Consider the following 56,742-nt stretch of genomic DNA (forward strand, 5'->3'; position numbering starts at 1 on the left):
TGAATGACGCCGGCATTACTGAGGAACTGTACGAGGAGCTGGCGTGGTTGATCGACGACGCCCGCCCGGTCAGCCGGCACATGACCAACCTGGCGCTCAGTTTGCAGACTGAGGGAGTGCTGGGCATTGCCGTGTGCGTGCAAGAGGGCGAAGAGATCGACGTGTACCCCCCGGCTCCGAAAGACATCGACGTGACCGGCACCTTTGGCCCGGCGCTCTGCGTCGATGAAACCGATACTTTGGACGTTTATCCCTATGATTGATAAGACCAGTCAGTTTTTTGCCATTCTCACCGCGGTCGGCGAAGCCAAACACGCCAATGCCATCGCCATGGGCCTGGACTGGATGTTTACCGAGATGGGCTTGGGCGATGCCAACGGCACCGACCCGATCCCTGACCGTCTGCAAACCGAGTTGATCAACGAATGGCGCCGGGCGCCGATCAACCAGATCCGCGTCGATGCGGCCAACCCTAACACTGTGATCACCGAACAGATCATTCCACCCGAGGTGGGCGGTGAATGGATTCGCGAGATCGGCCTGTACGATGTCGACGGCGACCTGGTGGCGGTGGCCAACTGCGCGCCGAGCTATAAACCGTTGCTGGACCAGGGCAGTGGCAAAACCCAAGTGGTGCGGATGAACTTCATCGTCAGCAGCTCGGCGAACATCGTGCTGAAGATTGACCCGGCGGTGGTGCTGGCCACGCGTGAATACGTCGACTTGGCGATCAGTGAGGCGCTGGCCAAGCTGGATCACAAACAGTCAGCGCGGGTGGCGGCCACGGGTCCCATCACCCTGAGCAATGTGCAGAACATCGATGGTATTGACGTAGCTGTTGGTGACCGGGTGCTGGTGACTGCGCAGACGCAGGCGCAAGACAACGGTGTCTACGTCGTCAGCGCCGAAGGCTGGACGCGGGCCGCCGATGCCGACAACAGCCTGGAAGTGACACCGGGATTGTTTATCCACGTCGAGCAGGGCACGACCAATGGCGACAGCCTCTGGCAGTTGGTCACCGACGCGCCGATCACCCTCGGCACCACCGGTTTGCAGTTTGAAATGATCGCGGGCGGCAACGGGGCCGGTGTGGGCACGTTTCGCAGTGTCACCGTGGACGCCCTCGGGCGTGTGATCGCCGGCACCAACCCGACCACCCTGGCCGGCTACGGCATCACCGATGCCTTGGCGGCCAGTGAGAACCTGGGCGATGTTGCGGATGTAGTCGAGGCTCGGAATAACCTCGGGCTGGGCACCGCCGCGACCGCTGCTGTGCAGGTTGATCTGCACGATGAAACGCCTGATGCGCTGATGAAGGTCGGAGCGTTCGGCTGGGGCGGGCCCGCCTATGCGGTCAGTGATGTTGACATCGGTGGCTTGAACGCGGAGACGGCCCTCTATTTCATCAGCGATGGCATAGGAGGGCCAGGAGGCGGGATCTATGAGGGTTGGGTTCGCGTCTCGGCGATTACACCAGGTCAATACGCCTTCCAGGAGATTTATGGCAATGCCGACCACACCCTACACCGCCGGGCCTTGACTGCCGGTGTTTGGGGCGAATGGGAAAGTATCTGGGACTCAACCAATCTGGTTAAACAAATCTACCCCCAAGATGACACGCCAGGCCGTGTATTGCTCACGGGTGCTTATGGCATCGGTCACGGGGGGATTGTCCTTTCCGACGGCACGGATCTAAACACAGTCACCACCGTGGGTATTTACCGGGTGAACCCCGGCCCGAACGTTCCAGAGGGCGGTCAATTCTCCCCCATGCTGGTTACGGTCAGTCAAGACACCCTCTGGCAACAAATCATCGGCTATAACACCGGTACAACTCTTACTCGTGGCGGTGTTCGGACCCCAGAGGGATTCGTATTCAGTGCGTGGGTAACAGGTTGGGACACGAGTAACTTTGACCCTGCTGCGTACCAGGCGGCACTGGGTTTCACTCCCGTGCAGCAAGGCGGGGGGGCGGGTCAAGACGCCAATAAAATCTACATCGGCTATCACAACGCCTCGGGTCAAATAAAAGTACAGGTTGATGCGCAGGATTTCGGGCATATCTGGACCCAGAGCAATTTTGATCCTGCTTCCATCTTTGCCGTCCCTGTCGGCGTGCCGTTTCCATGGCCAACCGCTACGCCACCCGACAAATGCGTTTTGATGGGGGGGCAGCCGTTCAATGTCGAGTGGTACCCGGCATTGGCAGCCGTGTATCCCAGCGGCTTCCTGCCAGACATGCGCGCCGAGTCGATTCGTGGTTTGGATGGCGGGCGCGGAATTGACCCCGACTCTGGGCGGCCCGTGTTGAGCCTTCAACTCGACACGCTACAAAACATGACGGGTGAACTCAGGCTACAGGACGATGATTCGATGTTGCTTGTGAATACCGCGACCGGCGTATTTACGGCTAGTGGTTACATGACGAGTGATATACCCGCTGCACCACGAGTCAGTACAACGGGCAACATGTCTGTAACTTTCAATCCTTCAGCCGTCGCCCGTGTGAGTACGGAAACCCGTATGCGTAACGTGGCTTACAACTACATCTGCAGGATGTATTGATGACTACTTTAGTGAATGGTTTTTTTGATGAGAGTGGGTGGATCGACGTTTACACGTTCAGTGAAACCACTGGTGAATACCTCGGAAAGAACGAAATCTATGTGAGCCGTGGCTGCGGTCTACCGGCTGGCGCAACGCTGGATGAACCACCACAAGCTTCGGAACAACAGGTGGTCGTTAGGCAGCAGGATGCATGGAGTGTCGTGCCCGACTTCCGGGGCGTGGCTTTCCGCACCACTGATGGTGCCGAGGTGATGTACTCGACGCCAGGCGAGTTACCGGCCGAGCTGACGACCTTGCCGCGACCGAGTGCGGCCTATGTCTGGAATGGTCTTGTTTGGGTATTAGATGCCGCGCTCGATCTGGCGCTACAGAGCCGGCGAGAACGATCGTGGATCGAAAATGAACTGCACTGGGCTGGCCGAGAGATCGACAAGCATCTGGATGCGGCCCCGGCTGCGCTGAACACCGAACTCGCCTGGCGCACCTACCGCAATGAACTGCGGGCGTGGCCTCTTTCGCCAGACTTTCCAGCCAGTGATAAACGGCCGTTAAAACCGGACGGACTGACCAGCACCGCGTCCTGACGCCCCGCATTGCCGGGGCGTTTTCTTTTCCATGCTGCACGTCACCGCACATCCCCACGGCCTCGCTTATGCGAGGCTTTTTCGTTTCTGGAGCATCACTCTATGAGTTTTTTTCACGGCGTCACCGTGACCTTGGTGGACACCGGCGCCCGGCATATCGCTACCCCGTCCGCGTCGATCATCGGCCTGTGCAACACCTTCACCGTGGCGCCGCCGGCGACCGCGGCGGCCAACGAATTGCTGTTGATCACCCGCGAAAGCGAAGCGGTGGCGGCTTGGGGCCCGGATGCGGCAATCACCCAGGACTGCAAGGCCATTTTCAAACGGTCCAAGGCGGTGATTGTCGCCGTCGGCGTGCCGCTGCTGGACGACCCGGCCGAGCAGCTGTCGGCGATCATCGGCGGGGTCTGGGCCGACGGCAGCCGTACCGGCATGCAGACGTTGCTCAACGGCAAAAGCAAGTTCAACGCGCAGCCACGGTTGTTGGTGACTCCGGGGTACTCGGCGACGCTGGCGGTGGGCACCGAGCTGGTGGCGCTGGGCGACAAGATGCGGGCCATGGCCATCCTCGACGGGCCGAACACCACCGACGAAGCCGCGATGGCCTATGCCGCCAACTTCGGCAGCAAACACGCCTACATGGTCGACCCGGGCGTGCAGTTCTGGGACACCGGGACCAGTGCCACGGTCAACGCACCGGCTTCGGCCTGGACTGCTGGCCTGTTTGCCTGGACCGATGCCACCTACGGCTTCTGGGCCTCGCCGTCGAACAAGGAGTTTGTCGGCATCACCGGCACCACGCGGCCAATTGAGTTTCTCGACGGCGATGCGTCGTGCCGGGCCAACCTGCTCAACAACGCCAACATCACCACGATCATTCGGGACGACGGCTATCGCCTGTGGGGCAACCGCACGCTGTCCAGCGATCCGAAATGGAAGTTCGTCACCCGCGTGCGCACGCTGGACATCGTCATGGACGCGATCCTCTACGCGCACAAGTGGGCCGTCGACCGCTCGATCACCGCGACCTACGTCAAGGACGTGACCGAAGGCCTGCAGGCGTTCATGCGCGACCTGAAAAATCAGGGCGCGATCATCAACTTCGAGGTGTATGCCGACGAGGAGTTGAACACTTCCAGCGAACTCAGCGACGGCAAGGTGTACTGGAACATTCGTTTCACCGACGTGCCGCCGGCCGAAAACCCGAACTTCCGCGTGGAGGTGACCGATCAGTGGATCACTGAAGTGCTGGACACCGCTGCCTAAGGAGGCCGCTTTATGATTCCGGAAGTGCTCTACAACACCAACCTGTTTGTCGACGGCATCAGCCTGCAAGGCGACGTGCCGAGCTTGACCCTGCCCAAGTTGACCCTCAAGACCGACGAGTACCGCGCCGGCGGCATGGACGCGCCGGTCGAGATCGACATGGGCACCGAAAAGCTCGAAGCCAGCTTCATCACCAACGGCGTGCGCCGCGAGGTGCTGAAGTTTTTCGGCCAGGCTGACCTGACCGGGTTCAACGCCTCGTTCCGCGGTGCTTTCAAGGGCCAGAAAGGTTCAGTCAAGGCGGTGGTCGCCACCCTACGGGGCAGCCTCAAGGAAGTCGATCCGGGGGACTGGAAACCGGGTGAAAAAGGCGAGTTCAAGTACGCCATCGCGGTGACCTATTACAAGCTGGAAATCGACGGCAGCGTGATGTTTGAACTCGACCCCCTCAACTCGATCCGCGTCATCGACGGCGTTGATCAACTGGCCGCTGTGCGGTCTGCCCTGGGCATGTAAGGAGCAACACCATGAGCAACGCAAAAGACAACGTCCTGCCCAAGTGGCTGCAACTGGGCGATGGCATCGCCACCGTGGCCTTGTCCCGGGCGAGCCAGGCGAATGGCATTCAGGTCGACAAACTGACCCTGCGCGAGCCAACGGTGCGCGAAATGCGCGCTGCCACCTTGCAGGGCGGCAGCAACGAAGAAGAGCAGGAGATGGTCTTGTTCTGCAGCCTGGCGAGCATCGGCCGTGCGGATCTGGAGGGGCTGCTGATGCGCGATTACCGTCGTTTGCAGACCGCCTATTTTCGTCTGGGAGCAGACGACGGGGTTTAACCCCCGCCTGCAAAAGGCCTTGGCTAAACGCTTGGCCGTCGAGCTGAATTTTTCGGCGGCCGAGATTCAGGGGCTGTCGTTTTCCGAGATGGTCTGGTGGCTCACGGACTGAGCCCATCCCCTTTGCATACAGGTACCCTGAATGGCGAATAAACTCTCGCTCGGGCTGGTGATTGGCGGCGCCGTGGATTCATCCCTCGGCGCCGCCTTCAAGAACGTCAGCGGCGAAATGAAAAAGCTTGAGGCGCAAACCACCCGCGCCAAGGGCTTGCAGAAAGTCATCGGCGAGACCATGCGTCTACGCGATGAATGGAAAAAAGCCCACGACAGCGGGGCGGCCAATGCCGACGCCTTGCTGCGCAAACTGGAAACCAACACTAACAGCCTGCGTAAGCAGGGTGTCGAAGTCGGGCGCCTGCGTCAGGAGTATCTGGCGCTGGGCAAGGTGGTGCGCGGTGCCGAGTTCAAAGCCAAAGGCATGGGGCAGGTCGAAGAGGGGCGGGAGAGCCTGCGCAGCGGATTTGGCACGGCGGTGGCCGGTACCACACTGGCGGCAGTGCCGACCAAGGTCAGCGCGGATTTTCAGGCGATCATTCGCGACATCGCGATCAAGTCCGGTACCGCCAACACCCAACAGGAAGTGGACACCGCTCGGGATATCGTCCAGACCTCAAAAGACACTGGCATGGCCAACACCCAGGTGGCGGACCTGGTGAATCAGTTGGTCGGTGGCGGCATGGATCTGACCGAAGCGCTGAAGTACGCCCCGGTGGCTGCCAAGTTTGCAGTCGGGCAGGGCGCGTCGGGCACCGACACGGCGAAGATGATTCTGGCGATGCAGAACAACGCCAAGATCACCGACCCGAAAAAAATGGAACAGGCCTTGGCGTCGGTCGCGTTGCTGGGCCAGCAAGGCAGCTTCGAAGCGGCCGACATGGCCAAGTGGTTTCCGGAACTGTTGGCGCAGATGGCCAGCAGTGGCATCACCGGTCAGGATGCGGTGACTCAGCTGGGCGCCATGCTGCAGGTGCAGATCAAGAGCGCCGGCAGTGCCGATGAGGCGGCGAACAACCTGAAAAACTGGGTCGCGAAAATCGGTTCAGGGGAAACGGTCAAAGGTTATGCCGATGCCGGGATCGACTATCAGGGTTCGATGAACGCCGCCATTGCCAAGGGCCTGTCGACCTTTGAAGCCAGTTTTGAGCTGGCGCGCCGGTATGTGGAAAAGACCGACCCGAAAAAGGCCAAGCAGCTGAATCAGGGGCTGACCCAGATCAGCCAGGAGACGGACCCGGCCAAGGCGCAAGCGATGGCCGATGCCCTGGCCGCCACTTTGCGTACCGGCGATCTGTTTGCCGACATGCAGGTCAAGACGGCCCTGATGGCGTACACCCAGAACAAAAAATTCTACGCTGAGCTGAAAAAAGGCGCTTCGGACCCCGACGGCCCGCGCAAGGACATTCTCGACAAAAACCTGAACGAACGTCGCGAGAGCTCGTCGCAACGTTGGGCCGAAACCGGTCAGGCGTTCAACGATTCGCTGCGGGCCATCGGGGATGCCCTGCGTCCGGCGACGGATGCGCTGGCCACCGGCATCGGCGCGGCAGCGCGTGGTTTGACCGCCTTGTCCGAGGAAACACCCAAGGTGGTGCTGGGCCTGGCGGCGTTGAGTGCCGGAGCCTTGTTGGCGGGCAAGGCCTGGGCCGCGCTGAAGATCGGGCGGGGCCTGGTGAACATCGCCCGTGGTTCGGCCGGCGACCGGTCCAACATCGTGCAGCGGGTATTCGTGACCAACGCGAATGACGGCGATGATGGCGGGGTGGATCACGATTCAGGTCGAAAGAGAAAAGGCCCTGCAAGTCGGCCGTCCCGTGGCATGAAAGTGGGTGGGGCGCTGGCGGTGGTCGGTGCCGGCGTTCAGGTGTTGGACACTTACCAGAATGCGACCACTCGCGATGAAATGGCCGAAGGCTACGGCGAGGCGGCGGGTGGGCTGGCCGGTGGATTGGCTGGCGCCGTCGCCGGTGCCGCTATCGGTTCGGTCATACCGTTGTTGGGCACCGCAGTGGGCGGAATGATCGGTGCCTGGCTCGGGGCGATGGGCGGCGGTGACGTGGGCGCGACCATGGGCAAGGCGTTGTTTGGCGGGCCGGACACGCCAATCGTACCCAAAGCACCGCTGGGCCTCTTTCCTATGCCCGCCGGCCAGGGGGTTGGCGCGGTCGTGCGCTCGATGGACAACGCCCCCGCCGCGCCGGTCACGGCGGCGGCATTGATGTTGAGCACCGCGGCTAAGACACCCGAATGGCCGAAGGTCGATCAGCAATTCACCTTCGCCCCGGCCCCGGTGTTTCAGGTGCACGGCGATGTGAAAGACCCGGCACAGTTGGTCCAAGAATTGATGCCGTACCTGCGCCGTCAGTTTGAAGACTTCGCCCGGGAAGCACGTGCCCGGCAGTTGTTTGATGCACCCCACGTGGGTTGAGGACGTGAAATGGCGGATGAAAAAACTTATCTGGAACACCTGCAAGGCGGGCTGAAGTACATGGTCGACGCCGGTGAAGCTGGCCGCACTGACCTCGAGTCGATGACTGGGCCCATGAATGGCGCGCTCAATGAAATCAGCGGGGCGGCCGATGCGTTGGAAGGTCTGCCCTTTATCAGCGAGGACCTGAGCGACAAGACCCGGCGTCTGCAGGATGCGATCAACTCGGCGCAGGCCAAGATTGGCAAGGTCGCCAGTTACTACAACCAGACCCAGCGCGCGCTGGCCCAGTTTGAGGAGCACTTTTCCGCGCTGACCGAACAGGTCGGCCGGTTTGGTGCGGCATTCAACAAGGTGGCCGGTAAGGCCAATGCTGCGTTGGGCAACATCCTGCCCACGGAGTGGTTTGCCGGCGACATGACGCCGATAGCCGACGCGGTGAAGCCGTTCCCACACCTGCTGATTCTCTACCCGCTCAAGGCCAATGAGCGACCGTATTACTTCAACCTGGACACCGCCGCGTTTGACGAACTGCGCCGGCAGACGTCGTTTCGCTGGGCCGCGCAGGAACGCCTGACGCGGCGCCCGGCGCAGCAGGCGGTGGGTCTGGGGGAGGAAAAAATCACCATCAAGGGCGCGATCTACCCGAGCTTCAAAGGCGGGCTGAAGCAGCTGGATACGCTGCGCAGCATCGGCGCCAAGTTGCTGCCACTGAATCTGATTACCGGTTATGGCGAGGTGTTGGGCAACTGGTGTTTGACCACTATCGAAGAAGAGCAAAGCGCTTTGTTGCCCGGGGCGATCCCGCGCAAGCAGGGCTTTTCATTGGAGTTTGTCCGCTATGGCGATGACCTGCAGAACAGCTGACGGGGATCTGCTCGACACCCTGTGTCACCACTATTACGGCCACCTGAACCGCAGCGTCGAGGCGGTGCTGGCAGCCAATCAGGGCCTGGCCGATGAACCGCAGCCGTTCCGGGCCGGTGTGCTGATCAGGCTGCCGGACCTGGTGGTCGAGACTGACTGCGTCATTTCGTTGTGGGATTGATCCCGTTACCCAGCCCGCCGAGTGCGGGCCTTTTTTTGTCTGAGGTGCCGACATGCAACCACTTTTCCGCATCGTCGCCGACGGCGCCGACATCACGGCCTTGATCAATGATCGACTGGTCTCGCTGCAGCTATCCGATCGGCCCGGCATGGCCTCGGATTCGTTTGAGCTGCGCATTGATGATCGCGACGGGGCAGTGTCGCTGCCCGTGCGTGGCGCCAGTATCGAAGTCTACCTCGGTTATGCCGGCGCTGACCTGACCCGCATGGGGCGCTACACCGTGGACGAGGTGGCCGTCTCCGGCCCACCGGACACGCTGGTGATCAGCGGCAAGGCCAGCGACATGCGCGGCAGCGGCAAGACCACGCGCAGCGGCAGTTGGGAGGATGTCAGCCTGGCGCAAATTGTGGGTGACGTCGCCGCCCGCAATGGCTGGCAGCCGTCATGTTCGGTCGACACCCGGGTGCCGCGCATGGATCAGCTCAATGAATCCGACTTCAATTTCATCACCCGGGTGGCCAAGAAGCACGACTGCACCGCCAAGGTGGCCGACGGCAAGCTGCTGGTCTTGCCGCGACAGGGCGGGCAGAGCGCCAGTGGCAAGGCCTTAGGTGTGATCACCTTGCAACGCAATGACGTGACCCGCTGGCAGTTTCGCTTGAGCGACCGTAGTGCGCATCAAGGTGTCAGCACCCAGTACCAAGACTCGGCCAGCGGGGAATTGTTGGTCTCGCACCTGGACAATCCCAACGTGCCCGAAGGCATGCCACCGGTGCACACCGATCGCCATCTCTACCCGGACCGCACGGCCGCTGATGAGGCCGCCAAGGCGCGTCTGGCCGCGTTCAACCGATCCACCGCCTCGGTGCGCCTCGACCTGCCCGGGCGTACGGACCTGTTTGCCGAAATCATGATTAAGGCGCAAGGCTTCAAGCGCGGACTCGATGGTGAATACCTGGTGGAGTCGGTGGATCACACCTTCACCCCGTCCGGGTGGACGGTGTCCGTTGAGTGCAATGGCGGCAAGGAAGGCAAGGCCAAGGCGTCAGGGAAGCCACAGAAAGTAGTGCTTGAGGTGCCAGGTTGATTACCCTGACGCGTGATCAGTCACAGGTCGAAGAGGTTTCAACCCAGAAATAAAAGGAGCGGCCAGTCTGGATGCGTCAACACCCAGCCTGGCCACCGTCCCCGCAGATTGTCCCTGCAAGTCCCGCCAAGGCTCCTGCTCTGTGCACAAAGCAGAGTGAGCCTAGCACCTGTTTATTTATACAGTAAAGGTCTTGCTATCTATGTCTTCACCCATCATCCCTTGGATGGGCGGCAAACGCCGCCTGGCCGATCGTCTTATCCCGCTTTTTCCACCCCACGAATGCTACGTCGAAGTCTTTGCCGGCGGCGCCGCGCTGTACTTCATGCGGCCCCAGGCGGCACCCGTCGAAGTGCTCAACGACATCAACGGCGACCTGGTGACGCTGTACCGCGTGGTGCAGAACCACCTCGAAGAGTTCGTGCGCCAATTCAAATGGGCGCTCAGCTCGCGCCAGGTGTTCGAGTGGCAGAAGATGACCCGTCCGGAAACCCTCACCGACATCCAGCGCGCCGCCCGATTCTTCTACCTGCAGCACCATGCCTTCGCCGGCAAGGTCTCTGGGCAGACCTTTGGTACCGCCACCACCACCCCATCGATCAACCTGCTACGGATCGAGGAAAACCTCTCGGCTGCCTGGCAGCGCCTGTCCGGCACTTACGTCGAGCATCTGCCTTGGCTGGAATGCGCCGAGCGCTATGACCGGGCCCATACCTTCCATTACATGGACCCGCCGTACTGGCAGACCGCCGGCTACGGGGTGGATTTTCCGTTTGAGAACTACGAACGCATGGCCGACTTCATGCGCCGCTGCAAAGGCAAAGTGATGGTCAGTATCAACGATCACTCGGACATCCGACGCGTTTTCGAGGGTTTTCACTTTGAAATCCTGGACATTCGCTACTCTAATACTAACCAACGGCAAGGTAAGGCTGAGGTGAGCGGAGAGTTGGTGATCATGAACTGGGAGCCGGCAGCGTTGGGAGGATTGTTCTAACATATCGGTTGTTAGTTGAGTATTATAGTTATGAAGGGTGGTAAGAAAATACACTTTTCTGGATGGTTAGGTTTTTGTTTGTTTAATAGGGGGGGTGTATGGTGGGTGGTATTTGGCTTTTTTTAACAATCTTGATTCCAGTTACTGTGTCGGTATTGGTTGTTGCTTCGTTCGCTGGTGAAGGGGAATGGGGTAGTGGGAGACTGAGCTCCGTATTTAGTCTGGACACTAGTAAGGGGCTGGTTCATCAGGGCTGGCTCTGGTTGGTGGTTATCGTGCCTCTAGCTGTAGCAATTTCTTTAGGTTTGTGGGAGTGGCCAAGCTATGAATTTGAAATGTCATCGGATGGATATAAAAAATTTATAGAAATTAGTATTTTGCCTTTGGCTGTAATGTCTCTTGCTCTTCCTTTGGCAGGCTTGATTTCAAAATTTCACTCGACGCAGCAGACTGCAAAGCAGATCGAGGTTGTCAGCTTTAAAAATAATCTTGATGCGTTTTATACTCATAGAAAGGAACTTATATCATACTTTTCTGCTATGAATCCTGTTGAGTATTTGGGGGTGCTCGAATTTAAATATGATCTGCATCCTGTGCTGCACGTGCGTTTTTTTAACGGTACGCCCGAGAAGGGCTGGCCTGTGGCCAATCAAGAAACATTTAAAAGTGTTGAGAGAGGAATACTTCAGGGGGCAAAATATTTAATAGGCGTGTTGGAAGCTCGCGAAGATAGAGGTATTAGTGATTTAGACTGCTATTTGCAGGGTTGTAAGCATATTTACTTGGCTGCGCAATCACTACATATCCGTGAGATTACAAACCATCTTGCATCTAAAGGTGTGCTGATTAGGAGCGCTTCATGTGATGAAGGTGTGTATGACTTATTGACGATCGGAACGACAACGGTCGAAGTGCTTGCTGCTATCAGGTTTGCAAGAAGTTTTTACGATAATTTGTGCGACTTTTCCGGAGTCCCCCGAATGGAAATACCTGAAGGTCAAGAGATAGTATTTCTCGGAGGACAGAGGCTTTTGGCTGGGGAGTTAAAAATCGAACGTCTGCATGAGTTAGAAATTGCTGCAATGGTTCTTGACGGGTGGGCTCGTTATGATGAAAACCATCCTGTAAATTCAGAGGCAACATGAGGGGGTATTTCGCGAGTCGTCTGAAATGATGGGGAGGATTAATTCGACCCCTTGATTCATTACGTTGCCGATAGCTTTATCCACTTTGAACCACTCGAATGTTTCTGTCGGCTCATCCTAGAGCAGAACTATTTACTAGGCGCAGGGGGGGCTGCCTTACATTGATGGTGTTTCTAAGGGTGATGGATGTTGTCTTTATATGTATAGCAATCTATCGGGAGGGTCTGATTTAAATCAGAATCGAAAATTTCGACATTGATGTTTTTTTGGTCACATAATTGCTTGATCTTGCTTCTTAGGTGTTCGTTGGATAGTGACTCTTGTAATCCAAGCGTGGACTGATGTTTCTCCATGTGATAATTATGAATTATATTTGTTTTTTTGAATGGTAGCGGTGAAAGAATAATCTTGCCAATAAATGAATTCATGTTTTTGATGCGCAATTCAACATTCTGAATGTCGTTTGTGCTGCTTTGTTGGTATTTGTAGCTAAAATTAATATCCTTCCTGTCAGGCCAGAGTAGGAATCGAACCTCATTTTCATAGCTGAAATGCTTGGCTTTGGAGAAAAATGGTCTAGATAGAAGGTCCTGATCCTCAAATACGGTATGTTGATGGTCAATGTATTCAATCTTCTGAATGGAGAGATTGTAATTCTCTTTCATCTCTAGACTGTCTAATACAGCTCCGACGGTGGACTCTATACACACAGACATGCCTTGTGTTTTTTCGCATTCCGCGCAGCCATTGATATGACGGCAATTGCTCCCTGAGCTTCCATAAAGTTGCCACATTGCTTGGCACTCATGGGGAAGGTCTGTCCAGCAACTAGCATACAACCAGGAACTGACTCGCTGCAGGAAAGCGTCACCGTCAATTTTTCTTTGCGTCCCAAATAGAGATGGGAAAGTTTCGCTATTGATCTCGGCTATAATATTGAGATTTTTTGGATTGTCATTTTTGTGAGTGCCGGGTAGGAATTGAATGGCAGCGTCAAAAATCTTCAAGGAGTTACTTATTGATGGAAAGTTGGCATTGTTTATTCCACCCTCTAAGTTGTCTTCAAAGCTGTCGAATCGAGAAAAGTACATGGCCTCCGAATTAACTAGCTTCTCAAACTTGTCTAGCGACATGTATCGCTTTATTATGCTGTCTCTCGCCACGCCAATGATAGTATTTCCCATTCTGGTCATCTCCGGGGTACATTGTTAATGTTTTGAGTGGGTTGAAATTTTTGGCAAAACTTAATGTGCTATTTGTTGAGTAAGTTGGCAAGAAGTCCTCTCAAAAGGTTTTTAAGTTGATCTGCTGGGATCTTTGCCTCAAAGTCATTTCTATCTAAGAAGAAAAAACCTTCACATGGCCGGTGATCATTTGGGAAAGGTGAGACTTTGCAATGAGCGACGGCGTTTCTAAGTCGCTTTACTAATTCTCGCAAGTTTATTTCTTGTGGGATTTTGTGTGCTCCTGCATTCACAATGCAGTCTGGCCTGAAACCCCAGGATTCTAGATCTAAAAGAGACTTGTCAGGGATTAGATCCTGCATTCTCTCGTTCGGAAAAAACAGAAGTCCGATGAGAGTGTTCAGCAATTGTGTGGTTTCATACTCTCCCTCGTATGTATCAACAAGCTCTAAGCTTCTCTGCATGAAAAGCCTTTCAAAATTGTTGAAGTAACTCATGCAGCCTTCCTCCATGTAGTTCGCACATTTGCGGTGAATTTTTATGCACCATCTCGGCTGCTCTGTGGTGGGTATCGGATAAAGAGCGCCGAACGCGATTTCTACCACTTAGGCTTCGTGTGTCTCTTTCCGAACACCTGCTGATGGACTGTTATCGAACCGTTCCACCCTCGGATTTCCTTAGTTTCCAGGACAGGAGAACACTCAGCGTGTTTGAGAATCAGATCTTCTTGGCCCTGCGCTGAAGCCAGAATGGACTCGTAGGCGAAACGGCAGATTTGCTCGTTTATTGCTTTAATCAGCTCTTCGTCGTCGATCTCGGCTTGCAACAATCCCTCCTTAGCGTAGCTCTGGGCGAATGCGGTGTCGCCGACGATTGCTAGGTGAGGGCTGATGGGGAAGATCAAGGCTACTGGACCTTGGGGTAGATTCACAGTGTAGGGCAACTGTTGTTCGAAGGTGATGGACGGGTCGAACCAGATGACAGGGTTATCGCTAGTAAGGAAGGGCCGGCTGGTTTTGTTGTGTACTACGGAAAGTCCGATCACATCATACAGAGCACCCATACCTTGGAACATGTCGACCATCGCGTGGATACTACGATGCGGGTCAATGGCGACTTCCACCGTGTTTGGTAGATCTTCAAAGCCTGGAGGAGGCGTAGGGAGTTCCCCTCTGGCTTGCATCAATATCAACTGACTTTTGACGAACTGCGCATCGATACCCTCGGTGAGGTCTCTTGCGGCTGGTACACGCGCTCGTTGAAGTGACATGAACTCGAAAAGGTTGGATAGCTGATCATTTATATCCTTGTTGGCGCGAAGGTTCGCAACCGTTTCTGGCCAACCACTCTCGATTGTGCAAAAGAAGTCCTCAAGTGCGTTGTTGTCTTGGCCACCATCGGGCCTCGGCTGTGAGTAGTAATAGTTCCTGAACTGGGTGGAGTCTGGACTCTCAGGGCGAGGTTGTTGAGGGTTGTCCTTGCGGTAAACCCACACACGGCCGTTCTCGTTACAGAAGGCCTTTAGGTAGGCTTTGGGCACGAAGTGATGCCGCTTTTTATCATTCTGTTGCTTCTTTCCCATGTTCCCGGATTTCCTGTCCTTCGTCTTTATGCTGGACCTATCCTAACACTGGCAATGCAGCAGATTAGGTGTGTAGTAAGTCGATCCATTTTGTTGCGTCGACCGGTTGAATCCACAGCCGATAGTGGTCACTCCGGTGTCATCAGCATCGCGAGTGTCATCTTGATGAACTCCTCATTGCGGTCGATCGTGTCCAAGGCGCCGCGGACGTTGTCGGCGACGTCGGCCGATCCGCGCATCTCCACCCAGTTCGAAAGCTCCAGGATGGCAGCCTCAAGGGCGAGCTGGTTTTCATTGATCTTGAATAGCAGGGAAGGGAGCAGGTCTGAGTTTGGCATTGTGAATCCTCCGTGGAGTCTTCAGCGTAGCAGCAGGATTTCTCGGATGGTGATCGGGGTGTTGGCAGGATGCGGGAAAGGGTCACCTACGCATGCGACGCTAGGGTGGCCAAAACCTCGTCCAATGAAATTTTCTGCTCAATGTGTTCTGCTGCCGGAGGTGGGAAACCAGTTAGAACGAGAAAGGAACAAAGTGGAAGCTGCAGGTCTTCGAAATTGATCCTAGAATGATGAAGCTCATCGGTATGTCTTCTCGGAGCACTGTGTGTGTATGAACACCAAATGCTGAGGATTTGTCTCAGTCAACTCACTGGCGACTGGCGATCTAAGCTCAAGCAAAACGACAAACATAAACGCCTACAATTCAGGATGAATTAATGGAAGCCGAAACTGCGTGTACAAGTAGGAATATTCCACTCCCGATTCAAAGAGAAGTTCGACAGCGATGCGGATTTGGTTGCGTGATATGCGGACTACCTTTGTATGAATATGAACACATGGAAGAGTGGGCTACAGTAAAGCGTCATGTCGCAGAAGAGATCACCCTATTATGCGATCAACATCATCGGGAAAAAACTGGCGGCATGTTACCCAAAGAGATGGTAGCAGAGGCAAACAAATCCCCTTACAACTTCAAAGCTGGCGTAAAAAAACCTTACGATTTACATTTCACAGGAAAAGTGGCGGAAATCAATGTAGGGTCCAATGTTTTCACATGTGAAGATCGAGGGTATGGAACGGCTGTCGCGGCCATTGTTGTTGATAACCTTCCACTGGTTGGTTTCGTATTAACTGACGGCCACCTACTTTTGAATCTCGTTGTATTTGACGAATACAACAATAAAGTGCTTCATATAAAAAATAATCAGTTGTTTTACACCACAATCCCATGGGATATACAGCTTATAGGAACCACCCTTACAATCCGGGAAGCTCATAGAAAAATCCTTCTCGAAATTGATTTTTCACCCCCTAATAAAATTACGATAAACAAAGGGAGATTTCTTTGCAATGGCCTGGAAATACTCATACGCCCCACAAATATTCTTATCACGAACAACTCAGCACACTTCTCCGACAATCGTACAAACAACTGTCACGCGGGAATAGTAATAGGCTCTAGCGAACAATTTCCTTCCTGCGCTATAAGAATGGCTTCTGTATCGCGATACACATTCGATAGAGCTGAAGCACTAAAGTTTGAGAAAGAGTGCCAGACATCCTGACACTAGTAACAAGGAGTCAGCCTAATGACTCCTTTTTTAATAGCGATTTAAGAAGCATGATCATTGAATTGCACTATTGATTCTCCAAACCATTCGTTAATTTGCATAAATCTAGACTGGAGTGGTTCCAACTCGTTAGCTGCGTAAATTTCTGTGGCGTCTCTTAACGGCATTGCCCTGACTGGCATCTTTAGCGACCTCAATCCGGCCAATGGCGATCGCCCGGGTCTGCACCGTCGCACCTACCACGTCGGTACCGTCATTGAGTACGACAGCATTGCACACCACTTGAACGCCACGTTGGCCGAAGGCGGTACCACGAACTTGATCAGCACCGGCGGTATTCACATCGTCGGGCCGATCATCCACGAAGGTGACTACACGCAGACCGGTAATTACACCCAGAAAGGTAATCAAGCCATCACTGGAAAAATCACCGTCTCGGATGATGTGGTCGCTACTGTGAGTATTGCGCTTTGGGGGCTCGCCGCGAACCCGGTGGTACTCGCCATCGCTGCGGTTGTCGCAACGCTCGCCGGAGCGGCTTACCTGATCTACAAGAACTGGGACGCGGTGACGGTCGATATCGTTGAACGGGATAACAAGACGGTGCGGCAAGGTGGGGAAAACGGGATAGTTTTGTAACGATACCCGAAAAGTTTTGTAACGCTTTGGGTGTGGTCGGATTTTCGTCAAACCCCAAAAACGACAAAGCCCTGAAAAATCAGGGCTTTGTCGTATAAAGATGGCGGAGGCGATGGGATTCGAACTCATGGACCTGTTACAGTCGACGGTTTTCAAGACCGTTGCCTTAAACCACTCGGCCACACCTCCGTTTGCGTTGCGGGCGCCATAATACCTGAATGAAACACACTGTCAAACTCTCTGCATAGCTTGTTACAGAGCGTCTGTTATGATCTTTGCGACTGAACGTTTCAAACCAACAGGAGTGTCGCCATGCGCGAACAGGATTACGCAGTTAATAACAGCGTGCAGGCTGAGCAGCTAGAGGTTAGCCGCGTCCTGCGCAACACATACGGCTTGCTCGCCCTGACCCTGGCTTTCAGCGGTGTAATGGCCTACGTTGCCCAGCAGATGCGTGTTGGCTACCCGAACGTTTTCGTGGTGCTGATCGGCTTCTACGGTCTTTTCTTCCTCACCAACAAACTCCGTGATTCGGCCTGGGGCCTGGTGTCGGCATTTGCCCTGACCGGTTTCATGGGTTTCCTGCTGGGCCCGATCCTCAACCGTTACCTGGGTATGCAGGGCGGCGCTGAAGTGGTCAGCTCGGCGTTCGCGATGACGGCGCTGGTGTTCGGCGGTCTGTCGGCGTATGTGCTGATTACCCGCAAGGACATGAGCTTCCTCGGCGGTTTCATTACGGCAGGCTTTTTCGTGCTGCTGGGTGCGACGCTGGCGGGCATGTTCTTCCAGATCAGCGGCCTGCAACTGGCGATCAGCGCAGGTTTCGTGCTGTTCTCCTCGGTCTGCATTCTGTTCCAGACCAGCGCCATCATCCATGGCGGCGAGCGTAACTACATCATGGCTACCATCAGCCTGTATGTATCGATCTACAACCTGTTCATCAGCCTGTTGCAGCTGTTCGGCATCATGGGCCGCGATGACTGATCGTTGGCATTGAGTAAAAAACCCGCCCAGGCGGGTTTTTTATTACTACAAATCCAGGATTACTCTGTAATGACGATGCTGCCATCGGCTTGCTGGCGGTAGATGGTGTAGGGCAGGAGCAGGGTATCGAGAGCGCCGGAGATGACCACGTCAATCAGCACAATGGCAGGGGCACTATCATGTACCTGCTCATCGCGGCCTTTTTCCAGGGGCGCATTCAGCGTGCAAAAGTCGTAGGTCACGCCGCTGTAGATTCGTGGTACCGCGCCGCAATAACTCTTGTGGTCCTTGAGGCTTTTTGCGGCCGCTTCGTCACTGCGTACAACCGTCTGAATCGTGCCGCACCCCGCAAGCGTCATTGCCACGAGCAGCATTGCCAGAGTTTTCATGCCGTCAATCCTTCGCCGGAAACCATCAATCTACTTCAGGCTGAAATAAATATCACTCACGCCATGGGCGGCAACCGGCGCTTGACCGGGGTTTTCTTGACGATCGCCGTATTGGTTTCAGCGTGGGTGTTGAGACGGTCGAGCAGGGTGTCCAGTTGTTCCATCGAGCGCACATGCAGGCGCGCAATGAAACAGTCGTCGCCGGTGACCTTGTCGCACTCGGTGAACTCGGGAATGGCCATGATTTGCCGTTCCACTTCCTGCAATTGCCCCGGCAGCGGGCGAATACGCACGATGGCCTGGAGTTGATAGCCAAAGCATTTCGGGTCGATTTCAACGGTGTAGCCCTTGAGCACGCCTCGTTCCTCCAGGCGGCGCAAACGCTCGGCAACGCTGGGGGAGGACAGTCCGCTGATTTGCGCCAGGGCCTTGAGCGAGCGCCGCGAGTCTTCCATCAGCGCCGTGATCAGCAGCTGGTCGATGTCATCGGTCATGGCGAAACCCTCCGTTAGGCGTTTTTTCCAAATGGCCTTTATAAAAAAGGCAGATTCCGAGTTTAGCCTGCTTTTTGCTCTGGAGTAGCCCCTGGGTGCATTGGCATACTTTGGCCACAAACACAGGAGTCTGATGATGGACAAATCCCTACGCCGCGGTTCGTTCGAAATGACGGCCGCCATGCTGATCTCCGGCACCATCGGCTGGTTCGTGCTGGTGTCCGGGCAACCGGTGCTGGACGTGGTGTTCTGGCGCTGCCTGTTCGGTGCCGGCACCTTGCTGCTGATTTGCGCGGCCTTTGGCTTTCTGCGCCCCGGCATTCTGACCCGCACCACGTTCCTGCTCGCCGTGCTCAGCGGTGTGGCGATTGTCGGCAACTGGGTGCTGTTGTTCGCGTCCTATTCCCGGGCGTCAATTGCCATCGGCACCGCCGTCTATAACGTCCAGCCGTTCATGCTGGTCGGGCTGGCGGCGTTGTTCCTCAACGAAAAGATCACCGCGCAGAAACTGACCTGGCTGGGCGTTTCGTTTCTCGGGATGCTGGCGATTGTCAGCGCCCATGGCAGCCAGGGCGAGAGCGGCGGCGATTACCTGATGGGCATTGCCTTGGCCTTGGGCGCGGCGTTTCTCTACGCGATTGCCGCGTTGATCATCAAGCGTTTGACTGGGACCCCGCCGCATTTGATCGCACTGATCCAGGTCAGCACCGGCGTGTTGTTGCTCGTGCCGTTTGCGAATCTTTCCGTATTGCCGCAGGCACCGAGCGCGTGGGCCAGCCTGGTGACGCTGGGCATGGTGCACACCGGCGTGATGTACGTGTTGTTGTACGGCGCGATTCAAAAGCTGCCGACGGCGCTGACGGGCGCGCTGTCCTTCATCTACCCGATCGCGGCGATTTTCGTCGACTGGTTCGCTTTCGACCATCGCCTGGAGCCGCTGCAATGGATCGGCGTCGCGGCGATTCTGCTGGCCGCTGCCGGCATGCAACAAGGCTGGTCGCTGAAGTTTCGGCGCACGGTGACGCCGTAACCCGCGCCCCAGGCGTCAGATATTCCAGCGCGGCGCGCTCTTGGCCAGGCGCTGGCACATCTCGCCGACGTTGGCGGCCAGTTGTTGAGTCAGCAAGCGATAGCCGTCCAGCATGTTGTAGACCGGCGCATCGAGGCTGACAAGCGGCACATCCACGGGACGATTGAGCCGCTGGGCGGCGCCTGATTTCAACGCCCGGGCCATGCCGATCAATTGCACGCGAATCTGCCGATGCTCGGCTTTCAATGCTGTTTGCATCAGCGACATCGCCTCGGGGTCATTGGCATCCGGTCGGGTATTGCCGAGGATTTCCAGGGTGCTGACGCACATGCGCAGGTTGCGCTGGAGGGCATCGAGGTCGGTTATGGAAATCTTCACTTCCTTGGACACCGAGGGCATCAGTGAACGAAGTTGCACCATCGCCGCGTTCAGGCGGGTCATGAGCTTGATGTGTTCGTCGGCGGTGATGGCTTGGCCGTCAATGATGCGCCCGTAGATTTTCGCGCAATCACGCAGCGCATCGGCCAGGTTGTAGCGCCAGGAATAAACCGCGTACAGCGGCAGGGCGAAGGAAAACGCCAGGGCCAGGGCAATGCCGATCAGGATATCCACCCCGCGCCACAAGCCATCGGTGACCGGGTTGTCGCCGTGCCCGGCAACGATGAACACGGTAATCGCCGACAGCAGCGCCGTGTAACCACCCTTGCCGATGGCGTGATACGAGAAAACCCCGCAGACCACCGACATCGCGAAATAGGTCAGCCAGGGCATCCCGAGCCAGGCGTGTTGTGCCACCAGTACCAGGCCGACACCGGCGCCGATCAAGGTGCCGATGGCGCGCTCGGCGGCTTTCTTGCCGATGTTGCCGTGGTGCTGCAAGCCGCCGATCACCACCAGCATCGTTACCGACGCCCACTCACCGTGGGGCAGATTGATCCCGGTGGTCAGCAGGATCGTCGCCAGCAACCCGAGCGACACCCGCACCGCATGGATCACTCGGGCATGGCGGTAGCGCCGGTACGGGTCCAGCAGCGGACGCAGCAGTCGGCGCAGCAAGGGTGGCAGTCGATGGGCTATGGATGTACTCAGGCTGGCTCTCCTCAGAAGATGTAGTCGGTGGTCAGGAAGCTCGAACTGCGGCCGCTGATGATCTCGCTGATCAGGTCCTTGTTGGTCTCCTGGAACTTGGTGGCTACCAAGGTACGGATCGAAAACACCCGAAGTGCGTCATGGACCGACAAGGTGCCTTCGGCCGAGTTCTTGCGGCCATTGAAGGGATAGGTGTCCGGGCCGCGCTGGCACTGGGCATTGAGGTTGATGCGCCCGACCTGATTGGCGAAGGTGTCCACCAGCCGGCCGACCGCCACCGGGTTGGTGCCGAAGATGCTCAATTGCTGGCCGAAGTCCGACTCCAGTACGTAGTCGATCACGGTATCCAGATGCCGGTACGGCACGATGGGGATGACGGGGCCGAACTGTTCTTCCTGATAAACCCGCATCTGCGGCGTGACCGGGTACAGCACCGCCGGGTAGAAGAACGACGCACGAGCTTCGCCGCCGTTGGGGTTGACCACCTTGGCGCCTTTGCTCTCGGCGTCCGCCACCAGTGCATGCAGATAGTCGACCTTGCCCGATTCCGGCAGCGGCGTCAGGGCTACGCCACTTTCCCAGGGCATGCCGGGTTTGAGGTTGGCGAGCCTGGCATTGAATTTTTCGATGAAGGACTCGACCACGTCTTCGTGGACAAACAGGATCTTCAGCGCGGTGCAGCGCTGGCCATTGAACGACAGCGAGCCGGTCACCGCTTCACTGACCGCATTGTCCAGATCCACTTCCGGCAGGACGATGCCCGGGTTTTTCGCATCCAGGCCCAGCGCCGCGCGCAGGCGGTGGGGTCTCGGGTGGAGTTTTTTCAGGTTACTGGCGGCCTTGTTGGTGCCAATGAAGGCAAAGATGTCGATCTTGCCGCTGGCCATCAACGCACTGACCGTCTCGCGGCCGCTGCCGTAGATGACGTTGATCACCCCGGTCGGAAAGCTGTCGCGGAAGGCCTCCAGCAGCGGGCGAATCAGCAGCACGCCGAGCTTGGCTGGCTTGAACACCACGGTGTTGCCCATGATCAGCGCCGGGATCAGCGTGGTGAAGGTTTCGTTCAACGGATAGTTGTAAGGCCCCATGCACAGGGCCACGCCCATCGGTACGCGACGGATCTGGCCGAGGGTGTCCTGTTCCAGTTCGAAGCGGCTGGAACGGCGGTCGAGTTCCTTCAGCGCGTTGATGGTGTCGACGATGTAGTCACAGGTGCGGTCGAACTCTTTTTCCGAGTCCTTGAGGTTCTTGCCGATTTCCCACATCAGCAACTTGACCACGGCGTCGCGCTGCTCGCGCATGCGCCCGAGGAAGGTTTCGACGTGCTGGATGCGTTCGGCCACGCGCATGGTCGGCCACAGGCCCTGGCCGCGGTCGTAGGCACGGACTGCTGCGTCGAGGGCGGTCAACGCGGTGTCGGCATCCAGCAGCGGGGTGCTGCCGAGGATCACTTGCTCGTCGCCATTCGGGCCTGCCAGGTACACCGGGCTGCGGACCTGGGCCAGTGGCCCGTTCCAGGTTCTCAGTTCGCCATCGACCAGGTACTCGCGCTGCTCGGTCTGGCCGTCGAGGCGGTACTTTTCCGGGATGTCGGCGGGGCTTGGGAACAGGTTCTGAAGAATATTGGCTGTGGTCATGTCGCTACCCCTCTGGATTGGCTGATGCACTGATGAATCGTTTTAGCAGACCTCAGCAACGCTTGTCATGACTCATCTCAGCGTTTTTCCGCACAGCGTGATGTCCGGGGACTTATCGGAGCCTTCCGTCATGGCCTCAGAAGCGCCCCTTGTTGGCCCCCAATGCCCTCAACCCGCCCGCGCGGGGTGCCTTAATGTTGACTCTCCTTGATCACAACAAAAAGAGCTGCACCCGGCTGGCCGGGCAGCCATTGAGAGGACAGCCATGCGGGCAAGCCGATTAACTGAAAAGCCTAGCCTTTGTTTGGCCTTGGTGGGGTGTGTCTTTGCGGCGTTGCTTGCCGGGTGCGGCGAAAAGCCGAACAACCCGCCGACCCGCAGCGAAGCAGGCGCAGCGAGGCCCGCCGACGTCGAGCTGGCGCAGGTCTACGACAACAGCTGCAAGCTGTGCCACGCCAACCCGGCGGCCGGGGCGCCGCTGACCGGCGACATCAAGGCCTGGCAACCACGGGTATTGCAGGGTGCCGACACGCTGCTCGACCACGCGATCAACGGTTACAACGGCATGCCGCCGATGGGCATGTGCATGCAGTGTTCGCAAGAACAGTTCCTGGCGCTGATTGCCTTTATGTCCGGCCAGCAAATCCAATAACAAGAACGGCAGGGTGCGATTCATGACGATGGACCTGACACGGCGTCAGTTGTTGCAACGGGCGAGCGTCATTGGCGCCTTTACCGCGCTCGGCTCAACACCGGCACTGGCCGAGCTGCTGCGCGCGCCACGCCTGATTCCCTGGCGCAACTGGTCGGGAGGCCAGAGTTGCCTACCGGCGGCGCGGCTGGCGCCCAAGAACCTGGATGAGTTGACGCAAGTGGTGCGCCAGGCCCCCGGCAGGATTCGGCCGGTGGGCTCGGCGCACTCCTTCAGCGCGCTGGTGCCCACCGACGGCACCTTGCTGTCACTGAGCTATTTCACGGGGTTGCTCGATCACGATCCGCAAACGCTGCAGGCCGAGTTCGCCGCCGGTACGCCGATGTCACGCATGGGCACGCCGCTCAAGGACATAGGCCAGGCCCTGCAAAACATGGCTGACATCGATTACCAGACCTTGGCCGGCGCGATCTCGACCTCGACCCACGGTACCGGTAAGAACTTTCAATCCTATTCTGCCCATGTCTGCGGCATGCAGCTGGTGACCGCCAGCGGCGAGGTGCTGGACTGCGACGCCGACCGCCATCCCGAAGTGTTCAACGCAGCTCGGGTATCCCTGGGGGCGCTGGGCGTGGCCACCAGGGTGCGCCTGCAAAACCGCCCGGCGTATCGCTTGCGGGAGCGCCAATGGATCGCTAAAACCGAAGAGTTGCTGGAAGACCTGGACAAGAACACCCGGGAAAACCAGCACTGGGAAATGCTCGTGGTGACCCATTCCGACTACGCCTTGTCGATCGCCCTGAACGAAACCACCGACCCGGCGACACCGCCGGTCCCGGCGGATGAGGAGGGCGGCAACGAGTTCGTCACGCTGATCGAGAAGATCGACAAATACGCCAGCGACTTCCCGGACCTGCGCCGCACCATGCTCAATAACCTGCGCCACCTGGCCAGTTTCGATGACCGGGTGGGTGACTCGTTCGACATCTACGCCAACGTGCGCACGGTGCGTTTCAACGAAATGGAATATTCCGTGCCGGCGGAATACGGCCCGGCCTGTTTGCGCGAGATCCTCAAACTGATCCAGGACAAGGACCTGCGCACCTGGTTTCCGATCGAGTACCGTTACGTCAAGGCCGACGACATTCCCCTGAGCATGTTCGAAGGCCGCGACAGCTGTTCGATCTCGGTCCACCAGCATTACCAGATGGATCATCACAACTTCTTCGCCGCCATCGAGCCGATTTTCTGGAAGTACAACGGCCGGCCGCACTGGGGTAAGTTGCATACCCTGAACGCGAAAAGCCTGCAGCCGCTGTACCCACGCTGGCAGGATTTCATCCAGGTGCGGCAGGCACTCGACCCCAGCGGCAAATTTCTCAATGCGCATCTGTCTTCCATTCTGGGGGTTAGCTGATGGCCGTCAATCGCCGCAATTTCTTGCTTGGCAGCGCGGGTGTCGGCGCCTTGTTGCTGGGTGTCGGGGCGTGGCTGCGGCCGGGTGACCGAGGCGCGCCCTACAGCGATTACTTCCGTACGCTGAACCGCGAACTCAAGGACCACGGGCCGATGCGACCGGTGATGCTGATCGACCTTGATCGGCTGGATCACAACATCGATGTGGTGATGCAATCGGTCAAGCGCGGCGGCAAGCACCTGCGCCTGGTGGAAAAATCACTGCCGGCACCGGGGCTCCTGGCCTACATCGCCCAGCGCGCCGGCACCCAACGCCTGATGTCGTTTCACCAGCCGTTTCTCAACCATGACGCGGTGCAGTTTGCCGAGGCCGACATTCTGTTGGGCAAGCCGCTGCCGGTGCGTTCGGCCGAGTTGTTCTATCAATCGCACAAGGGGCCTTTCGACCCTTCGAAGCAATTGCAATGGCTGCTTGATACACCGGAGCGCCTGCAGCAATACCTGGCCCTGGCTCAAGGGCTGGGCACGCGAATGCGGGTGAACATCGAACTGGATGTCGGGCTGCATCGCGGTGGCGTCAGCGACCTTGGCGTACTCGGGCAGATGCTGGCGCTGATCAGCCAGCACCCGCAGCACCTGGAATTCGCCGGATTCATGGGCTACGACCCGTTCGTGGGCATGGGCGTGCCGGGGATTCTGGGCTCGCCCGAGGAACTGTTCGCCAAGGTGATGGTGATTTACAACCGCTGCGTCGATTTCACCCGTCAGCAATACCCCGGTTTGTGGCGCGAAGGGCTGACCCTCAATACGGCCGGCAGCCCGAGCTATCGCATGCATGAGCACGAACAGCTCAGCAGTGAAGTATCGGTGGGGACGGGGCTGCTCAAGCCCACTCACTATGATTTGCCGTCACTGGCGGAGCATATGCCGGCCGCTTATATCGCCACGCCGGTGTTGAAAAGCACCGGGGCGGTGAATATTCCGGCGCTGGATGACAAGTCCAGGTTGTTTTCCTGGTGGGACACCAATCAGCGCGAGACGTATTTCATCTATGGCGGTAACTGGATGGCGGAGTTCGAATCGCCAGCGGGGTTGCAGAGCAATGGCGTGTATGGCCGCAGCTCGAATCAGGAAATGGTCAATGGTTCGGCGGCGGTGGGGTTGACGGTGGAGGACCAGGTGTTCTTGCGCCCGACCCAGACCGAGTCGGTGTTGTTGCAGTTCGGGGATTTGCTGGCGGTTCGGGGTGGGAAGATTGTGGATATCTGGCCGGTGTATTCCTGAGGAAGATTCTGAGTCTGTTAGACCGCTATCGCGAGCAGGCTCACTCCCACATTTGGAATGCATTCCAATGTAGGAGTGAGCCTGCTCGCGATAGCGTCAGCTCAGTCAAAACGCATAGGGAATGCTGACTTTGGCCCAAAGCATTTCCCCTTCAGGCCGGTTTTCCACGTCGAATTCCTTGGCCCAGCGAATCTCCGCGCTGGCGTATTTGAGGAAGGTCCAGTGCAGCGCCGGGCCAATGGCAAACACTTGCCCGCGCACCCCGTCGTTCACGTCCTGGCCATTGAACTGCACGGTGTGGCCGAACTGTTTGTCGTCGGTGGTTTGCTTGAGGTAGTAGCCGTTCAACCCGAGCATCAGGTCGTCGGTGATCTTGAAACTGGCCGAATAGTCGAAGTGGAAAATCTGCCCCGACTTGTAGTCGGTGTCTTTGTTTTTCCCGTTGAAACTGTAGGTGGTCTTCATCGACACCTCGGTTCTGTCCGTCGGCAGCCAGGTGAAGGAGAACAAGGGTTTGTAGGTGTAGAAGTTGTTGCTGGTGTTGGCCAGGCGATCAACGCTGTATTCGCCGGTAGGCACGGTGACTTCAATGGCGGCGCCGAGGGTCAGGTTTGGGCCCATGTCCCAGAGAATGATCGGCGCGACCGTGGTGTCGCCCATGCCTTCGCGGGTGTCCTGCAAGCCGAATACCGAGACTTCCTGCTTGAGCCAGGGCTGCGCGATGTAGCCGGCCAGCCGGCCGCCGAACACTCGCACCGGGCTGATGTAATCCAGGCGCGGAATGACCGCCGTGGACTCGATCTCGACGTTCGGCACCTTGCCGCCGAGCGAACTGATGTTCAGCTTCGTGGCTTTGTAGTGGTTGTAGTAGACGTTGAAGGCAACCATGTTGTCCGGAAGGCTGTCGGGCGAAAGCGGCAACATGAAAAAACCGTCGGTGCCGGGGCCGATGTTGTCTACACCAGCCTCGGTGGCCAGCGCCGGTTGCAGGGCGCAGACGCCGGCCAGGCCAATGACCAGTAGGGGAAATGTCGTGCGGGTCGGGATCATGGGTGTACTCATTATTATTGTTAGCGGGCTGTCCGGCATCCATACGAGGGCCGCAACATAGAAATAAGCTGTCTGCGCCCTGCAAGGCAGGGTATTGGCGGCCATTTAGGGGGACTTCTGCGGACAGCCTTTGCACCCTGTGCTAACTTCCTTCGACATAACCGGTTACAAAAATAAGAATGCAGCTCGACCCGGAATGTATAGCCCCATGCAAATGAAAGTGACCGATCCCACCTTTGAACTGGCGCTGGTGTCGCCGTTTCTCCTGCAGACCCTGGCCGAAGTCGCCGAGCAAAAAGGCATCCACCCACAGAGCCTGTGCCGAGGGCTGGGTTTTACCTTTGAAGACCTGCAGGACCCGGCGCAGCGTATTTCCTATCGCCAGGCCGTGGCCATGATTCAGCGCGCGCTCAAGGCCTTGCCCAATCAGGGGCTGGGCTTGTGGGTCGGCGCGCAGAATGTGCTCGGTACGCTGGGGTTGTTGGGGCATGTGTTGTCGCTGTGCAAGACCCTGCGCGATGCCTTTGAGCTGGGCATTCGCCATCAACACACCTCTGGCGGCATTGTCGTGTCGAGTGTCGAGGAGGTGGGGGATCGGGTGTTTATCGACGTTGAATGCCGCTTGCCGTTCGCCGACGTGCAGTTGTTCGCGGTCGAAGAGTTTTTCGCCAGCCTGCTGGTGTACGGCCGGGCGCTGGTCGGGGTGGATTTCAAGCCGATGGCGGTGGAGTTCATGCATGCCGCGCCGGACTATCTCGGCGAATACTCGCGCCTGCTGGGGCCGGACGTGCGTTTCGGTTGCCTGCAAAATCGCATGGTGATCGATGCGCATTGGCTGGGCGTTCAGTTGCCCAATCACCATTCCCTGGCCCTGCGTCAGGCGGTGAAATTGCTCGAACTGGAAGCCGCGCAGGTGCACCAGAAAATGGATCTGATCCAGGCGGTGGAACGGGCGATTGCCCGGGACCTGACCGAGGGCAGCCACATCGAGAAAATCGCCGGCGACCTGAACATGAGCAGCCGCACCTTGCGCCGCCGCCTCACCGAACACGCGCTGACCTTCGAAACGCTGCTGGAGCAAGTGCGCCAGGCCCGCACCATGAGCCTGCTGGCCAACCCGGACATGTCCATCGAACGCATCACCGAGGAAGTCGGCTACAGCGACGTGCGCAGCTTTCGCCGGGCGTTCAAGCGCTGGACTGGCATGAGCCCGAGTGCGTTCCGCAACGAAAGCCCCAGCACGGTCTGATCTTTTTGTGGTGAAGGGGGCAAGCCCCCTTGTCACAGGTTCCTGGCCTCTGACGGCACACAAACCCTCGTACTCCGGTTAAACTCTGTGCTCTTTTTCAAGGAGTTCATATGAGCCATTACCAGCCGGGCATTCTCGCCACCCCCGTTCCGCCTCAAGCCCGCCATATGTTCTTCGCCCTCGAATCCGTCGATGCATTGCCGGTCGCGCTCGATAACTTGATGCAACTGGTGGACGGGAAATCGGCTGTCGTCGGCTTCGGCGAATCCCTGGTCAAGGCGCTGGAGGGGCAGATCGAAGGCCTGCGCACTTTCCCGGCACTGACTGGGGTCGGCGTCGACAATCCGTCGACCCAGCACGCGCTCTGGTGCTGGCTGCACGGTGAAGACCGTGGTGAGTTGCTCAACCGCAGCAACGCCATCGAAGCGGCACTGGCCCCGGCGTTGCGTCTGGTGCAGATGAACGAAACCTTCCGCCATATGAACGGCCATGACCTGACCGGCTTCGAAGACGGCACCGAGAACCCCCACGACGCAGCCGCCGTGGCCGCCGCCCTGGTGGGTGAGGGCGCAGACGGTACGGTGGGTGGCAGCTTTGCCGCGATCCAGCAGTGGCAGCATGACTTGAAAGGTTTTCATGGGCTGTCGGCGGATGAAAAAGACAACATCATGGGCCGCCGCTTGAGCGATAACGAAGAGATCGACGACGCGCCGGTTTCCGCCCACGTCAAACGCACCGCCCAGGAAAGCTTCGCGCCCGAGGCCTTCGTGGTGCGCCGTTCGATGCCGTGGATCGAAGGTGACCGCGCCGGTCTGATGTTCCTGGCCTTCGGTTTTTCCCTCGACGCCTTCGAAGCCCAACTGCGTCGCATGAGTGGCCTGGAAGACGGCATCACCGACGGTCTGTACCGCATCAGCCGTCCGATCACCGGTGGCTACTACTGGTGCCCGCCGCTCAAGGACGGTCGACTGGACCTGCGCGCATTGCGCGTCGGCTGAGCCGCAAGGAGTGCCTATGAACCTGGTGCGCTGGGGCATGATCGGCTGTGGCAGTGTCGCTGAACGCAAAAGCGGTCCGGCCTTCTACAAGGCGCCCGGGTCGGCGTTGGTGGCGGTGATGGGGCGGCGCCTGGAAGCGGTCACCGACTACGCCGCTCGTCACGGCATTGCGCGGGTCTACACCGATGCGCAGGCGCTGATCAACGATCCCGAGGTCGACGCGGTGTACATCGCCACACCACCCGACAGCCATCACGCCTATGCCTTACAGGTGGCCGCCGGCGGCAAGCATTGCTGCGTGGAAAAACCGATGGCGCTGAATGCCGGGCAAAGCCGTGAAATGCAGCAGGTGTTTGCCGATGCCGGGCTGCACCTGTTCGTGTCTTATTACCGACGTTCGCTGCCACGCTTCCGGCAAGTGCGGCAATGGCTGGAAGAGGGGCGGATCGGCGAGGTCCGGCACTTGACCTGGACCCTCACCAAAGCCCCGTCGGCAGCGGATCAAAACGGCACCGATAACTGGCGCACCGATCCGGCGATTGCCGGTGGTGGCTACTTTGCGGATCTGGCCAGCCATGGCCTGGACCTGTTTCAGTACCTGTTCGGCGATATCGTCGAAGTCGCCGGGCTCACCGCGCGGCAGGCCGGTTTGTACACGGCCGAAGATGCCGTCAGCGCCACTTGGCGGTTTGCCAGCGGGGCACTGGGGATGGGCTGCTGGAACTTCGTTTCAGATCGTCGCGAAGACCGGGTCGAAGTGATTGGCAGTACCGGCCGGATCACCTTTTCAGTGTTCGATGAACACCCGGTCGAGCTGCACGCCGATGAACACCTCAGCCTGACCATCGAGCATCACGCCCACATTCAGTGGCACCACGTATTGGGCATGAATGCGCATATTCGTGGCGAGGCGCAGCACCCGGCCGTGGCCGAACAGGCGCTGAAGACCGATTGGGTGATGGACCAGATTCTCAAGCGGCACTGATCCCTCAGGTCACACACAATCCCCTGTAGGAGCGAGCCTGCTCGCGATAGCGGTTTCACATTCAACATTGAAATCGACTGACCCGCCGCCATCGCGAGCAGGCTCGCTCCTACAGTTTTGGGTTGCATCGCGCATCTAACCTTATGCGCATTCGGTATTTCTCAAGTCTGTCAAAACTTCTCTAAGATCACGTCATAACTCGTTATAACAAGTGATCTGCCATGACCGATAACGTTCTATCCCTGAGCAGCGTCCCGTTGCACACCCAGCTGCGAGATTTGCTGCGCACCCGCATCCTCGACGGCGAATACCCCCAAAACAGCCAGATGCCTTCCGAAAGCGAGCTTGGCGCGTTGTTCAAGGTCAGCCGCATCACCGTGCGCCAGGCCTTGGGCGACCTGCAAAAGGAAGGGCTGATCTTCAAGATCCACGGCAAGGGCACCTTCGTCGCCAAGCCGAAAACCTTCCAGAACGTCAGCACCCTGCAAGGCCTGGCCGAGTCCATGGCCGGTCGCGGCTATGAGGTGATCAACCGCCTGCGCAGCTTCAAGTTCATTGCCGCCGAAAAGCTCGTCGCCGAGCGTTTGCAGGTGGCCGAAGGCGAGGTCGTGACGCAGATCAAACGGGTGCGCCTGATCAACCGCGAGCCGATTTCCCTGGAAATCACTTACCTGCCCAAGGCCGTTGGTGAGCGCCTGGAAAAAGCCGACCTGGTCACCCGCGACATTTTCCAGATCCTGGAAAACGACTGTGGCCTGGCCCTGGGGCACGCCGACCTGGCCATCGATGCGGTACTGGCCGACAGCGACCTGACTCGGGCGCTGAACGTCGAACCCGGCTCGCCGATCATGCGCATCGAACGCTTGACCCACAATGTCGACGGTCAGCCTCTGGACTTCGAACACCTTTACTACCGTGGCGATGCCTTCCAGTACCGCCTGCGGATCGACCGGCAAAAAGGGGAGCAGGCATGACGCGCAGTACGTTGGAGCAGGAATACGACATCGTCGTGATCGGAGGCGGCACCGCCGGCCCCATGGCGGCGATCAAGGCCAAGGAACGCAACCGCGACCTGCGGGTGTTGTTGATCGACAAGGCCAACGTCAAGCGCAGTGGCGCGATCAGCATGGGCATGGACGGCCTGAACAACGCGATCATTCCCGGCCACTCGACGCCTGAGCAGTACACCAAGGAAATCACCATCGCCAACGACGGTATCGTCAATCAGGCCGCGGTGTACGCCTATGCCACCCACAGCTTCGAAACGATCGAGCAACTGGACCGTTGGGGTGTGAAATTCGAGAAGGACGAAACCGGCGACTACGCGGTGAAGAAGGTCCACCACATGGGCGCTTATGTGTTGCCGATGCCGGAAGGGCACGACATCAAAAAGGTTCTGTACCGCCAGCTCAAGCGGGCGCGGGTGAGCATCACCAATCGCCTGGTCTGCACCCGATTGCTGACGGATGAGGAAGGCGCGGTCAACGGCGTGATGGGCTTCGACTGCCGCACGGCGGACTTCCATGTGATCAAGGCCAAGGCGGTGATCCTCGCCTGCGGTGCCGCCGGACGCCTGGGGTTACCGTCCTCCGGCTACCTGATGGGCACCTACGAAAACCCGACCAATGCCGGCGACGGCTACTCGATGGCCTACCACGCCGGGGCCGAGCTGGCGAACCTGGAATGCTTCCAGATCAACCCGCTGATCAAGGATTACAACGGCCCGGCCTGCGCCTACGTCACCGGCCCCTTGGGCGGCTACACCGCCAACAACAAGGGCGAACGCTTCATCGAGTGCGACTACTGGAGCGGGCAGATGATGTGGGAGTTCCATCAGGAGCTGGAAAGCGGCAATGGCCCGGTGTTCCTCAAGCTCGATCACCTGGCCGAGGAAACCATCCAGAACATCGAAGAGATCCTGCACAGCAACGAGCGTCCGAGTCGCGGCCAGTTCCACGCCAATCGCGGCACCGACTACCGCACGCAGATGGTCGAAATGCACATCTCGGAAATCGGCTTTTGCAGCGGGCATTCGGCCTCGGGGGTGTGGGTCAACGAGAAAGCCGAGACCTCGGTCAAGGGCTTGTACTCAGCCGGGGACATGGCTGCCGTGCCGCACAACTACATGCTCGGCGCGTTCACCTATGGCTGGTTCGCTGGCAACAACGCAGCGGACTTTGTCGCCGGACGCGAGTTTTCAGCGCTGGATGCGCGGCAGATCGAAACCGAAAAACAGCGGGTTTACGCACCGCTGGATCGCGAACACGGCCTGCCACCGGCCCAGGTCGAGTACAAGCTGCGACGCTTCGTCAACGACTACCTGCAACCGCCGAAAGTAACCAAGAAGATGCAGATCGGCCTGCAACGCTTCAGCGACATCCAGCGCGATCTCGACCAGATCAAGGCCCACAACGCCCACGAACTGATGCGCGCCATGGAAGTCAGCATGATCCGCGACTGCGCCGAAATGGCCGCCCGCGCTTCACTGTTCCGCGCCGAAAGTCGCTGGGGGCTTTACCACCACCGCGTCGATCACCCGCAACGCAACGACCGCGACTGGTTCTGCCATTGCCATCTGAAGAAAGACGAAAACGGTTTGATGAGCAGTTTCAAGAAAGCCATCGAACCTTACATCATCCCGCTGGATGCCGACGAGATGCAGGCCTACGATCGGCTGCGGGTCGGTGCGGATGCCGCTTGAGCATCACCCAAGAGAGAGACCGTGAAATGGCCTATCAAGCCCAGGAAATCTTCTTCCGTTCCAACGCCCCCGTCACCGTCGACGAGGACAAATGCATCGCCCACAAAGGCTGCACCGTGTGCGTCGACGTCTGCCCGATGGACCTGCTGGCGATCAACCCGGCCACGCAAAAGGCCTACATGGCCTTCGACGAATGCTGGTACTGCATGCCCTGTGAAAAGGACTGCCCGACGGGCGCTGTGAAAGTCGAGATCCCGTACCTGCTGCGCTGAAACACAAATCAATGTAGGAGCGAGCCTGCTCGCGAAGAGGCCAGCCCAAACAACGCTAAAACGCCATCCGGCACCACCGGACGCCTGATTCAAGACACCCCTCGTTTCCCACCGCGCCCTGATCGTGGCGGAGACGAACATCCAATAAATGATTCGAGGGGAAACACTCATGATGTTGCGTGCAGCTTTGGCCGGTCTGGTACTGGCTTCATTCACCCTGTCGGCCTCGGCCGAAACCATCCGCATTGCCATCGGCACCCAGGACACCACCATCAACTGCGCCGCCGGCGGATTGTTGATTCGCGAGCTCGGGCTGCTGGACAAATACCTGCCCCACGATGGCCCCTACAAAGACGCCCAATACGAGGTGCAGTGGAAAAACTTCACCAGCGGCGCCCCCCTGACCAACGAGATGGTGGCCGGCAAGCTCGACTTCGGCGCCATGGCCGACTTCCCCGGCGCGTTCAACGGCGTGGCGTTCGAAACGGCGGGCAAGCACAGCCTGTTCATCAGCGTGCTGTCGGGCAGCATCAAGGGCAGCGGCAACGGCATCGTGGTGCCAAGCGCATCGGGCGTGCAGTCCCTGGCAGAACTCAAGGGCAAGACCATTTCCGTGCCGTTCGCTTCCACCGCCCATGGCATGCTGCTGCGCGCCGTCGCGGCCCAGGGCTGGGATCCGCTCAAGGACGTGAACATCATCGCCCAGCCGCCGGAAGTCGCCGGCTCCGCGTTGCAGGCCGGCAAGATCGATGCCCACGCTGACTTCGTACCCTTCGCCGAACTGTTCCCGAGCCGTGGTTTCGCCCGCAAGATTTATGACGGTTCCCAGGCCAACGCGCCGACCTTCCACGGCGCGCTGGTCGATCAGGTCTATGCGAAAAAGTACCCGAAAATCGTCGTCGCTTACCTGCGGGCGAGTATCGAAGCCAACCAGTTGCTGGCGGCTGAACCGGAGAAATACAGCGAGTTGATCGCCAAGGTCACCGGGGTCGATGCCGAGGTCAATTACCTGTTCCATGGCCCCCTCGGCGTGCAGACCCGCGACCTGAGCTGGAAGCCGGAATACCGTCAGGCCGTGGGCACCGCCATCGATACCCTCAAGTTGTTGAAGAAGGCCGATCGCGGTCTGGATCTCAACACCTTCATCGACGACCAATACATCCGCGCCGCCTTCAAGGCTTCGAACCTCGACTACAGCGCGCAACTGGCCAGTTACGGGCAGACGCCGCTCAAGGCCGTCGATGCCACCAGCGGCAAAGCCATCACCGACTTCAGCCATGTGGCGGAAATCTGGGTGCGCGGCGAGCCGAAAGTCCGCCAGTACGCCTCGGCGCAAGCGGCATTTGCCGCGCTGGCCGGCCTCAAGCAGGAAGGCAAGAACATCCGCGCGGTGTACGCCCAGGCCCGCGACAGCGGGATCAAGCTGCTGGCGGATCAGGCGTGGTTTGCCACCGATGGGAAAGGGCAGTTGAGTGCGTTCCTGCTCAAAGGCCAGGCCCAACAGTTCGCGACGGCGCAGGGCGGCAAGGTCCTCGACTTCACTGATGCCACTGCGCAGGCCGTGGCTGTTCGCTAACAGTCGTAACACCACAGCCCCCTGTAGGAGCGAGCCTGCTCGCGAAGGCGGTGGGTCAGTCGACATCAATGTTGAACGTGAAACCGCTATCGCGAGCAGGCTCATTCCTACAAGGTTTGAGTCGAGAGGAGGATTTGTGTACCGATCATATTCACGCTGGATTCCCAGAGCCGCATCCTTACTGCTCTGCCTCGTATTCTGGCAACTCGCCGCCAGCCACCACTGGAACCTCGGCCTGGTGACCTTCGCCAATGTCCCGACACCCGTGGCGGTCGTTGAAGCCGCCCTCGGCCTCGGCGACTCGGGCAAACTCGCGCAGCATCTGGGCAGCAGCCTCGGTCGGGTATTCGCCGGTTACCTCGCGGCACTGATCGTCGGCGTGGCCCTGGGCTTGGCCATCGGCCGCTCGAAATGGGCCGAAGATCTGTTGTTGCCGCCCCTGGAAGTGCTGCGCCCGATCCCGGCGGTGGCGTGGATTCCCCTGGCGATCCTGATGTTTCCCTCGTCGGAGCTGTCGATGGTGTTCATCACCTTCACCGGCGCGCTGTTCCCGATCCTGCTCAACACCGTGCACGGCGTCGAAGGCGTCGACCCACGGCTGATCGCCTCGGCGAAAAGCCTCGGGGCAGGGCGCCGGGCCATCCTGCTGGAGGTCGTTCTTCCGGGTGCCGCGCCCAGCATCATCACCGGCCTGGCCATCGGCATGGGCACCTCGTGGTTCTGCCTGGTGACGGCGGAAATGATCTCCGGCCAATTCGGCATCGGCTATTACACCTGGGAGTCCTACACCATCCAGAACTACGCCGACATCGTGGTCGGCATGTTGCTGATCGGCGTGCTCGGGATGGGCAGCAGTCTGTTGATCAAGCGTCTGGGCGGGCTGTTCACGCCTTGGCATCGACCACGAGGAAAAGCCTGATGAGCGTTTTTCAACATCTGGAAGGGCGTATCGATATTCGCGGGCTGTCGATCAGCCTGGGCGAGGGCGACACTGCTTTCGAAGCGGTGCAGGGCCTCGATTGCCAGATCGAGCCGGGGCAGTTCGTGTGCATTCTCGGGCCGTCCGGTTGCGGCAAATCGACCTTGCTCGGCGCCCTGGCCGGCCACCTGCAACCGCGTACCGGCACGCTGAATGTCGATGGCGCAGCGGTGTCGGGCCCATCGCCCCAGCGCGGCATGGTGTTCCAGCAGCACACATTGTTTCCGTGGCGCACGGTGCGCGACAACGTGGCGTTCGGCTTGAAAATGCAAGGCATCGGCAAGGCCGAACGGCACAAGGCGGCGGATGAAATCCTCGCCCTGGTGGGCCTCGAAGGCTTTGCCGGGCGCTGGCCCGACCAGCTCTCCGGCGGCATGCAGCAACGGGTGGAAATTGCCCGGGTGCTGGTCAACCGTCCGCGCCTGTTGCTGATGGACGAGCCCTTCGGTGCCCTCGATGCCCTGACCCGATTGAACATGCAGGAACTGCTGCTGGACATCTGGACGCGCATCCGCACCACCGTGGTGTTTGTCACCCATGACATCGACGAAGCGCTGTTCCTCGCCGATCGCCTGCTGGTCATGAGCTCGCGCCCCGGACGAATCATCGAAGACCTGCGCCTGGACTTCCCCCGGCCGCGCAGCACGGAACTGGTGACCCGCCCTGAATTCTCGCACCTCAAGCGCCATTGCCTCGAACTCCTGCGGCACGAAGACGGCCGGCAACTGCCGCGCCTGAACCCGCTCGGACTTCCCCCTGAAACCAAACTGCCGCGATTTGCCCTATGACCTCACTATTCGATATAACCGATAACGACGACATTCTTGCCCTGCAACCGCGCCTGACCGACGAGGATGCCGGTGTGCGCCGGATCGCACTGATCGAACTGGCCGATCTCGAGGAGCCGGACGGCCTGCTGTGGTTGATCAATCGACTGGCCGAAGACCCGATTGCAGACGTTCGCGCCGAAGCCGCACGCCTGCTGGAAGCCTGGGAGGACGAACCGGTGGTCGAAGCGCTGTGCCAGGCCCTGACGGATCCATCCCCGGCGGTGCAGGTGGCCGCTGCGCAAAGCCTCAGCCTGCTCAAGAGTGAAGCGGCGGGCCGGGTCATCCTGCCGTGGACCGGGCACGCCGACAGCGGCGTACGCATCGCCGCGTTCAGGGCGTTGCGCGAGTTGCGTTGCCCCGATGCCGCCGATGCGGCTGCCCGGGCACTGGACGATGAAAGCGCCAGCGTGCGCCGCGAGGCGGTGGGCGTGCTCGGCTGGCTCAAGCAACTCGATGCCTTGCCGGCACTGGCGCGGCTGGCCAGCGCTGACCCGGACACCGACGTGCGACGTGCCGCCACCGGTGCACTGGGCCTGGCGTCTGACGCACAGGTGCTGCCGGCCCTGCGCCAGGCCTTGCGCGACGCTGCCTGGCAAGTCCGCGAGGAAGCCGCCACCACCCTGGGCAAGGTCGGCCACCTCGACGCCGGCCCGGCCCTGATCGACGCCCTGGACGACGATTACTGGCAAGTGCGTCTGCGCGCCACCCGCAGCCTCGGTCGCTTGCGTTTTGTACCTGCGCTCGAAGCGCTGATCGACACCCTCGGCCACCGCATCAGCAACCTGCGCAAGGAAGCCGCGTTGGCCATCGGCGAATTGAACGACCCAAGGGCCATTGCGGCATTGCAGGACGCACAAGACGACGGCGACCCGGAAGTGCGCAAGGCCGTGCGCATTGCCTTGAGTCAACTGCAATGAACCCGCTGGCGATTGGCAATTCCCGCAGCAAACAGCAGTTGCGACTGAACTGGCCGGATGGTCGTGAACAGGTGTTCGAACACGCCGAACTGCGCCGGCAGTGCCCGTGCTCGCAGTGCCGGGCGTTTCGGTTGCGAGGGATGGCGCCGATGGTGGATGAGCGGGTTCAGGTGATCGAATTGCACTCGCAGGGGTATGGCCTGCAATTGGTCTTCAGCGATGGGCATGAGCGGGGGATTTATCCGTGGGCTTATCTTGCTGGGCTTACCGACTGAATCGAATTCCATTCCTCATCGGGAGTTGTCGCGGTCTGCGGCAGCTCCCCCCGTGTGCGCTTCCAGTTGCTTATGTTGCGAATACAGGTTCAGTAACGGCTCGGATAAACGCATCGTCCACAGTCTTTACGCCATACCGATGCATGAACTCACTACCATTGGCAAAGCGATTGAAGCGTTGCTGGCTAATCATGTAAAGATAATCACAATGGTTAATTACTTCATCAACATTATGCGAGGAGACCAGAATAGCGGTGCCCTCCCTGGCGGCGCCGCGAAGGCATTGCCAAATATAGCGACGAAATTCTGGATCTACACCGGCAGTAGGTTCGTCGAGAATCACGAAGTCTGCAGAAATTGAAAGAAGAGAGAGAGTAAAGAACCAGCGTGTCTCTCCGTAGCTGCATAGCGATGATTTTTTGTTCCATATGTCTTGGTATCGGTCAATTATTGCAGGGCTCCACGCACTTAATTTTTTCAGGGTTTTATCTTGTGTCATGGGCTCGCTTGATGAAAGCGCAGTCACCATTTTAAAGATGTCACGCATGCGCAATGGTGGGGGTGTGGAGATGATTTGAGAAAGGTATAAAAAGTGGCTGAAGTCATTTTTTATGAAACCGGACTTTGCTTTTTTGAGGTCACAGACGATATCGAAAAAAGTTGTTTTCCCAGATCCATTGGGTCCCAGAATGCCGACAATGTCGCCTTGAGCAACCTCAAGAGATGCCTGGGTCAAGAGGGGGTTGTCTGTATAGGAGAAGTCAATGCTCTGCGCCGTGAATTTTTTCATCAGTATCGGCTCCATACGGGATTGATTCTTAGGTGCTTGAACGTTTTGTGCAGTACTGAAATAAATAAAATAATTATTGCTGTCGTGATGAGTTTGTTGGATTCAAGACCTTGTTCCATTATCTGGCTTGCAAGTGTTAGTGGGTTTGCGAGGTTCAAAGTATCGGTGATGGGGTTTGATCTGCTGGCACTCATTACACCGAGAATCAGCATGCAGAACGAAAAAATGGAAAGCAGAGTGTTCGAGTTCTGAAAATTGATCGGTAGCAATGAGAATGCAGCCCCGAAAGTGCAAAACATGATAAAGCAGATGTAAAAGCGTAGTGCTATATTCAATAGTTCATTGAAGGCATAGTTTCCAAATGGGAATTTGGTCATTAAGTAAAAGGTTGCGCAATAAGATATCGATATTAACGAGTAGGCAATGAAGTGCGATAAAAGAAAAATCAGTTTCGATTCCTTGGAGTAAATAAATGATCGGGTGAATCCGCTTTCCCTTCTTCCGATTATGTAAAAGGCGAATCCGAATAACGCGACGCTAGAGGATATATAGGCATAAAACCATGCTGAAATAGTAATGTAGTTGCTCGAAAAATAGTTGGGGTCTTGCCTGGTTGTTGCAAAAAAATAGAACATCGCACAAGGTGATATCATGATCCAGAAAAAAGCGATGGGTTCTTTTAGTTGTTCTTTTATGAATATGGACGTTAGGGAGAAAGCTCTGGGCAGAATATTTTTAGTCATTGAGTGTCACTTTTTCAGGCTTGTTGTTTTTTATTTTGCTTTTATTTGTTGGGGCGCTTGGCATTAAGTGGTGCTGCAAGGATTAGTTGATTTTACTGTTGGATGCAAGCGACAGGATTTTGTGTCGTAGGGGGATTCCTGCATGTTTTTAAGATGCGTCCTGCATGATATTAGGAACCTTAGTGGCTTGGTTTTGTTTTGGTGTGGATAGTTTCTAGCGTGGAACTGTGAAATTCCTTTTTGAAACTGTGTTTTAGTTTTCGGCAAGCAGAAATGATCTTGCTGTGTTGAGTAGAATATTTCTGTAGGAGTAAATGTGCGGTTCGTACTTTTTTTATGAATTTTTATTTTCTTCAGATGCTAATTTTTTTAGAAGAGCGACGAACGGTAGACCTTGTTTTTTTGATCGCCCGTTTTGTTCGAGTAAGGAGTGCTTGGTTTACGTCTGCGGGCTATCGAGTTGCACGCCAGGAGGATGGCCTGCTCTGGTACAACTCCCCCCTGTAGGAGCGAGCCTGCTCGCAATAGCGGACTGACATTCAATATCGATGTTGACTGTGCTGGCCTTATCGCGAGCAGGCTCGCTCCTACACTGCCCTTGCCAGGAAAAAGCCAAAAGAGTACAAATGTACTCCATGACGACTCTGACTCCCCGCCGTACCGCCATCCTGACCTTTATCCGCGATCGCATCGCCGAGCACGGTCAGCCTCCGAGCCTCGCTGAAATCAGCGAGGCGTTCGGTTTCGCCTCCCGCAGCGTGGCGCGCAAGCATGTGCTGGCGTTGACCGAAGCCGGGTTTATCGAGGTCAACCCGAATCAGGCCCGGGGCATTCGCCTGCTCGGGCAGCCGCCGCGTCCCGAGTTGCTGGACATCCCGGTGCTGGGCCGGGTGGCGGCTGGTGCGCCGATCGGTGCCGATGCCGAGGTGCACAGCCGCTTGCTGCTCGATCCGTCGATCTTCTCGCGGGTGCCGGACTACATGTTGCGGGTGCGGGGTGATTCGATGATCGAGGACGGCATTCTCGACGGCGATCTGGTGGGCGTGCACCGCAGCCCCGAGGCCGTTAATGGCCAGATCGTCGTGGCGCGGCTCGACGGCGAAGTCACCATCAAGCGCTTCGAGCGGGTCGGCGATGTGGTTCGCCTGCTGCCACGCAACCCGGCCTACCAGCCGATCATTGTCGAGGCCGACCGGGACCTGGCCATCGAAGGCGTGTTCTGTGGCCTGGTGAGGCAAGGCTGATGGGCGCCGTCGTTGCGCTGGATACGCTGTTCAATGGCGGCCAGGTCTGGAGGGGCCGGCCTGCGCCGCCGGCTGCCAGCCCGCAGCCCACCGGGCATGCCGCGCTGGACGCCGCATTGCCCAGCGGTGGCTGGCCGGAGGCGGCGCTGACGGAAATCCTGTTGGCCGGGCAGGGCGTGGGCGAGTTGCAACTGGTGTGGCCGACGCTGGCACGGCTGTCGGCGGCGGGCGAACGCATCGTGCTGGTGGCGCCGCCTTATGTGCCGTATCCCCAGGCGTGGCAGGGCGCCGGGGTCGATCTGCGTCAGTTGTCGATCATCCGGGCCAGCGAGCGCGATGCGCTGTGGGCGGCGGAACAATGCCTGCGTTCGGGCAGTTGCGGTGCGGTGCTGTGCTGGCCGCACAAGGCCGATGACCGCGCCTTGCGCCGCTTGCAGGTGGCGGCGGAAACCGGCCAGACCCTGGCCTTCGCCTATCGTCCCCTCGGTGAAGCGATCAACCCTTCGCCGGCGGCCCTGCGCATTGCCATCGATGCCCGACCGGCGCAACTGCGCGTGCTCAAGTGCCGCGGCGGCCTGGCCCGTTCGGCGCCGATTGCCTTCGCCGTGGGGCATTGAGGTTGCCATGCGCTGGGTCTGCATTCTTTTCCCGCAATTGGCGCTGGACGCGGTACTGCGTCAGCGCGCCGATCCCGATGAACCCCTGGCGTTGCTGACCGGCCCGGCCCAGCGCCGGGTGCTGCAGGCCGTCAACGGCGCGGCGCGGGCGCTGGGCTTGCGTCCGGGCCAGTCCATGAGCGCGGCACAGGCCTTGAGCAAAGGCTTTGTCACGGCCGAATACGACGCCGCTGAAATCGACCACTGGCAGCAGTTTCTCGCCGCCTGGGCCTATCGTTTCAGTTCCCAGGTCAGCGTGCATTACCCCCGGGCCGTAGTGTTCGAGATCGAGTCCAGCCTCGGCTTGTTCGGCGCCTGGCCGCAATTCGAAGCGCTTCTGCGCCGAGAACTCGGCGAACTGGGGTTTCGGCACCGCATCGCGGCCGCGCCCAACCCGGTGGCGGCGCGGGTGCTGGCCAACGCCTATGACGGTCTGGTGGTGCCGGATGATCAAGCCTTGCAGCATCACTTGGGGCAAATGCCCGTCGACCGGATCGGCCTCGAAGCCTCGGTCGCCACGGCCTTGTCGCGCATGGGCCTGCGCACCTTGAGCCAGGTGCAGGCGTTGCCCCGGCATAGCCTGGCCCGGCGTTTCGAGGCCCAGGTGCTCAAGCATCTGGATGCCCTGTTCGGTTCGCGGCGGCTGGCCCTGGCGTTTTACCTGCCGCCGGACCGCTTCGATGTGCGTATCGAGCTCAATTTCGATGTGCAGTCCCATCAAGCCCTGCTGTTTCCGTTGCGCCGGTTGACCGGCGACCTGTCGGCGTTCCTCTGTGGTCGCGACAGCGGCGTACAGCGTTTCGACCTGCATCTGGAGCACGCCGGGTTGCCGGACACGCTCATCAAGGTCGGCCTGCTCAGCGCCGAGCGCGATCCGGCGATGCTCTTCGAACTGGCCCGGGGGCGGCTGGAGCAAGTCCAGGTCGAGGCGCCGGTGCGCGGCTTTCGCTTGCGCGCCGAGGATTTGCCGACCTTCGTGCCCCAGCATCAGGAACTGTTCGACGATCGCCCGCAGCAGTCCTTGCCCTGGGAACAACTGCGCGAGCGCCTGCGTGCACGGCTGGGGGATGACGCGGTGCATGGCTTGCGCTTCCAGGCCGATCACCGCCCCGAGTGCGCGTGGCAGGCCCGTGCCGATAGCCAGCCCTGCGCGGTGCCGGCCGCGGTGAAACGGCCGGGCTGGCTGCTGACTGAACCGCTGGCGGTGCATCAGGGCTCGGCGCGCATCCTCATGGGGCCGGAGCGTATTGAGTCCGGCTGGTGGGACGGCGACGACGTACGCCGTGACTATTACCTGATCGAAACCCGTGCCGGCCAACAGGGCTGGGCCTACCGGGCGGTCGGTGAGGACGGCCCGCTGTGGTTGCAGGGCTGGTTCGCATGAGCAACGACTATGCCGAATTGCACTGCCTGTCGAACTTCAGCTTCCAGCGAGGTGCCTCCAGTGCCCTCGAGCTGTTCCGGCGCGCGAAAAAACAGGGTTATCAAGCCCTGGCGATCACCGACGAATGCACCCTGGCGGGCATCGTTCGCGCCTGGCAGGCAGCGAAGTCCGTGGAGTTGCCGCTGATCATCGGCAGTGAAATACGCATCGAGAACGGTCCGAAACTGGTGCTGCTGGTGGAGAGCCTCGAGGGCTATCAGGCGCTGTGCCGATTGATCACCCGCGCCCGGCGCCGTACGCAGAAAGGCCAGTATCAGGTGCTGCGCGAGGATTTCAGCGAACCCTTGCCGGGATTGCTGGCGTTGTGGGTGCCGGACGCTGTCGATGCCTTTGAACAGGGCCGCTGGCTCAAACAGGTCTTCGCCGAGCGCCTGTGGCTGGCGGTGCAGTTGCATCGCGGTCAGGACGATGCCCGGCGCCTGAACGATCTGCTGAGCCTGGCCAGGGAGTTACGCATTACGGCTGTGGCCAGTGGCGATGTGCACATGCACGCACGCGGCCGGCGCGCCTTGCAGGACACCATGACCGCGATCCGTCATCACCTGCCGGTGGCCGATGCCGGGTTGCGCCTGCACCCCAACGGCGAACGCCATCTGCGCAGCCTCGACGTGCTGCAGGCGCTTTATCCGCCCGACTTGCTCGCTGAAACGCTGAACATCGCCCGGCGCTGCACCTTTGATCTTGGCCAGTTGTGTTATCAATATCCCCGTGAGCTGGTGCCACAAGGGCACTCGGCGTCCTCGTGGCTGCGTCATTTGACCGTGGAAGGCATCGAGTGGCGCTGGCCAAAAGGGCCGAAAAGCGAAGTGCTGGTGCAGATCGACAAGGAGCTGCAACTGATCGCGGAGCTGGGCTATGAAAGCTATTTCCTGACAGTCCACGACATCGTCCGCTTTGCCCGCCAGCAACAGATTCTTTGTCAGGGTCGTGGTTCTGCCGCCAACTCGGCAGTGTGCTTCGCCTTGGGCATCACCGAAATCGATCCGGATCGCACCACGCTGTTGTTCGAGCGTTTTCTCTCCAAAGAGCGCAACGAGCCGCCGGATATCGACGTCGATTTCGAGCATGAACGCCGCGAAGAAGTCTTGCAGTACGTGTTCCAGCGCTATGGTCGAACCCGAGCGGCACTGACGGCGGTGGTCAGCACTTACCATGCGGCCGGCGCGGTGCGCGATGTCGCCAAGGCGTTGGGTTTGCCGCCAGACCAGATCAATGCCCTGGCCGATTGTTGCGGTCACTGGAGCGATGAAACGCCTCCCGTTGAACGTCTGCGCGAGGGCGGGTTTGATCCGGAGAGCCCGGTGCTGCGCCGGGTGTTGAGCCTGACGGGGCAGTTGATCGGCTTCCCCCGGCATTTGTCCCAGCACCCCGGCGGTTTCGTGATTTCCGAGCAGCCGCTGGACAGTCTGGTGCCGGTGGAAAATGCCGCCATGGCCGAGCGCACCATCATCCAGTGGGACAAGGATGACCTCGATGCGGTCGGTTTGCTCAAGGTCGATATCCTGGCGCTGGGCATGCTCAGCGCGATTCGCCGATGTTTCGATCTGCTGCGCCGGCACCGGGGGCTGGACTTGAGCTTGGCGACCATCCCGGCCGAAGATGCGGCCACCTACGAAATGATCGGTCGGGCCGACACCATTGGCGTGTTCCAGATCGAATCCCGGGCGCAGATGTCGATGCTGCCGAGGCTCAGGCCGAAGACGTTTTACGACCTGGTGATCGAGGTCGCCATAGTTCGGCCGGGGCCGATCCAGGGCGGCATGGTGCATCCGTACCTGCGGCGCCGGAACAAGGAAGAACCGGAGGCGTATCCGTCACCGGAACTGGAGGTGGTGCTCAAGCGCACCCTCGGCGTGCCGCTGTTTCAGGAACAGGTCATGCAGATCGCCATCGTCGCCGCCGACTACAGCCCCGGCGAGGCCGACCAGCTACGCCGCTCGATGGCCGCCTGGAAACGCCACGGCGGGCTTGAACCACACAAGGAACGGCTGGCCGCCGGAATGAAAAAAAACGGCTATACCGCCGAGTTTGCCGCGCAGATCTTCGAGCAGATCAAGGGCTTTGGCAGCTACGGTTTTCCCGAGTCCCACGCGGCCAGTTTTGCCTTGCTGACCTACGCCAGTTGCTGGTTGAAATGCCACGAGCCGGCGGCCTTCGCCTGTGCGCTGATCAACAGCTGGCCCATGGGGTTCTACAGCCCGGACCAGATTCTGCAGGACGTTCGGCGTCATCATTTGCAGGTTCGCCCGGTGGACGTGCGCGCCAGTGACTGGGATTGCAGCCTGGAGCCGATCGCCGATGCGCAACCGGCGATTCGCTTGGGGCTACGCATGATCAAGGGTTTTCGCGAGGACGATGCCCGACGCATCGAGGCGGCACGCTCCAAAGGCGCGTTTGCCGACATCGCCGACCTCGGCGAGCGGGCGCGACTCGATGCCCGCACCCAGGAGCAACTGGCCGATGCCGGCGCGTTGCGTGGCTTGGCCGGCGACCGGCATCGGGCCCGCTGGGAAGTGGCCGGGGTACAAAAGCAGCTGGGCTTGTTCGCCGGCGTGCCGAGCCGGGAGGAGGACGTGGTGTCGTTGCCAAAGCCCACCGTAGGCGAGGACCTGCAAGCCGATTACGCCAGTGTCGGCACCACCCTCGGGCCGCATCCGTTGGCCCTGTTGCGCGGTGAGTTGAAGGCGCGGCGCTGCCGCAGTTCGAAGGAGTTGCTGGACGTCGAGCACGGGCGGCCGGTCAGCGTCGCCGGGCTGGTCACTGGCCGACAACGCCCGGCCACCGCCAGCGGCGTCACCTTCGTCACCCTTGAGGACGAGTTCGGCAACGTCAACGTGGTGGTGTGGCGCGACCTTGCCGAGCGCCAGCGCCAGGTGTTGGTCGGCTCGCAGTTGCTCAAGGTCGATGGGCGCTGGGAGAAGGAGGGCGAGGTCCGGCATCTGATAGCCGGGCGGTTGAGTGATCTGAGTGCGTTGTTGGATGGGATTAGCGTGCGCAGTCGGGATTTTCACTGATCCACGGCGGGAGCTTTTGTGGCGAGGGGGCTTGCCCCCGTTGGGCTGCGGAGCAGCCCCCAAACCAATCACCGCAATAATTTCAGGCACACTGCATTCACCGATTTTACGACGGCTTCGCCGCCGAACGGGGGCAAGCCCCCTCGCCACAAAAGCCGCTCCCACAGGGTTTGTGTTGATGCCTGTTATTTGGCCAGCGGCCAAAACCTCTCCCCACCCCCCGGCGCATCGGTCCAGGCCTGCAACGAGCGTGTCGGCAGGTCGAAGTAATCCCGCGTGCGCGCATAGCCATGCCCGCCCATGCGTCCGATCGCATCCAGCCCCAACTGATCGATGTACAGGGTTTTCGGATCGATCAGTTCGTCCCGCACGTGGGCCATCAGCACTTCACCAAAGATGATCTCCCGGGATTGGCCGATGGACAGCGCCATCATCCGCCGGCACTCCAGCGCCACTGGGGCTTCGCCGATGCGTGGGCATTTGACTGTGGTGCCGGGGATGGCGGTGAGGCCGGCGGCGGTCAGTTCATCGAAACCGGGAGCGAAGGGCACGGCGCAGACGTTCATGGCTTCCACCAGCGCATCGCTGACGATGTTCACGGTGAATTCCTGGTTGAGCTGAATGTTGCGGGTGGTGTCCTTGGGGCTTTGGTCGCCGTAGTTTTCCACGCCCAGCGCGAGGATTGGTGGATCGGCGGAAAGCGCATTGAAAAAGCTGAACGGCGCTGCGTTGATCCGGCCTTCGCCGTCGACGGTGGTGACCAGTGCAATAGGGCGAGGCACCACACTGCCAATCAGAATCTTGTATTTGTCCCTTGGGCTCAATGTGCTGAAGTCGAAGCTTTGCATGGGCAGGAGTCTCTAGAGAAGTGGATCAATCGCGCTCAATGGCGCGTGGGCGCTGTAGTCGTCGGCGAACGGGATGGCTGGCTGGAACAGGCTTTTCCAGTCCGGTTGGCCGAAGGCCCGGTCGCTGTGGCTGCGCATCAGTTTTTCGAATTGTTGTTGGGCCTGGCGTTGCAGGGCGGGGTAGTCGACGCTCTCGACCTGGCCGTCCCGCATCAGGCAACGGCCGTCGATGTAGCTGGCGATGCAGTCGTCACCACGGCCGGCCAGCACCAGGTTTTTCAGTGGGTCGAACAAGGGGCCCAAGTGCAGGCCGCGCAGGCAGAACACGGTGATGTCGGCCTTGGCCCCGGACGCCAGACGTCCGAGATCATCACGGCCCAAAGCCTTGGCGCCGCCAAGGGTGGCGGCGTTGTACAAATCCAGTGTGCTGGTGAGTGCGTTGCCGCCCTCCATCAGGCGGGCGATGTTCAAGCCCTGGCGCATGTTGTCCAGCAAGTCCGCCGGCCAGGTGTCGGTGCCCAGGGCGAAGTTGATGCCCTTGGCCCGATAGCGGCCAAACGAATTCAGTGCCTCACCGTCCCGGGCAAACACCACCGGGCAATGCACCAGGCTCGCGCCGCCATCCACCACCCGTTGCAGGTCGTCATCGCCTCGGGTGTAGATGCCGTGGGGCAGCAGGCTGCGCGGGTTCAAAAGCCCAAGCTGCTGCAACCAGCCCAGAGGCGAGGTGCCGCGCAGTTGCTCGACCATCGCCACCTCACCGAGGCCCTGGCAGCAGTGCAAACGCATCGGTGCGTTCAGTTCCCGGCTCAGCGCGGCGGTGCGTTGCAGCAGCGCCGGGGTGCAGGTCTGGATGCGATCAGGCAGCAGCGCGCTACGAATCAAGCCGTTGTGCGCGCCGTCGAAATCCCGGAAAAACCGTTCGGCGGCATCGAGGCCGGCCATGCCCCGGGCTTCGTCCCAGTGGTGCGCCAGGGTTCCATCGGCCTGCCAGTAGCTCATACCACTCATGTAGCAGGGGCCGAGGTAAGTGCGCAGCCCCAGTTCGGCAGCGACACCTGCCACCGCGGCAAATTCGTCGTAGGTCTCGGCCCACTCGCGGTAATACATCGAGGTGATCGGCATGGCCGTGGTGATGCCGTTGCGGATCAGTTGCGTGAAGGCGTAGCGGTATTTGAAGACTTCTTCTTCGGGGCTGTAGCTTTCCCGCGATCCACGCGCCAGATACTGCGCCGACCACATCCGGCCCAGGTCGCGCTCGTCGCCGTTGTCCAGGGTCAGCACCGTGGAGTCGAGATCGCCAAGGGCATCCAGATCGATGAAGCCGGGGCCGATCAGCGCGTTGCCGTAATCGATCCACTGATCCACCGGGCCCGGATAACCGCGCCCGACAAACTCGATGTGTGAGCCTGCGAACACCACTTCGCCGTCGCGCCACAGCACATGCTGCGTGCCGTCGAAGCCGACCACGCAACTGGCGCGCAAGCCGATGCGCTTCACAGACGACTGTCCAGCAAGCGACCACCCGCCGCAATCAACCGGCCCGCGCGATAAACTTGACGCAACGGCCGCGAAACCACCGCCTCACCCAGTGTTTGTACCTGCATCAACAGGAAGTCCGCCGGCTGGCCGATCTCCAGGCGATTGGCTTCGCAACCCAGCGCCTGGGCGCCGTTGCCGGTCGCCGCCTCGAACGCCGCCGCCAGTTCTTCGTCCTTGTTCAAATCGAAACGGAACGCCAGCAACATCGCGCGTTCGAGCATGTCGCCGTTGCCCATGGGCGACCAGGCATCACGAATGCCGTCCGAGCCCAGGCACACATTCACGCCGGTTTCGCGCAGGGCCAGGAACGGCGGCACCGCACAATCGGCCGGGGCTGAACTCATCAGCGAAATACCCAGTGCCGCCAAGCGCTCGGCCACCGGTTTGACCTGGCTCCACGGCAACATCCCCAGGCAATACGCGTGGCTGATCATCACTCGGCCTTGGCGATTGAAGCGCTCGGTGTAGTCGGCGATCAGGGCGATCTGCCACAGGCCCAGCTCACCCTTGTCATGCAGGTGAATGTCGACGCCACGGTCGAACTCGCTGGCCAGTTTGAACACGAAATCGAGTTGCGCGATGGGGTCGTTGTCGATACCGCATGGGTCCAGTCCGCCGACGTTTTCCACACCCAGGGCCATGGCTTCGCGCATCAGTTCGGCGGTGCCGGGGCGACTGATCAAACCAGTCTGCGGGAACACCACCAGTTGCAGGTCGATCAGGTCGCGGTAGTTTTCACGCAGTTGCTGCATGGCCTCGACATGCCGCAGGCCGAATTCCGGGTCGATGTCGACGTGGCAGCGCATGGTCAGTGAGCCACGGGCGATGCAGTTTTCCAGCAGGGCACCGGCCCGTTGTGCGATGGGGGTGGTGACTTCGCGCAGGATGCGCCGTTCGTTGGCGATATAGTCCTTGAGGGTCGGGCCGGCGCTGTTGGGGCGCCAGGGTTGGCCCCAGAGGGTTTTGTCCAGGTGTACGTGGCTTTCCACCAGGGCGGGGGTGAGCAGTTGGTTCTGGCCGTCGATGTCGGTGGCGAGCAGTTCGGTGGTCGAGGCCGGGCGGCGTTGGCTGAAGCGGCCGTTTTCGATCAGCAGGTCTTCGGCGGGGGCGCCGTAGGGGCGCACGTTGCGTAGCCAGCGGGGTTGGGTCATACAAACCTCAAATTCAGTGTTGTGTGAGAGGGCCTCTTCGCGAGCAGGCTCGCTCCTACAGTGGATCTTCGGCGTTCACAAAATCCCTGTAGGAGCGAGCCTGCTCGCGATGGCCGCAACTCGGTTTCAAGTCAGGCAATCAGCCCTTGAGCTTGGCCCAAATGCGGTCCTGCAGCTCCCGCGCCTTGTTGCTGCATTCCTTCTCGGGACGCAGGCGCGAGGCGAATTCGTCGGGCATGTTGATGGCGTCCATCACCCGCCACTTGGCGTCGATCAGCTTGTCGCTCTGGATGCCGTTGTCGTAGGCGATGGCGTTGGACACGGCGGCGGCGTTTTCCGGTTTCATCATCCAGTCGATGAAGATCTTCGCGTTGCCGGGGTGCGGTGCGCTTTTCGGTACGGCGAAGTTGTCCTGGAACATCGCCAGGCCTTCCTTCGGATACACGTATTTGATGGTGCTCTTCTGCAAGGTGGCCCGCGCTGTAGAACCGTTCCAGTTCTGCATCATGATCACTTCACCGGAGGCCATGCGGTCGACGGTGTTGTCCGAGCTGTACATCTTCAGGAAGGGTTTCTGTTTTTGCAGCAGCTCGAGGATGCGCTTGGCGTCCTGGGGTTTTTCGCTGCACTCGTCGACATTCAGGTAGTGACTGGCGGCGTTGATTACGCTGCTGGAGGTGTCGAGGGCCGCGAGCTGGCCTTGCAGTTCCTTGCGCGGCTCGAAGAACTCTTTCCACGAGTCGTCGAGCTTGCCGCCGGGCACCCGGGCGCTGTCATAGGAGAACCCGGTAGTGCCCCACAGGTACGGTGCTGAGAACTTGCGCCCCGGGTCGAAGCTCGGGTCGCGGAACGCCGGTTTGACGTATTGGAAGTTGGGCAGGGCCGAGGCGTCGATCTCCAGCAGCAGGTCCTGGTTGATCAGGGTGCGCATGATCGATTGCGACGGCACGATCACGTCATACGCCGCGCCGCCGGCCTGCAACTTGGCCAGCAGGGTTTCGTTGCTGTCGTAGCCGTCCATGGTGACCTTGATGCCGGTCTCCTTTTCGAACTTGGCCAAAAGCTCGACCGGGTAGTAGTCGGTCCAGTTGTAGAAGAACAGTTCCTTGGGCTCGGCGGCCTGGGCGCCGAGCGCGGTGAAGCAACTCAGGGCCAGACCGGCTACAGCGAAACACATGCTTTTTGTTTTCATGCTTTGCTCCAGGATCATTGGTTTTTGCCGCGCTGTCCCAGCCAGAAGGCCAGCACCACCAGCACGATGGAAATCACCAGCATCAGCGTTGAAATCGCATTGATCTCCGGCGTCACGCCGGCCTTGATCGCCGAGAAGATGTACACCGGCAGGGTTGTCGAGCCGGGGCCTGCGACGAAGAAGGTCATGATGAAATCGTCGAGGCTGACCACGAACGCCAGCACCGAACCGGACAGCACCGCCGGCCACAGCAGCGGCAAGGTCACCCGGCGAAACACCTGCCAGGGGTTGGCGTACAGGTCGTTCGCCGCTTCCAGCAGGCTCTTGTCCAGGTCATTGAGCCGCGCGCGGATCGGCAGGTAAGCGAAGGGAATGCAGAAGCCGATGTGGGCGACGATCACCGTCAGCAGACCGAGCTTGATCCCCAGCGCCATGAACAGCAGCAGGGTGGCCACGGCGGTGACGATCTCCGGCAGGATCAACGGGAGGTTGATGCCGCCCTCGACCATTTTCTGCCCGTAGAACGGCCGGTAGGTCGCCAAGGCCGCAAGTAGCGCAATCGCCGTGGCACAAACGGTGGCGATGCTGGCGACAATGATCGAGTTCAGTGCGGCGGTCTGGATCGACGGGTTGGCCAGGATTCGCCCGTACCAGTCGAACGAGAACTCGGTCCACACCGTCGCCGAGCGGTTGGCGTTGAAGCTGTAGGCGATCAGCACGAATATCGGCAGGTACAGATAGGCCAGCATCAACAGGCTGACTTCGCGGGTCAGGGGCAGTTTCTTCAGGTGCAGGGCGATCATGCTTGGGCTCCTGGGCGTTGGGTCTTGGCGGCATTGCGGCTATAGAGGGCGTACAGCACCAGGGACAGCAACATGATCCCCAGCAACAGGAACGACAGCGAACTGCCCAGCGGCCAGTTGCGCGCGGTGCCGAATTGCTGCTGGATCAGGTTGCCGATCATCAGCGTCTTGCCGCCGCCAAGGATCGCCGGGGTAATGAAGGCACCCAGGCTTGGCACGAACACCAGCAAGGCACCGGCAATCACCCCCGGCATCGACAGCGGCAGGATGATCCGGCGCAATGCGTGCCAGCGGTTGGCACCGAGGTCGTAGGCGGCTTCTACCAGGCGCCAGTCAAGTTTTTCCAGGGTCGAATAGATCGGCAGAATCATGAACGGCAGGAAGCTGTAGACCAGGCCGACGCTGACCGCGAAGTCGTTGTAGAGCAGGGTGATGCCACCGGCCTGGGGGAACAGCGCGTTGAGGCTCTGGGCGATCCAGCCGTGTTCGCGCAGGATGATCAGCCAGGCGTAGTTGCGGATCAGCAGGTTGGTCCAGAACGGGATGGTGATCAGCAACACCATCAGGTTGCGCCGACGGGGTGTCAGGCTCGACATCCACAGCGCCACGGGGAAGCCGAACAGGAAACACAGGACCGTGGTGCCACCGGCCTGGAACACCGAACGCAGCAACGCCTGGGCGTAGACCCAGTTCAGTTCCAGTTCGCCGTCGAAACCTTCCTGGAAAAACAGCTGCACATAACTTTGCAATTGCCAGTTGGCCTGCCAGTCGACGCCACCGTAGACATTGCGCGGCAGCAGGCTGATGTAGCCCATGATGCCCAGCGGAATGGCGATCAGGGCCAGCAGGGTCAGAACCACCGGGCTGAGCAACAGCGCGCGGTTGAGGGCTGGGGAGGTGCTGCTGACGCTCATCTCAGGCCTCCATCAACAGGCAGGCGTGGGGTGGCAGGTTGACCGCGACACGATCGCCCACCACCCGCCCGTGGTTCAGGCCCTCGTTGTTCTCGCGCAGCATGACCTTGATGTCGTTGTTCAGGCGGCATTGATAGAGCGTGGCCGTGCCGACATACAGCACGGCTTCGATCACACCGCGCAGGTGATGGGGCTGCGTCGGCTCCACCAGTTGCGAACGCTCGGGGCGGAACGCCAGTTGCACCTTATTGCCGTCAAAGCCCTGGGCCGGGCAGGGGATTTCCACGGGCATGCCGTTGGGCACGAAGAGCTTTTCGTTCTGTTGGCCACGCTTGAGGTGGCCGGGGAGGAAGTTGATGTCGCCGATGAATTGCGCAACGAACTGGTGTTGCGGACGCTCGTAGATTTCATTGGGCGAGCCGATCTGCAGAATCTTGCCGGCGGACATCACGGCGATGCGATCGGACAGGGTCAGGGCTTCTTCCTGATCGTGGGTGACGAAAATGAAGGTGATCCCGGCTTCTTTCTGCACGCGCTTGAGTTCGACCTGCATTTCCTTGCGCAGCTTGAGGTCCAGGGCCGACAGCGGTTCGTCCAGCAACAGCACTTTGGGTTTTGGCGCCAGGGCCCGGGCCAGAGCTACCCGTTGCTGTTGGCCGCCGGACAGTTCAGCCGGTTTGCGCCTGGCCAGGTGCTGCATTTGCACCAGCGCGAGCATCTCGTCGACGCGCTGCGGAATCAGTTTGCGATCAAGACCCTGCATCTCGAGGCCGAAGGCGATATTCTGCGCAACACTCATGTGCGGAAACAGCGCGTAACTCTGGAACACCGTGTTGACCCGACGCTTGAACGGCGGCAAATCGTTGACCGGCTCGCCCGCAAGGCGGATCTCACCTTCGCTGACGTGCTCGAAGCCGGCGATGGTGCGCAGCAGGGTGGTTTTGCCGCAACCGGAGGGGCCGAGCAGGGTGAAGAATTCGTTGTCGGCGATGTCCACCGAGACGTTATCGAGGGCTGGAGCAAGCCCCGGATCGTCGGAGTATCGTTTTGAGACGTTTCGCACTTCGATTGCTGTTGGATGACCCATTATGGTGCATTCCTCTAATTATTGTATGCAAAATCTGGATGCAATTTAGAAATACCCGGATTAATCTGCCCGTGCAAGCCCCTTTTTCAATGGCTGTTCATTCGCCAGGGTCGGTTGCACAGGGCGCCAGGAGTTGATGAATGACGGAAAAGAAACTGGAAACCACGGTCGACCGCGTCTACCAAGGGGTTTACGAAGCGATCAGCAAACGCTCGTTGCGTCCGGGCATGAAGCTTGGCGAAGCCTCTTTGGCCGAGCTGTTCAATGTCAGCCGCACGTCCGTTCGGGCCGCGCTCAAGCAATTGGAGGCCGACGGACTGGTCACCACCGAGCCCAATAAAGGTGCGTCGGTGTCGTTGCCCAGTGACGAAGAGATCCGCTCGCTGTTCGAAACCCGTCGCCTGGTCGAGATCGGCATCGTCAGTGAGCTGTGCCGTCGGCGTGATACAGCGGTGACTCAGGACCTGCGCGATCACTTGCTGCTGGAAGATGAAGCGCATCAGAGCGGTGATCACGAACGGCTGATTCACCTGCTCGGCGAGTTCCACATCAAACTGGCCCGCAGCCTGAACAACCCGGTGCTGCTGGACTGGTTCCAGAAGCTGATTTCCCGGGCGTCGCTGTATGCCGCCGCACTGGATGACGACAGCCACGAGGTCTGCCGCGACGACGAACACCTGCGGCTGATCGAGTACATCGAAGCAGGGAACCAGAGCGCGGCCATAGAGCTGACCTGCATGCATTTGAATGGCATCGAGAAGGCCATTCTGGATGTCGCGGCCACGCTGAAAAGCAGTTACAACCCGCTAAAGCACTTGATTGAGGTGTAGTGCACGGTCTCTCGGTTACTGAGGACCAAATTGTGGGAGCGAGCCGGCTCGCTCCCACAAGGGATCTCCAGTGGCCCACCAGAATCAGCTATACCTCTATGAAACGAATAGCGTGCAGGATGCTCGAAATAAACGGGTGCAACTTACCGGGATAGAGCCAGCCGATGCAGTTTCTAGAGGATAGCCACGGGTGCTCCGGGTGGAACGGCGAAATGGCCGGGCGCATTCGTGCGTTCGACTGGAGCCTGACCGAACTTGGCCCGCTCGACTCATGGTCCAGGAGCCTGAGCAGCGCGGTGCAGTTGATGCTCGCGTCCCCGCTGCCGATGGTGATGCTCTGGGGCCAGTCCGGGTACATGATCTATAACGACGCTTATTCCAAGTTTGCCGGTGGACGTCATCCGTATCTGCTCGGTTCTGCCGTGGAACTGGGTTGGCCGGAAGTTGCCGAGTTCAATCGCCACGTGGTCGACACCTGCCTGGCGGGCGGTACCTTGTCCTATCGCAACAAAGAACTGGTACTGCTGCGTGACGGGGTTCCGGAAGATGTCTGGATGGACCTCTACTACAGCCCGGTGGCCGACGATGACGGGCGCCCGGCCGGGGTCATGTCCATGGTGGTGGAAACCACGGAGCGGGTGATCTCCGAGCAACGCCGACAAGTGGCTGAAGACGCCTACCGCGCCGACAACGAACGGGTACGCCTGGCGCTGAACGCCGGCGCCTTGCTCGGTTCCTTTGTCTGGGACATCAAGACCAACGTGCTGTCGGGTGACGAGCGCTTCGCTCGCACGCTCTCTTATCCACCCGGGCAAGACCTGCAAAACCTGTCCCAGGAAATCGCTGAAAGCCGGATCCATCCGGATGACCGCAGTTGGGTTCAGGAGCGAGTCAGACTGTCGGTGGAGACGGGTGAGCCCTACAACGTCGAATACCGGATCCAGCGCCTGGATGGCAGCTACCTTTGGGTACTCGCCAGTGGTTGTTGCGAGTTCAATGAGCAGGGCGAGGCGTTTCGCTTCCCCGGCGTGCTGATCGATATTCACGAACGCAAGAACGCCGAAGAGTCCCTGCTTAAGTTCACCCGCAACCTGGAACAACGGGTGGCCGATGAAGTCGAGGCGCGGCTGGCGGCGGAAGAGCAACTGCGCCAGTCACAGAAGCTGGAAGCCATCGGCGGCCTCACCGGCGGTGTGGCCCATGACTTCAACAACCTGTTGCAAGTGATCGCCGGCAATCTGCACCTGCTGGCGCGCCATGAGCCGGGTAACGCCAATGTGCAGCGCCGGGTCTCGGCGTCTATCGCCGCCGTCGAGCGCGGTGCCAAGCTGTCCTCGCAATTGCTTGCATTCGCCCGTCGCCAACCGTTGTCGCCCGCGGTCTTCACGTTGCGGCAGATTTTCGATGGTCTGGCGGAGTTGTTGCTGCGTGCCCTGGGTGAAACCCTTCAGGTTCACATGACGGCACCCGAAGACTCGTGGAATGTGTTTGTCGATCGCAACCAACTGGAAAACGCCATTCTCAATCTGGCGATCAACGCCCGTGACGCCCTTCAAGGCGAGGGCAGGATTGACCTGTGCGCGGAAAACATCGTCCTTGATCGCAAATTTTGCGCCGCAAAGGGCATTGCTCCGGGGGACTATGTGCGGGTGTCCGTGACGGATACCGGCGTCGGCATGCCGCCGCAGGTGCTGGCCCAGGCGTTCGAGCCGTTTTTCACCACCAAGGCCGACGGGCACGGCACCGGCTTGGGCCTGAGCATGGTGTTTGGCTTCGTCAAGCAAAGTGGCGGTCATATCGAAATTGCCAGTGACGTGGGGCGAGGGACCCGGGTGCAGTTGTACTTCCCGCGCACCTTACGCGCGGCACCCAGCGAAACGCCGGGCCCCGATGTGCCGCAACGGGGCGGGCACGAACGCATCCTGGTGGTGGAGGACAATGAGGCCGTGCGGGTGGCGGCGGTGGAGTTGTTGCGTGAAGAGGGCTATCAGGTCCTCACGGCCACCAACGGTGACGTCGCCATGCAAATGTTGCTGGAAGGGCTGGCGGTGGACCTGATATTCACCGACGTGGTCATGCCCGGTCTGATCAAGAGTTCCGACCTGGCGGCCTGGGCGAAAGTGCAGGAACCGCCGGTGGCTGTGCTGTTCACCTCGGGGCATACCCGCGACATCATCTCGCGCAATCACCAACTCAGCTCCGACACCCACCTGTTGAGCAAACCCTACAATCCCGAATCACTCAGGCAGATGGTGCGCATGGTGCTCAACGGCTGAATCCGCTGGCGCAGGCAAAGGTTTTAGCGCCTGTGGGACCGGACGACGAACGGACACCGCTGGTCTGACAGGTGGTCGACAGAACGGGTAAACCGAGGCCATTCTGATAGTTGGTGAACGCAATTGATCGCGTTTCGCTGCCGATCAACAAACGGAGGTGTTCCATGCCGGTGCCACATGACCTTTATCAGGATCTGAAACGCTCAAAGGAAGAAGTCCAGCAGAAACGCACCAAGGATCCGTTACTGGATTCACTGCTTAACAAGTATTCCCAGGCGGATGCCGAAGTGGTGAAAGCAGAGGAGGCCAAGTCCAACGATGACACCGTAAGGAAACTCAAGGAGGCTCGTCTGCTGGTCAAGGACAAGATCGTCAAGCAACTTGGCGTGTCGTCCTGAACCAGCGTGCTG

General features: G+C 59.4%; 53 protein-coding genes, 1 tRNA gene and 1 pseudogene (1 of these 55 only partly in view). 37 read left to right on the top strand and 18 right to left on the bottom strand.

Going from position 1 to position 56,742, the window contains the following annotated elements:
• The 12 genes from KGB07_RS02080 to KGB07_RS02135 all read left to right on the top strand — a co-directional run.
• Positions 1-263: the final stretch of a phage tail protein I gene (locus KGB07_RS02080; protein WP_223464350.1), read on the top strand. It extends 349 nt beyond the left edge of the window; the window shows 263 of its 612 coding nt (coding positions 350-612); its start codon lies off the left edge, out of view; it ends in the stop codon at positions 261-263.
• Positions 256-2,565, top strand: coding sequence for a phage tail protein (locus tag KGB07_RS02085; RefSeq protein WP_223464351.1), 2,310 nt, complete (start codon positions 256-258; stop codon positions 2,563-2,565). Before KGB07_RS02080 ends, KGB07_RS02085 begins: the two co-directional genes overlap by 8 nt.
• The gene (locus KGB07_RS02090; protein ID WP_223464353.1) at positions 2,565-3,152 is read left to right on the top strand and encodes a hypothetical protein; all 588 of its coding nucleotides are present in this window, start codon (positions 2,565-2,567) and stop codon (positions 3,150-3,152) included. The genes KGB07_RS02085 and KGB07_RS02090 overlap by 1 nt, the downstream gene beginning before the upstream one ends.
• A gap of 102 nt (positions 3,153-3,254) precedes the next feature.
• Positions 3,255-4,418: a phage tail sheath family protein gene (locus tag KGB07_RS02095; protein ID WP_223464355.1), complete on the top strand. Its 1,164-nt coding sequence runs from the start codon at positions 3,255-3,257 to the stop codon at positions 4,416-4,418.
• A 12-nt stretch (positions 4,419-4,430) separates the two neighbouring features.
• Positions 4,431-4,934: a phage major tail tube protein gene (locus KGB07_RS02100; protein WP_223464357.1), complete on the top strand. Its 504-nt coding sequence runs from the start codon at positions 4,431-4,433 to the stop codon at positions 4,932-4,934.
• Positions 4,935-4,945: 11 nt separating this feature from the next.
• Complete coding sequence (locus KGB07_RS02105; protein WP_223464359.1) at positions 4,946-5,254, top strand: phage tail assembly protein; 309 nt, start codon at positions 4,946-4,948, stop codon at positions 5,252-5,254.
• Positions 5,255-5,396: 142 nt separating this feature from the next.
• Positions 5,397-7,739 (top strand): phage tail tape measure protein, encoded by a 2,343-nt coding sequence (locus tag KGB07_RS02110; protein ID WP_223464361.1) that lies wholly within the window; start codon positions 5,397-5,399, stop codon positions 7,737-7,739.
• Positions 7,740-7,748: 9 nt separating this feature from the next.
• Positions 7,749-8,606 (top strand): phage tail protein, encoded by an 858-nt coding sequence (locus KGB07_RS02115; protein WP_223464363.1) that lies wholly within the window; start codon positions 7,749-7,751, stop codon positions 8,604-8,606.
• Positions 8,581-8,787: a tail protein X gene (locus KGB07_RS02120; protein WP_223464364.1), complete on the top strand. Its 207-nt coding sequence runs from the start codon at positions 8,581-8,583 to the stop codon at positions 8,785-8,787. The genes KGB07_RS02115 and KGB07_RS02120 overlap by 26 nt, the downstream gene beginning before the upstream one ends.
• A gap of 52 nt (positions 8,788-8,839) precedes the next feature.
• Positions 8,840-9,874: a phage late control D family protein gene (locus KGB07_RS02125; RefSeq protein WP_223464365.1), complete on the top strand. Its 1,035-nt coding sequence runs from the start codon at positions 8,840-8,842 to the stop codon at positions 9,872-9,874.
• A gap of 202 nt (positions 9,875-10,076) precedes the next feature.
• Positions 10,077-10,871 (top strand): DNA adenine methylase, encoded by a 795-nt coding sequence (locus tag KGB07_RS02130; protein ID WP_223464366.1) that lies wholly within the window; start codon positions 10,077-10,079, stop codon positions 10,869-10,871.
• Positions 10,872-10,969: 98 nt separating this feature from the next.
• Entirely contained in the window at positions 10,970-12,016 is a 1,047-nt protein-coding gene (locus KGB07_RS02135; RefSeq protein ID WP_223464367.1) for a hypothetical protein, read from the top strand.
• 173 nt (positions 12,017-12,189) lie between these two features.
• Here KGB07_RS02135 and KGB07_RS02140 read toward each other — a convergent pair whose 3' ends face one another.
• The 4 genes from KGB07_RS02140 to KGB07_RS02155 all read right to left on the bottom strand — a co-directional run bounded on the left by KGB07_RS02140 (position 12,190) and on the right by KGB07_RS02155 (position 15,120).
• Positions 12,190-13,200 carry a hypothetical protein gene (locus KGB07_RS02140; protein ID WP_223464368.1) on the bottom strand — a complete coding sequence of 337 codons (1,011 nt, stop codon included), beginning with the start codon at positions 13,198-13,200 and terminating at the stop codon, positions 12,190-12,192.
• A 68-nt stretch (positions 13,201-13,268) separates the two neighbouring features.
• On the bottom strand, positions 13,269-13,697 hold the full coding sequence (locus KGB07_RS02145; protein WP_223464369.1) for a HEPN family nuclease: 429 nt from the start codon (positions 13,695-13,697) through the stop codon (positions 13,269-13,271).
• Between the two features lie 101 nt (positions 13,698-13,798).
• Entirely contained in the window at positions 13,799-14,782 is a 984-nt protein-coding gene (locus tag KGB07_RS02150) for a DUF4238 domain-containing protein (RefSeq protein ID WP_223464370.1), read from the bottom strand.
• Positions 14,783-14,910: 128 nt separating this feature from the next.
• Positions 14,911-15,120, bottom strand: coding sequence for a hypothetical protein (locus KGB07_RS02155; protein ID WP_223464371.1), 210 nt, complete (start codon positions 15,118-15,120; stop codon positions 14,911-14,913).
• 377 nt (positions 15,121-15,497) lie between these two features.
• Between KGB07_RS02155 and KGB07_RS02160 the strand changes: the two genes are divergently transcribed.
• Both KGB07_RS02160 and KGB07_RS02165 read left to right on the top strand, forming a co-directional pair.
• Positions 15,498-16,346 carry a cell division protein gene (locus KGB07_RS02160; protein WP_223464372.1) on the top strand — a complete coding sequence of 283 codons (849 nt, stop codon included), beginning with the start codon at positions 15,498-15,500 and terminating at the stop codon, positions 16,344-16,346.
• A 165-nt stretch (positions 16,347-16,511) separates the two neighbouring features.
• Positions 16,512-16,805, top strand: a pseudogene (locus tag KGB07_RS02165) (phage baseplate assembly protein V); the annotation flags it as partial.
• Between the two features lie 287 nt (positions 16,806-17,092).
• Here the strand turns inward: KGB07_RS02165 and KGB07_RS02170 are convergent.
• Positions 17,093-17,180: transfer RNA gene (locus KGB07_RS02170), tRNA-Ser, on the bottom strand.
• Positions 17,181-17,303: 123 nt separating this feature from the next.
• Here KGB07_RS02170 and KGB07_RS02175 point away from each other — a divergent pair.
• Complete coding sequence (locus KGB07_RS02175) at positions 17,304-17,975, top strand: Bax inhibitor-1/YccA family protein (protein ID WP_046038554.1); 672 nt, start codon at positions 17,304-17,306, stop codon at positions 17,973-17,975.
• A gap of 59 nt (positions 17,976-18,034) precedes the next feature.
• On the opposite strand, the gene KGB07_RS02180 is transcribed toward KGB07_RS02175, so the two are convergent.
• Positions 18,035-18,364, bottom strand: coding sequence for a YceK/YidQ family lipoprotein (locus tag KGB07_RS02180; protein WP_046038552.1), 330 nt, complete (start codon positions 18,362-18,364; stop codon positions 18,035-18,037).
• Positions 18,365-18,420: 56 nt separating this feature from the next.
• Positions 18,421-18,858 (bottom strand): Lrp/AsnC family transcriptional regulator, encoded by a 438-nt coding sequence (locus tag KGB07_RS02185; protein WP_046038550.1) that lies wholly within the window; start codon positions 18,856-18,858, stop codon positions 18,421-18,423.
• Positions 18,859-18,994: 136 nt separating this feature from the next.
• On the opposite strand from KGB07_RS02185, the gene KGB07_RS02190 reads away from it, so the two are divergent.
• Positions 18,995-19,888 carry a DMT family transporter gene (locus tag KGB07_RS02190; protein ID WP_223464374.1) on the top strand — a complete coding sequence of 298 codons (894 nt, stop codon included), beginning with the start codon at positions 18,995-18,997 and terminating at the stop codon, positions 19,886-19,888.
• A 15-nt stretch (positions 19,889-19,903) separates the two neighbouring features.
• On the opposite strand, the gene KGB07_RS02195 is transcribed toward KGB07_RS02190, so the two are convergent.
• Both KGB07_RS02195 and KGB07_RS02200 read right to left on the bottom strand, forming a co-directional pair.
• Positions 19,904-20,944, bottom strand: a complete 1,041-nt coding sequence (locus tag KGB07_RS02195) for an FUSC family protein (RefSeq protein ID WP_046038547.1) — start codon at positions 20,942-20,944, stop codon at positions 19,904-19,906.
• 44 nt (positions 20,945-20,988) lie between these two features.
• Entirely contained in the window at positions 20,989-22,614 is a 1,626-nt protein-coding gene (locus tag KGB07_RS02200) for an NADP-dependent glyceraldehyde-3-phosphate dehydrogenase (protein WP_046038546.1), read from the bottom strand.
• A gap of 265 nt (positions 22,615-22,879) precedes the next feature.
• Here KGB07_RS02200 and KGB07_RS02205 point away from each other — a divergent pair, with 265 nt between their 5' ends.
• From KGB07_RS02205 to KGB07_RS02215, 3 genes are all read left to right on the top strand, one after another.
• Complete coding sequence (locus KGB07_RS02205; protein ID WP_046038545.1) at positions 22,880-23,266, top strand: c-type cytochrome; 387 nt, start codon at positions 22,880-22,882, stop codon at positions 23,264-23,266.
• A 22-nt stretch (positions 23,267-23,288) separates the two neighbouring features.
• Positions 23,289-24,683: a D-arabinono-1,4-lactone oxidase gene (locus KGB07_RS02210; RefSeq protein WP_411741522.1), complete on the top strand. Its 1,395-nt coding sequence runs from the start codon at positions 23,289-23,291 to the stop codon at positions 24,681-24,683.
• A 74-nt stretch (positions 24,684-24,757) separates the two neighbouring features.
• Positions 24,758-25,966: a DSD1 family PLP-dependent enzyme gene (locus KGB07_RS02215; RefSeq protein ID WP_223464443.1), complete on the top strand. Its 1,209-nt coding sequence runs from the start codon at positions 24,758-24,760 to the stop codon at positions 25,964-25,966.
• A 105-nt stretch (positions 25,967-26,071) separates the two neighbouring features.
• On the opposite strand, the gene KGB07_RS02220 is transcribed toward KGB07_RS02215, so the two are convergent.
• Complete coding sequence (locus KGB07_RS02220; RefSeq protein WP_223464376.1) at positions 26,072-27,016, bottom strand: transporter; 945 nt, start codon at positions 27,014-27,016, stop codon at positions 26,072-26,074.
• Between the two features lie 208 nt (positions 27,017-27,224).
• Here KGB07_RS02220 and KGB07_RS02225 point away from each other — a divergent pair, with 208 nt between their 5' ends.
• From KGB07_RS02225 to KGB07_RS02275, 11 genes are all read left to right on the top strand, one after another.
• A complete protein-coding gene (locus tag KGB07_RS02225) occupies positions 27,225-28,265 on the top strand; it encodes an AraC family transcriptional regulator (protein WP_046038542.1) in 1,041 nt (346 codons plus the stop codon).
• 110 nt (positions 28,266-28,375) lie between these two features.
• Entirely contained in the window at positions 28,376-29,263 is an 888-nt protein-coding gene (locus KGB07_RS02230) for a Dyp-type peroxidase (protein WP_046038541.1), read from the top strand.
• Positions 29,264-29,279: 16 nt separating this feature from the next.
• A complete protein-coding gene (locus KGB07_RS02235; RefSeq protein WP_046038540.1) occupies positions 29,280-30,248 on the top strand; it encodes a Gfo/Idh/MocA family protein in 969 nt (322 codons plus the stop codon).
• 221 nt (positions 30,249-30,469) lie between these two features.
• Entirely contained in the window at positions 30,470-31,222 is a 753-nt protein-coding gene (locus KGB07_RS02240) for a GntR family transcriptional regulator (RefSeq protein ID WP_046038539.1), read from the top strand.
• The gene (locus KGB07_RS02245; RefSeq protein WP_223464378.1) at positions 31,219-32,949 is read left to right on the top strand and encodes a fumarate reductase/succinate dehydrogenase flavoprotein subunit; all 1,731 of its coding nucleotides are present in this window, start codon (positions 31,219-31,221) and stop codon (positions 32,947-32,949) included. Before KGB07_RS02240 ends, KGB07_RS02245 begins: the two co-directional genes overlap by 4 nt.
• Positions 32,950-32,975: 26 nt before the next feature.
• Positions 32,976-33,221 carry a ferredoxin family protein gene (locus KGB07_RS02250; RefSeq protein ID WP_008050632.1) on the top strand — a complete coding sequence of 82 codons (246 nt, stop codon included), beginning with the start codon at positions 32,976-32,978 and terminating at the stop codon, positions 33,219-33,221.
• A gap of 169 nt (positions 33,222-33,390) precedes the next feature.
• A complete protein-coding gene (locus KGB07_RS02255) occupies positions 33,391-34,797 on the top strand; it encodes an ABC transporter substrate-binding protein (RefSeq protein ID WP_223464380.1) in 1,407 nt (468 codons plus the stop codon).
• A gap of 136 nt (positions 34,798-34,933) precedes the next feature.
• The gene (locus tag KGB07_RS02260; RefSeq protein WP_046038535.1) at positions 34,934-35,716 is read left to right on the top strand and encodes an ABC transporter permease; all 783 of its coding nucleotides are present in this window, start codon (positions 34,934-34,936) and stop codon (positions 35,714-35,716) included.
• Positions 35,716-36,564, top strand: coding sequence for an ABC transporter ATP-binding protein (locus tag KGB07_RS02265; protein ID WP_046038533.1), 849 nt, complete (start codon positions 35,716-35,718; stop codon positions 36,562-36,564). The genes KGB07_RS02260 and KGB07_RS02265 overlap by 1 nt, the downstream gene beginning before the upstream one ends.
• Entirely contained in the window at positions 36,561-37,523 is a 963-nt protein-coding gene (locus tag KGB07_RS02270) for a HEAT repeat domain-containing protein (protein WP_223464382.1), read from the top strand. The genes KGB07_RS02265 and KGB07_RS02270 overlap by 4 nt, the downstream gene beginning before the upstream one ends.
• Positions 37,520-37,798 (top strand): DUF971 domain-containing protein, encoded by a 279-nt coding sequence (locus KGB07_RS02275; RefSeq protein WP_223464384.1) that lies wholly within the window; start codon positions 37,520-37,522, stop codon positions 37,796-37,798. The genes KGB07_RS02270 and KGB07_RS02275 overlap by 4 nt, the downstream gene beginning before the upstream one ends.
• 70 nt (positions 37,799-37,868) lie before the next feature.
• Here the strand turns inward: KGB07_RS02275 and KGB07_RS02280 are convergent, their stop codons facing one another.
• Complete coding sequence (locus tag KGB07_RS02280) at positions 37,869-38,588, bottom strand: AAA family ATPase (protein WP_223464386.1); 720 nt, start codon at positions 38,586-38,588, stop codon at positions 37,869-37,871.
• A gap of 1,369 nt (positions 38,589-39,957) precedes the next feature.
• On the opposite strand from KGB07_RS02280, the gene lexA reads away from it, so the two are divergent.
• The 4 genes from lexA to KGB07_RS02300 are packed head-to-tail and all read left to right on the top strand — an operon-like array spanning position 39,958 to position 45,689.
• Positions 39,958-40,575 carry a transcriptional repressor LexA gene (gene lexA / locus KGB07_RS02285; protein ID WP_046038528.1) on the top strand — a complete coding sequence of 206 codons (618 nt, stop codon included), beginning with the start codon at positions 39,958-39,960 and terminating at the stop codon, positions 40,573-40,575.
• A complete protein-coding gene (gene imuA / locus KGB07_RS02290; protein WP_223464388.1) occupies positions 40,575-41,192 on the top strand; it encodes a translesion DNA synthesis-associated protein ImuA in 618 nt (205 codons plus the stop codon). The genes lexA and imuA overlap by 1 nt, the downstream gene beginning before the upstream one ends.
• A 7-nt stretch (positions 41,193-41,199) precedes the next feature.
• Positions 41,200-42,615, top strand: coding sequence for a Y-family DNA polymerase (locus KGB07_RS02295; protein WP_046038524.1), 1,416 nt, complete (start codon positions 41,200-41,202; stop codon positions 42,613-42,615).
• Entirely contained in the window at positions 42,591-45,689 is a 3,099-nt protein-coding gene (locus tag KGB07_RS02300) for an error-prone DNA polymerase (protein ID WP_223464390.1), read from the top strand. The genes KGB07_RS02295 and KGB07_RS02300 overlap by 25 nt, the downstream gene beginning before the upstream one ends.
• 185 nt (positions 45,690-45,874) lie before the next feature.
• On the opposite strand, the gene KGB07_RS02305 is transcribed toward KGB07_RS02300, so the two are convergent.
• The 7 genes from KGB07_RS02305 to KGB07_RS02335 form a co-directional block, all read right to left on the bottom strand.
• A complete protein-coding gene (locus KGB07_RS02305) occupies positions 45,875-46,537 on the bottom strand; it encodes a flavin reductase family protein (RefSeq protein WP_007973324.1) in 663 nt (220 codons plus the stop codon).
• Between the two features lie 12 nt (positions 46,538-46,549).
• Positions 46,550-48,037, bottom strand: coding sequence for an amidohydrolase family protein (locus KGB07_RS02310; RefSeq protein ID WP_223464392.1), 1,488 nt, complete (start codon positions 48,035-48,037; stop codon positions 46,550-46,552).
• Positions 48,034-49,230 carry an amidohydrolase family protein gene (locus KGB07_RS02315; protein ID WP_223464393.1) on the bottom strand — a complete coding sequence of 399 codons (1,197 nt, stop codon included), beginning with the start codon at positions 49,228-49,230 and terminating at the stop codon, positions 48,034-48,036. Before KGB07_RS02315 ends, KGB07_RS02310 begins: the two co-directional genes overlap by 4 nt.
• Positions 49,231-49,369: 139 nt before the next feature.
• Positions 49,370-50,422 (bottom strand): extracellular solute-binding protein, encoded by a 1,053-nt coding sequence (locus KGB07_RS02320; RefSeq protein WP_223464394.1) that lies wholly within the window; start codon positions 50,420-50,422, stop codon positions 49,370-49,372.
• Between the two features lie 14 nt (positions 50,423-50,436).
• Positions 50,437-51,225 (bottom strand): ABC transporter permease, encoded by a 789-nt coding sequence (locus KGB07_RS02325; protein WP_008050662.1) that lies wholly within the window; start codon positions 51,223-51,225, stop codon positions 50,437-50,439.
• Positions 51,222-52,139, bottom strand: coding sequence for an ABC transporter permease (locus tag KGB07_RS02330; protein WP_046038517.1), 918 nt, complete (start codon positions 52,137-52,139; stop codon positions 51,222-51,224). The genes KGB07_RS02325 and KGB07_RS02330 overlap by 4 nt, the downstream gene beginning before the upstream one ends.
• Position 52,140: 1 nt before the next feature.
• Positions 52,141-53,226 (bottom strand): ABC transporter ATP-binding protein, encoded by a 1,086-nt coding sequence (locus KGB07_RS02335; protein ID WP_046038516.1) that lies wholly within the window; start codon positions 53,224-53,226, stop codon positions 52,141-52,143.
• A 140-nt stretch (positions 53,227-53,366) separates the two neighbouring features.
• Here KGB07_RS02335 and KGB07_RS02340 point away from each other — a divergent pair, with 140 nt between their 5' ends.
• The 3 genes from KGB07_RS02340 (at position 53,367) to KGB07_RS02350 (ending at position 56,730) form a co-directional block, all read left to right on the top strand.
• Complete coding sequence (locus tag KGB07_RS02340) at positions 53,367-54,056, top strand: GntR family transcriptional regulator (protein WP_046038514.1); 690 nt, start codon at positions 53,367-53,369, stop codon at positions 54,054-54,056.
• Positions 54,057-54,220: 164 nt separating this feature from the next.
• Positions 54,221-56,332: a PAS domain-containing sensor histidine kinase gene (locus tag KGB07_RS02345; protein WP_223464395.1), complete on the top strand. Its 2,112-nt coding sequence runs from the start codon at positions 54,221-54,223 to the stop codon at positions 56,330-56,332.
• 164 nt (positions 56,333-56,496) lie between these two features.
• Complete coding sequence (locus KGB07_RS02350; protein ID WP_223464396.1) at positions 56,497-56,730, top strand: hypothetical protein; 234 nt, start codon at positions 56,497-56,499, stop codon at positions 56,728-56,730.
• The last annotated feature ends 12 nt before the right edge of the window (positions 56,731-56,742 follow it).

Origin of the sequence: Pseudomonas sp. GL-RE-26 (genome assembly GCF_019956275.1) — a bacterium.
GTDB lineage: Bacteria > Pseudomonadota > Gammaproteobacteria > Pseudomonadales > Pseudomonadaceae > Aquipseudomonas > Aquipseudomonas grandcourensis.

Coding starts and splice junctions, on each gene's coding strand:
- KGB07_RS02095 (WP_223464355.1), top strand. CDS start 3,255: ATGAGTTTTTTTCACGGCGTCACCGTGACCTTGGTGGACACCGGCGCC.
- KGB07_RS02315 (WP_223464393.1), bottom strand. CDS start 49,230: ATGACCCAACCCCGCTGGCTACGCAACGTGCGCCCCTACGGCGCCCCC.
- KGB07_RS02325 (WP_008050662.1), bottom strand. CDS start 51,225: ATGATCGCCCTGCACCTGAAGAAACTGCCCCTGACCCGCGAAGTCAGC.
- KGB07_RS02235 (WP_046038540.1), top strand. CDS start 29,280: ATGAACCTGGTGCGCTGGGGCATGATCGGCTGTGGCAGTGTCGCTGAA.
- KGB07_RS02330 (WP_046038517.1), bottom strand. CDS start 52,139: ATGAGCGTCAGCAGCACCTCCCCAGCCCTCAACCGCGCGCTGTTGCTC.
- imuA (WP_223464388.1), top strand. CDS start 40,575: ATGGGCGCCGTCGTTGCGCTGGATACGCTGTTCAATGGCGGCCAGGTC.
- KGB07_RS02190 (WP_223464374.1), top strand. CDS start 18,995: ATGGACAAATCCCTACGCCGCGGTTCGTTCGAAATGACGGCCGCCATG.
- KGB07_RS02280 (WP_223464386.1), bottom strand. CDS start 38,588: ATGAAAAAATTCACGGCGCAGAGCATTGACTTCTCCTATACAGACAAC.
- KGB07_RS02115 (WP_223464363.1), top strand. CDS start 7,749: ATGGCGGATGAAAAAACTTATCTGGAACACCTGCAAGGCGGGCTGAAG.
- KGB07_RS02295 (WP_046038524.1), top strand. CDS start 41,200: ATGCGCTGGGTCTGCATTCTTTTCCCGCAATTGGCGCTGGACGCGGTA.
- KGB07_RS02085 (WP_223464351.1), top strand. CDS start 256: ATGATTGATAAGACCAGTCAGTTTTTTGCCATTCTCACCGCGGTCGGC.
- KGB07_RS02125 (WP_223464365.1), top strand. CDS start 8,840: ATGCAACCACTTTTCCGCATCGTCGCCGACGGCGCCGACATCACGGCC.
- KGB07_RS02105 (WP_223464359.1), top strand. CDS start 4,946: ATGAGCAACGCAAAAGACAACGTCCTGCCCAAGTGGCTGCAACTGGGC.
- lexA (WP_046038528.1), top strand. CDS start 39,958: ATGTACTCCATGACGACTCTGACTCCCCGCCGTACCGCCATCCTGACC.
- KGB07_RS02335 (WP_046038516.1), bottom strand. CDS start 53,226: ATGGGTCATCCAACAGCAATCGAAGTGCGAAACGTCTCAAAACGATAC.
- KGB07_RS02145 (WP_223464369.1), bottom strand. CDS start 13,697: ATGAGTTACTTCAACAATTTTGAAAGGCTTTTCATGCAGAGAAGCTTA.
- KGB07_RS02225 (WP_046038542.1), top strand. CDS start 27,225: ATGCAAATGAAAGTGACCGATCCCACCTTTGAACTGGCGCTGGTGTCG.
- KGB07_RS02230 (WP_046038541.1), top strand. CDS start 28,376: ATGAGCCATTACCAGCCGGGCATTCTCGCCACCCCCGTTCCGCCTCAA.
- KGB07_RS02155 (WP_223464371.1), bottom strand. CDS start 15,120: ATGCCAAACTCAGACCTGCTCCCTTCCCTGCTATTCAAGATCAATGAA.
- KGB07_RS02345 (WP_223464395.1), top strand. CDS start 54,221: ATGCAGTTTCTAGAGGATAGCCACGGGTGCTCCGGGTGGAACGGCGAA.
- KGB07_RS02305 (WP_007973324.1), bottom strand. CDS start 46,537: ATGCAAAGCTTCGACTTCAGCACATTGAGCCCAAGGGACAAATACAAG.
- KGB07_RS02140 (WP_223464368.1), bottom strand. CDS start 13,200: ATGGGAAATACTATCATTGGCGTGGCGAGAGACAGCATAATAAAGCGA.
- KGB07_RS02160 (WP_223464372.1), top strand. CDS start 15,498: ATGGAAGCCGAAACTGCGTGTACAAGTAGGAATATTCCACTCCCGATT.
- KGB07_RS02150 (WP_223464370.1), bottom strand. CDS start 14,782: ATGGGAAAGAAGCAACAGAATGATAAAAAGCGGCATCACTTCGTGCCC.
- KGB07_RS02320 (WP_223464394.1), bottom strand. CDS start 50,422: ATGAAAACAAAAAGCATGTGTTTCGCTGTAGCCGGTCTGGCCCTGAGT.
- KGB07_RS02135 (WP_223464367.1), top strand. CDS start 10,970: ATGGTGGGTGGTATTTGGCTTTTTTTAACAATCTTGATTCCAGTTACT.
- KGB07_RS02130 (WP_223464366.1), top strand. CDS start 10,077: ATGTCTTCACCCATCATCCCTTGGATGGGCGGCAAACGCCGCCTGGCC.
- KGB07_RS02340 (WP_046038514.1), top strand. CDS start 53,367: ATGACGGAAAAGAAACTGGAAACCACGGTCGACCGCGTCTACCAAGGG.
- KGB07_RS02110 (WP_223464361.1), top strand. CDS start 5,397: ATGGCGAATAAACTCTCGCTCGGGCTGGTGATTGGCGGCGCCGTGGAT.
- KGB07_RS02205 (WP_046038545.1), top strand. CDS start 22,880: ATGCGGGCAAGCCGATTAACTGAAAAGCCTAGCCTTTGTTTGGCCTTG.
- KGB07_RS02240 (WP_046038539.1), top strand. CDS start 30,470: ATGACCGATAACGTTCTATCCCTGAGCAGCGTCCCGTTGCACACCCAG.
- KGB07_RS02120 (WP_223464364.1), top strand. CDS start 8,581: ATGGCGATGACCTGCAGAACAGCTGACGGGGATCTGCTCGACACCCTG.
- KGB07_RS02180 (WP_046038552.1), bottom strand. CDS start 18,364: ATGAAAACTCTGGCAATGCTGCTCGTGGCAATGACGCTTGCGGGGTGC.
- KGB07_RS02245 (WP_223464378.1), top strand. CDS start 31,219: ATGACGCGCAGTACGTTGGAGCAGGAATACGACATCGTCGTGATCGGA.
- KGB07_RS02100 (WP_223464357.1), top strand. CDS start 4,431: ATGATTCCGGAAGTGCTCTACAACACCAACCTGTTTGTCGACGGCATC.
- KGB07_RS02265 (WP_046038533.1), top strand. CDS start 35,716: ATGAGCGTTTTTCAACATCTGGAAGGGCGTATCGATATTCGCGGGCTG.
- KGB07_RS02175 (WP_046038554.1), top strand. CDS start 17,304: ATGCGCGAACAGGATTACGCAGTTAATAACAGCGTGCAGGCTGAGCAG.
- KGB07_RS02210 (WP_411741522.1), top strand. CDS start 23,289: ATGACGATGGACCTGACACGGCGTCAGTTGTTGCAACGGGCGAGCGTC.
- KGB07_RS02250 (WP_008050632.1), top strand. CDS start 32,976: ATGGCCTATCAAGCCCAGGAAATCTTCTTCCGTTCCAACGCCCCCGTC.
- KGB07_RS02200 (WP_046038546.1), bottom strand. CDS start 22,614: ATGACCACAGCCAATATTCTTCAGAACCTGTTCCCAAGCCCCGCCGAC.
- KGB07_RS02220 (WP_223464376.1), bottom strand. CDS start 27,016: ATGATCCCGACCCGCACGACATTTCCCCTACTGGTCATTGGCCTGGCC.
- KGB07_RS02270 (WP_223464382.1), top strand. CDS start 36,561: ATGACCTCACTATTCGATATAACCGATAACGACGACATTCTTGCCCTG.
- KGB07_RS02185 (WP_046038550.1), bottom strand. CDS start 18,858: ATGACCGATGACATCGACCAGCTGCTGATCACGGCGCTGATGGAAGAC.
- KGB07_RS02255 (WP_223464380.1), top strand. CDS start 33,391: ATGATGTTGCGTGCAGCTTTGGCCGGTCTGGTACTGGCTTCATTCACC.
- KGB07_RS02350 (WP_223464396.1), top strand. CDS start 56,497: ATGCCGGTGCCACATGACCTTTATCAGGATCTGAAACGCTCAAAGGAA.
- KGB07_RS02275 (WP_223464384.1), top strand. CDS start 37,520: ATGAACCCGCTGGCGATTGGCAATTCCCGCAGCAAACAGCAGTTGCGA.
- KGB07_RS02090 (WP_223464353.1), top strand. CDS start 2,565: ATGACTACTTTAGTGAATGGTTTTTTTGATGAGAGTGGGTGGATCGAC.